Source organism: Staphylococcus croceilyticus, from assembly GCF_002902575.1.
Classification (GTDB): Bacteria; Bacillota; Bacilli; order Staphylococcales; family Staphylococcaceae; genus Staphylococcus; species Staphylococcus croceilyticus.
Genome location: NZ_PPRD01000012.1, coordinates 1 through 45,446 on the forward strand (window position 1 = coordinate 1; position 45,446 = coordinate 45,446).

At 32.7% G+C, this 45,446-nt stretch carries 44 protein-coding genes; 35 read left to right on the top strand and 9 right to left on the bottom strand.

The features are described from left to right. Positions 1-157 precede the first annotated feature (157 nt). The 4 genes from CD128_RS02710 to tagD all read left to right on the top strand — a co-directional run bounded on the left by CD128_RS02710 (position 158) and on the right by tagD (position 3,758). On the top strand, positions 158-970 hold the full coding sequence (locus CD128_RS02710) for an ABC transporter permease (protein WP_103328589.1): 813 nt from the start codon (positions 158-160) through the stop codon (positions 968-970). 100 nt (positions 971-1,070) lie between these two features. Next, positions 1,071-2,159: a teichoic acid glycerol-phosphate primase TarB gene (tarB, locus tag CD128_RS02715; RefSeq protein ID WP_103328547.1), complete on the top strand. Its 1,089-nt coding sequence runs from the start codon at positions 1,071-1,073 to the stop codon at positions 2,157-2,159. Beyond that, a complete protein-coding gene (locus CD128_RS02720; RefSeq protein ID WP_103328548.1) occupies positions 2,156-3,220 on the top strand; it encodes a glycosyltransferase family 2 protein in 1,065 nt (354 codons plus the stop codon). The genes tarB and CD128_RS02720 overlap by 4 nt, the downstream gene beginning before the upstream one ends. A 139-nt stretch (positions 3,221-3,359) precedes the next feature. After that, positions 3,360-3,758 carry a glycerol-3-phosphate cytidylyltransferase gene (gene tagD, locus CD128_RS02725; RefSeq protein WP_103298519.1) on the top strand — a complete coding sequence of 133 codons (399 nt, stop codon included), beginning with the start codon at positions 3,360-3,362 and terminating at the stop codon, positions 3,756-3,758. Positions 3,759-3,829: 71 nt separating this feature from the next. Here tagD and pbp4 read toward each other — a convergent pair whose 3' ends face one another. Beyond that, positions 3,830-5,122, bottom strand: a complete 1,293-nt coding sequence (gene pbp4 / locus CD128_RS02730; protein ID WP_103328549.1) for a penicillin-binding protein PBP4 — start codon at positions 5,120-5,122, stop codon at positions 3,830-3,832. Between the two features lie 155 nt (positions 5,123-5,277). On the opposite strand from pbp4, the gene CD128_RS02735 reads away from it, so the two are divergent. The 11 genes from CD128_RS02735 (at position 5,278) to CD128_RS02785 (ending at position 19,222) form a co-directional block, all read left to right on the top strand. After that, the gene (locus tag CD128_RS02735) at positions 5,278-7,005 is read left to right on the top strand and encodes an ABC transporter ATP-binding protein (RefSeq protein ID WP_103328550.1); all 1,728 of its coding nucleotides are present in this window, start codon (positions 5,278-5,280) and stop codon (positions 7,003-7,005) included. A 348-nt stretch (positions 7,006-7,353) separates the two neighbouring features. Further along, complete coding sequence (locus tag CD128_RS02740; protein WP_103328551.1) at positions 7,354-9,525, top strand: bifunctional glycosyltransferase/CDP-glycerol:glycerophosphate glycerophosphotransferase; 2,172 nt, start codon at positions 7,354-7,356, stop codon at positions 9,523-9,525. A 268-nt stretch (positions 9,526-9,793) separates the two neighbouring features. After that, positions 9,794-11,023 (top strand): NupC/NupG family nucleoside CNT transporter, encoded by a 1,230-nt coding sequence (locus CD128_RS02745; RefSeq protein WP_103328552.1) that lies wholly within the window; start codon positions 9,794-9,796, stop codon positions 11,021-11,023. A gap of 548 nt (positions 11,024-11,571) precedes the next feature. After that, the gene (locus tag CD128_RS02750) at positions 11,572-12,405 is read left to right on the top strand and encodes a YitT family protein (protein WP_103328553.1); all 834 of its coding nucleotides are present in this window, start codon (positions 11,572-11,574) and stop codon (positions 12,403-12,405) included. Positions 12,406-12,615: 210 nt separating this feature from the next. Next, positions 12,616-13,413 (top strand): ABC transporter ATP-binding protein, encoded by a 798-nt coding sequence (locus tag CD128_RS02755; RefSeq protein WP_103328554.1) that lies wholly within the window; start codon positions 12,616-12,618, stop codon positions 13,411-13,413. Between the two features lie 32 nt (positions 13,414-13,445). Further along, a complete protein-coding gene (locus CD128_RS02760; protein ID WP_103328555.1) occupies positions 13,446-14,450 on the top strand; it encodes a FecCD family ABC transporter permease in 1,005 nt (334 codons plus the stop codon). Then, positions 14,447-15,463: a FecCD family ABC transporter permease gene (locus tag CD128_RS02765; RefSeq protein ID WP_103328556.1), complete on the top strand. Its 1,017-nt coding sequence runs from the start codon at positions 14,447-14,449 to the stop codon at positions 15,461-15,463. The genes CD128_RS02760 and CD128_RS02765 overlap by 4 nt, the downstream gene beginning before the upstream one ends. Before the next feature lie 217 nt (positions 15,464-15,680). Next, positions 15,681-16,061, top strand: a complete 381-nt coding sequence (dhaM, locus tag CD128_RS02770; protein WP_103328557.1) for a dihydroxyacetone kinase phosphoryl donor subunit DhaM — start codon at positions 15,681-15,683, stop codon at positions 16,059-16,061. Positions 16,062-16,191: 130 nt separating this feature from the next. Then, positions 16,192-16,692 carry a hypothetical protein gene (locus CD128_RS02775; protein ID WP_103328558.1) on the top strand — a complete coding sequence of 167 codons (501 nt, stop codon included), beginning with the start codon at positions 16,192-16,194 and terminating at the stop codon, positions 16,690-16,692. Positions 16,693-16,976: 284 nt separating this feature from the next. Further along, the gene (locus tag CD128_RS02780; protein WP_103328559.1) at positions 16,977-18,044 is read left to right on the top strand and encodes a YkvI family membrane protein; all 1,068 of its coding nucleotides are present in this window, start codon (positions 16,977-16,979) and stop codon (positions 18,042-18,044) included. 131 nt (positions 18,045-18,175) lie between these two features. After that, positions 18,176-19,222 carry an alpha/beta hydrolase gene (locus CD128_RS02785; RefSeq protein WP_103328560.1) on the top strand — a complete coding sequence of 349 codons (1,047 nt, stop codon included), beginning with the start codon at positions 18,176-18,178 and terminating at the stop codon, positions 19,220-19,222. A gap of 132 nt (positions 19,223-19,354) precedes the next feature. Here CD128_RS02785 and CD128_RS02790 read toward each other — a convergent pair whose 3' ends face one another. Then, positions 19,355-19,861 carry a GNAT family N-acetyltransferase gene (locus CD128_RS02790; RefSeq protein ID WP_103328561.1) on the bottom strand — a complete coding sequence of 169 codons (507 nt, stop codon included), beginning with the start codon at positions 19,859-19,861 and terminating at the stop codon, positions 19,355-19,357. Between the two features lie 162 nt (positions 19,862-20,023). Here CD128_RS02790 and CD128_RS02795 point away from each other — a divergent pair, with 162 nt between their 5' ends. The 7 genes from CD128_RS02795 to CD128_RS02825 all read left to right on the top strand — a co-directional run bounded on the left by CD128_RS02795 (position 20,024) and on the right by CD128_RS02825 (position 27,344). Beyond that, positions 20,024-20,947 carry an NAD(P)H-binding protein gene (locus CD128_RS02795; RefSeq protein ID WP_103328562.1) on the top strand — a complete coding sequence of 308 codons (924 nt, stop codon included), beginning with the start codon at positions 20,024-20,026 and terminating at the stop codon, positions 20,945-20,947. Positions 20,948-20,962: 15 nt separating this feature from the next. Continuing rightward, the gene (gene graR / locus CD128_RS02800; protein ID WP_103328563.1) at positions 20,963-21,637 is read left to right on the top strand and encodes a response regulator transcription factor GraR/ApsR; all 675 of its coding nucleotides are present in this window, start codon (positions 20,963-20,965) and stop codon (positions 21,635-21,637) included. Beyond that, positions 21,630-22,670: a sensor histidine kinase gene (locus CD128_RS02805; RefSeq protein WP_103328564.1), complete on the top strand. Its 1,041-nt coding sequence runs from the start codon at positions 21,630-21,632 to the stop codon at positions 22,668-22,670. Before graR ends, CD128_RS02805 begins: the two co-directional genes overlap by 8 nt. Positions 22,671-22,794: 124 nt before the next feature. Continuing rightward, on the top strand, positions 22,795-23,556 hold the full coding sequence (locus CD128_RS02810) for an ABC transporter ATP-binding protein (protein ID WP_103328565.1): 762 nt from the start codon (positions 22,795-22,797) through the stop codon (positions 23,554-23,556). Beyond that, a complete protein-coding gene (locus tag CD128_RS02815; RefSeq protein WP_103328566.1) occupies positions 23,546-25,435 on the top strand; it encodes an FtsX-like permease family protein in 1,890 nt (629 codons plus the stop codon). The genes CD128_RS02810 and CD128_RS02815 overlap by 11 nt, the downstream gene beginning before the upstream one ends. 272 nt (positions 25,436-25,707) lie before the next feature. Next, complete coding sequence (locus CD128_RS02820; protein ID WP_103328567.1) at positions 25,708-26,325, top strand: DUF47 domain-containing protein; 618 nt, start codon at positions 25,708-25,710, stop codon at positions 26,323-26,325. Positions 26,326-26,339: 14 nt separating this feature from the next. Next, the gene (locus tag CD128_RS02825) at positions 26,340-27,344 is read left to right on the top strand and encodes an inorganic phosphate transporter (RefSeq protein WP_103328568.1); all 1,005 of its coding nucleotides are present in this window, start codon (positions 26,340-26,342) and stop codon (positions 27,342-27,344) included. Positions 27,345-28,066: 722 nt separating this feature from the next. On the opposite strand, the gene CD128_RS02830 is transcribed toward CD128_RS02825, so the two are convergent. Continuing rightward, entirely contained in the window at positions 28,067-28,882 is an 816-nt protein-coding gene (locus tag CD128_RS02830; protein ID WP_103328569.1) for a LysM peptidoglycan-binding domain-containing protein, read from the bottom strand. A gap of 433 nt (positions 28,883-29,315) precedes the next feature. Here CD128_RS02830 and CD128_RS02835 point away from each other — a divergent pair, with 433 nt between their 5' ends. From CD128_RS02835 to CD128_RS02855, 5 genes are all read left to right on the top strand, one after another. After that, complete coding sequence (locus CD128_RS02835; RefSeq protein WP_103328570.1) at positions 29,316-29,993, top strand: Bax inhibitor-1/YccA family protein; 678 nt, start codon at positions 29,316-29,318, stop codon at positions 29,991-29,993. A 320-nt stretch (positions 29,994-30,313) separates the two neighbouring features. Beyond that, positions 30,314-32,473, top strand: coding sequence for a helix-turn-helix transcriptional regulator (locus tag CD128_RS02840; protein ID WP_103328571.1), 2,160 nt, complete (start codon positions 30,314-30,316; stop codon positions 32,471-32,473). Between the two features lie 139 nt (positions 32,474-32,612). Continuing rightward, positions 32,613-32,972, top strand: a complete 360-nt coding sequence (locus tag CD128_RS02845; RefSeq protein WP_103328572.1) for a transcriptional regulator, SarA/Rot family — start codon at positions 32,613-32,615, stop codon at positions 32,970-32,972. Positions 32,973-33,135: 163 nt separating this feature from the next. Further along, entirely contained in the window at positions 33,136-33,852 is a 717-nt protein-coding gene (locus tag CD128_RS02850) for a YebC/PmpR family DNA-binding transcriptional regulator (RefSeq protein WP_103328573.1), read from the top strand. Next, a complete protein-coding gene (locus CD128_RS02855; protein ID WP_103328574.1) occupies positions 33,852-34,340 on the top strand; it encodes a cupin domain-containing protein in 489 nt (162 codons plus the stop codon). The genes CD128_RS02850 and CD128_RS02855 overlap by 1 nt, the downstream gene beginning before the upstream one ends. 70 nt (positions 34,341-34,410) lie before the next feature. On the opposite strand, the gene CD128_RS02860 is transcribed toward CD128_RS02855, so the two are convergent. Beyond that, positions 34,411-35,514 (bottom strand): 5-methyltetrahydropteroyltriglutamate--homocysteine S-methyltransferase, encoded by a 1,104-nt coding sequence (locus CD128_RS02860; protein ID WP_103328575.1) that lies wholly within the window; start codon positions 35,512-35,514, stop codon positions 34,411-34,413. A gap of 219 nt (positions 35,515-35,733) precedes the next feature. Between CD128_RS02860 and CD128_RS02865 the strand changes: the two genes are divergently transcribed. The 4 genes from CD128_RS02865 to CD128_RS02880 all read left to right on the top strand — a co-directional run bounded on the left by CD128_RS02865 (position 35,734) and on the right by CD128_RS02880 (position 39,195). Beyond that, a complete protein-coding gene (locus CD128_RS02865; protein ID WP_103328576.1) occupies positions 35,734-36,354 on the top strand; it encodes a ribonuclease FAU-1 family protein in 621 nt (206 codons plus the stop codon). 231 nt (positions 36,355-36,585) lie between these two features. Then, positions 36,586-37,440, top strand: coding sequence for a LysR family transcriptional regulator (locus CD128_RS02870; RefSeq protein ID WP_103328577.1), 855 nt, complete (start codon positions 36,586-36,588; stop codon positions 37,438-37,440). Positions 37,441-37,486: 46 nt separating this feature from the next. Further along, positions 37,487-38,707, top strand: coding sequence for a sugar efflux transporter (locus CD128_RS02875; protein WP_103328578.1), 1,221 nt, complete (start codon positions 37,487-37,489; stop codon positions 38,705-38,707). Next, complete coding sequence (locus CD128_RS02880; protein WP_103328579.1) at positions 38,707-39,195, top strand: DUF456 domain-containing protein; 489 nt, start codon at positions 38,707-38,709, stop codon at positions 39,193-39,195. The genes CD128_RS02875 and CD128_RS02880 overlap by 1 nt, the downstream gene beginning before the upstream one ends. Before the next feature lie 95 nt (positions 39,196-39,290). Here the strand turns inward: CD128_RS02880 and CD128_RS02885 are convergent, their stop codons facing one another. Then, positions 39,291-39,980 (bottom strand): DUF1129 family protein, encoded by a 690-nt coding sequence (locus CD128_RS02885; RefSeq protein ID WP_103328580.1) that lies wholly within the window; start codon positions 39,978-39,980, stop codon positions 39,291-39,293. Between the two features lie 128 nt (positions 39,981-40,108). On the opposite strand from CD128_RS02885, the gene CD128_RS02890 reads away from it, so the two are divergent. The 4 genes from CD128_RS02890 (at position 40,109) to CD128_RS02905 (ending at position 42,307) form a co-directional block, all read left to right on the top strand. Continuing rightward, positions 40,109-40,558 (top strand): GNAT family N-acetyltransferase, encoded by a 450-nt coding sequence (locus tag CD128_RS02890; protein ID WP_103328581.1) that lies wholly within the window; start codon positions 40,109-40,111, stop codon positions 40,556-40,558. Between the two features lie 67 nt (positions 40,559-40,625). Then, positions 40,626-41,126 (top strand): SA0632 family lipoprotein, encoded by a 501-nt coding sequence (locus CD128_RS02895; RefSeq protein WP_103328582.1) that lies wholly within the window; start codon positions 40,626-40,628, stop codon positions 41,124-41,126. Between the two features lie 235 nt (positions 41,127-41,361). Beyond that, entirely contained in the window at positions 41,362-41,658 is a 297-nt protein-coding gene (locus tag CD128_RS02900; RefSeq protein ID WP_103328583.1) for a hypothetical protein, read from the top strand. A gap of 106 nt (positions 41,659-41,764) precedes the next feature. After that, the gene (locus CD128_RS02905) at positions 41,765-42,307 is read left to right on the top strand and encodes a GNAT family N-acetyltransferase (protein WP_103328584.1); all 543 of its coding nucleotides are present in this window, start codon (positions 41,765-41,767) and stop codon (positions 42,305-42,307) included. Between the two features lie 104 nt (positions 42,308-42,411). Here CD128_RS02905 and CD128_RS02910 read toward each other — a convergent pair whose 3' ends face one another. From CD128_RS02910 to CD128_RS02925, 4 genes are all read right to left on the bottom strand, one after another. Continuing rightward, positions 42,412-42,978 (bottom strand): LOG family protein, encoded by a 567-nt coding sequence (locus CD128_RS02910; protein ID WP_103328585.1) that lies wholly within the window; start codon positions 42,976-42,978, stop codon positions 42,412-42,414. After that, positions 42,975-43,436: a YaiI/YqxD family protein gene (locus CD128_RS02915; RefSeq protein ID WP_103328586.1), complete on the bottom strand. Its 462-nt coding sequence runs from the start codon at positions 43,434-43,436 to the stop codon at positions 42,975-42,977. Before CD128_RS02915 ends, CD128_RS02910 begins: the two co-directional genes overlap by 4 nt. Positions 43,437-43,440: 4 nt before the next feature. Further along, complete coding sequence (locus tag CD128_RS02920) at positions 43,441-44,115, bottom strand: hypothetical protein (protein ID WP_103328587.1); 675 nt, start codon at positions 44,113-44,115, stop codon at positions 43,441-43,443. Between the two features lie 168 nt (positions 44,116-44,283). After that, entirely contained in the window at positions 44,284-45,153 is an 870-nt protein-coding gene (locus CD128_RS02925) for an undecaprenyl-diphosphate phosphatase (protein ID WP_103328588.1), read from the bottom strand. Between the last annotated feature and the right edge of the window lie 293 nt (positions 45,154-45,446).

Below are 45,446 nucleotides of genomic sequence, written 5' to 3' on the forward strand. Positions count from 1 at the left end.
TAAGAGACAGACAGTATATAAAATAATATACCTCTATACTTTAATTATATTAAACTTTTCGAGAAATGTTATATATAATGAATGTAAGTATTCAAATGATAAGTTAAAGAATTTAAATGCCATCGTGGATATTTAAATGAAAGTGTGGTTTATTTCAATGTCGGCAGTAGGCTCTGTTTTTAAAGAACATATAAAAAATTTCTATTTAGTACAACGACTCGCGCAATTCCAAATCAAAATTACAAATACTAATAACTACTTAGGCGTAGCGTGGGAATTACTTAACCCGGCCTTACAAATTATGGTTTATTGGTTTGTATTTGGTATGGGAATTAGAAGTAATGCGCCGATTCATGGCGTGCCATTTATTCTATGGTTATTAGTAGGTATCAGTATGTGGTTCTTCGTCAATCAAGGTATTCTTGAAGGTACGAAATCTGTATCTATGAAATTTAATCAAGTGGCGAAGATGAATTTCCCATTATCCATTATTCCTACTTACATTGTGACAAGTAAGTTTTATGGTCATATTGGCTTATTGGCTATCATTATCGCTATTTGTATGGGTAACGGTATTTTCCCATCTATACACATTGTGCAATTACTCATCTATGTACCACTCACATTTTTCTTTACTGCGTCAGTTGCATTATTCACTTCAACATTGGGCATCATCGTGCGTGATACTCAAATGATTATGCAAGCACTGTTGAGAATTTTGTTTTACATGTCACCAATCTTATGGATTCCTAAAGATACAGGCATTAGCAGTGTGATTAATGATATTATGAAATTTAATCCTGTATATTTCTTAGCACAATCTTATCGTGCAGCGATTTTATTCCATGAATGGTACTTTATTGAACATTGGAGATTATTCCTTTATAACGTAGTAGTTATCTTGATTTTCTTCGTTTTAGGTTCAATCCTACATCGCAGATATCGAGATCACTTTGCAGATTTCTTATAAATGTAAACTAAGGCTGAGACATTTTATATTTGTCCCAGCCTGTTTTATATATATAGAACGTTTTATTATTTTATTTTTTGAAAAGGTGGGAGATAGACGTATGCGATTAATTATAAAAAACATTTATATGATAATGATTGCGATATTGAACTTAATTTTTAAGAGCAAAAAAGTAAAAAACAACTATATTGTAGTGATGATGACATTCTCACAAGATGTGTTACCAATTATTCAGCAACTGAACAATAGAGGATATCAACTTACAGTGATAGCGAATGAAAAAGAGCAAGAGCGATTAAAAGAATTTAAACATGTTTCTTTTATACCTGCTGGAAATAAACATATTATCAAGCATATTAAAGCGTTAAGTAGTGCCAAAGTTATCGTTATTGATACTTACTATTTAATGTTAGGCGGCTATGCTAAGAAAAAGGGTCAATCTATTATTCAAACTTGGCATGCTTCAGGAGCTTTAAAGAATTTCGGATTAACGGATCATCAAGTAGATTTAAATAATGAAAAAATGGTTAAACAATATCAACGTGTTTATCGAGCTACGGACTATTATCTTGTCGGTGGAGAAGAAATGGTGACATGTTTTAAAGAAGCTTTCGAAGCTACAAATAATCAAATGTTACGTTTTGGATTACCACGATTAATGAATTATTTAAATTTCAACCTTAAGACTGAACAAGCACGTTTAAAAGAACATTATAATATTACTAATAAATTGGCGATATATGTTCCTACTTATCGTGAAGATGCGAATGATAATCGTCAATTAGATAAAGCTAAATTTGAAAGTCAGTTGCCAAATTATACATTAATTAATCAGTTGCATCCCTCAATTTCTGGGCATCATTCAGAAATATCTACTTCTGAATTAATGGTAATGGCAGATGTAATTATTAGTGATTATAGTTCTCTACCTATTGAAGCTAGCTTGTTAAATAAACCTGTCTTATTCTATGTGTACGATGAAGATAAATATGAGAAAGTACGCGGTTTAAATCAATATTATAGACAAATTCCTCAACACTATAAAGTTGTTAGTGAGGAGGAATTAATTTTCAAAATAAAAAATAATGAAGATATATTACAGCCGTTATTTAAAGATTGGCATCGCTATAATACTTCTAAAAGTTTACAACAAATTATAGAATTTATTGAAAAGTTGGTGAAAGAATGAAAATAGCTGTGATTATTCCGGTATTTAATGCAGAACATACAATTCGAAAAGCTGTAAAATCAATTGATACAAAGCATGAAGTTGAAATTATTTGTGTCAACGATGGCTCTACGGATCAAACGAAACGAGTGTTAATGGAGTTACAAAGAGAAGTTAAAAATATGATGGTCTACAATCAAGAAAATGCTGGGGCAGCTAAGAGCAGAAATTTCGGTTTAGCCTCAATGTCGGATGATGTTGAAGCGTTTATGTTCTTAGATGCGGATGATCAATTCTTGCCAGGAAGACTAGACAAAATGATTGCTTACTATGAGAAAAATAAAGAGGTCGATATTGTCATTGGGCAAATCGGTCGTGGTGTAAACGGAGATTGGAAAGTTGTGCCTACGCATAAAGAGATTAATCGTGAGGGCGTGGTTACACTTGCAGAAGCACCTGAAATATTACAATCTATTGGTCCAGGCGGGAAATTATTTAACTCTAAATTTAACGCATTAAAATTTGATGAAGATGTGGTATTTTGTGAAGAACATACATTTATTACGCGTGCTTATTTGACTGCGCGAGATATTCAGTTAATACCGCTTCTCGTATACGGATATAATGAGCGAGAAGGGTCAGTAACCGATAAGCGTGCGGATACCTTTTTATCTTATATAGACGATGCACGTAAAGTGCGCCATCGTGTAATGGAAATGTTGTTATTAACTAATGAAAAAGTATATTACAGTTATCGTATGGATGACTTGATTGTAAGTTATTTAATTCAAGCTTATCTTTTGAAAAATAGTGAAGTGACAACAGCATTTATTGAACAAGTAACACGTTATATCAAAGAAATGCAGCATACAGAATATTCAGGAGATGCGTTATTTAGAATCGTTCAAGCGGTCGAACAAGGCGCAACAAAATGGACGCATGAAACGTATGAGGTTTGGAGACAAACGCTAGTTAACGTAGGAATAGGGCGTCCGGGGTTCTTAAGATTTAAAGCGCAAGTCTTACCTAAGAAAGTAGCATTTAACAGTAAACAGTCGTTAAAACGTATGCTTAAACGATAGATTTCTTAGAGGGAAGATTTAAATGGTTATGCAATTGCTTAGCATGTCTGCTTTTATAAAAGATGGTATGTAAAAATTATTTATGCTAAATTAAGATTATGAAAATTCATTAAAGATTTAGTAAAGGAGATAGCAAAAAATGAGAAGAGTCATTACTTATGGTACTTATGATTTATTACATTATGGCCATATAGAGTTATTAAGAAGAGCTCGCGAAATGGGCGATTACTTAATCGTTGCGTTATCAACAGATGAGTTCAATCAAATTAAGAACAAAAAATCTTACTATGACTTTGAACAACGTAAAATGATGTTAGAATCTATTCGTTATGTAGATTTAGTTATTCCAGAAAGTGACTGGGGTCAAAAAGAGATTGATGTTGACCGTTACGACGTTGACGTTTTTGTTATGGGTCACGATTGGGAAGGCGAATTTGACTTCCTAAAAGACAAATGTGAAGTTGTGTACTTAAAACGTACTGAAGGTATTTCAACAACTAAAATTAAACAAGAACTATACGGTAAAGACGCAAAATAATATAACGAATAAAGACGAAATCCACATTCTCTCTAATTTTAAGGGAATGTGGATTTCGTCGTTTTTATTAATTATTTTTGTTTGAAAATATGATGTACAATTGAATAAATTACTAACATAAAGGCTATGGCAAGCAAACCTAATCCTGTAAAAGTTAAGATAGGATGTGCTTTCCATGTGCTTTGAGCGATTGAGTCTGCGTGATGAATAGCTGAACGCGTTACTTTTACACTAGGTGGTCCATCACTGTTAGTTAAAAATTGACGAGGATAGTCTATATGAACACGACCATCTTCAATAACATATTTGTAATCCTCTTTTTTCATGTTATTTGGAATTATATCGTATAAATCTTTAGATACGTAATATTTTTTGCCATTAATTTTATGTGTGCCTTTTGATAATACTTTCTTATATTCATATTGATCAAATGAACGATTCATTAATGCATTACCAATCATGTTACGTTGCATTTCGCCACCTAAATGTTTGAAATCACCAGCACCCATAATCACTTGATTAATACGTAATTTATCTCGTTTTGTCGTGATAGTATGGTTATAATCTGCAACATCACTTGAACCTGTTTTTAATCCATCTGTGCCAGGTAAACTCATCTTCGCTCCATCTAAAGAGTGGTTGAAAGTATAATAAGTTACATCGTGTACTGTAGGATCAAGTTGTTTGGTGAAGTCTAAAATCTTAGGTGTATCCTTAATCACGTGTTGATCTAAGATAGCCATATCTTTTGCAGAGGAAACGTTATTTTGTTGGTTTTTATATTTTGAAGGTGCAAAGTCACGTAAACGTTTATTCATAGCACCAGTAGGATTTACAAAGTGCGTGTCATCCATACCAATTTCTTTGGCTTTCTTATTCATTAGGTCAGTAAAGTTATTAACACTACCAGACACTTCTTCACCAAGAATCAAAGCAGCTGCATTACTAGAATTGGACACAGCAATTTGAAGAAGTTCTGCAATTGTATAGGTTTCACCAGGATATAATTTAGTATTACTTAATTCCGGTAAAGTTGACATTTGATAATGCCTTTGCGTAATATGTACTTTGTCATTTAAAGAAAGGTCGTCATGCTTCACAGCTTCTAATGTGAGATACATCGTCATTAACTTAGACATTGAAGCAGGATACCATTTTTTATCGGCATTATATTGATATAATATTTGTCCTGATTGGCTGACGTTGATAGCGCCTTTCGGTTGATAGGCATCTGAAACATCGGGATAACCATATTGACGGGTAATTTCTGTAGGTGTAGATTCTTTATCCGCGGCTTTAGTTATAGGTGCTATAATGAGAGCCGTAGAGAAGATGAGTAAAATTAGGGGGATTATTCGTTTCATTTTATTTATCTTCCTTTATACAAAAATTGTCAATGAAAGTATTCTATCATAATAAAAACTTGCGGAAAATATAATTTTTACACTTCAAAGTTTTGAAAAATATTTATAAGTTTTAAGTATTAAATTAAAAAATGAATATAAAAGAGGGCTAATTTATGAAAGGACAAAATCCATTATTTTTCTTATTTAAACGTTTGTCGTGGCCATATGGGTTAATCATTGCAGCCATCATCATTTCTTCGTTAGGAAGTATTAGTGGTTTGCTTATCCCATTATTTACTGGTCGTTTAGTTGATAAATTTTCAACAAGCAGTATTAATTGGAATATCGTCATTCTATTCGCAGGTATTTTTATCGCTAACGCCTTACTTAGTGGTATCGGTATTTATTTATTAAGTAAAATTGGCGAAAAAATGATTTACGATATTCGCTCAATATTATGGGAACATATTATTAAATTGAAAATGCCATTTTTTGATAAAAATGAAAGTGGTCAATTAATGAGTCGTTTAACGGACGACACAAAAGTGATTAATGAATTTATTTCACAAAAATTACCACAATTATTGCCTGCAATCATTACATTGGTAGGCTCTATCATTATGTTATTTATTATGGACTGGCAGATGACATTATTAACGTTTATTGCAATTCCATTATTCATGGCAGTAATGATTCCATTAGGCCGCAAAATGCAAAAAATCTCTATAAACACCCAATCAGAAATTGCTAATTTCAGTGGATTACTAGGTCGCGTGTTAACAGAAATGCGTTTAGTTAAAGTCTCTAATACAGAACGTCAAGAGTTAGACAATGCACATAGTAACTTACGTGAAATCTACAATCTTGGATTAAGACAAGCTAAGATTACTGCTGTTATTCAGCCTATTTCAAGTCTCATTATGTTATTAATGATTGCGGTTATACTAGGTTTTGGCGCTATTCGAATTGCTACAGGCGCTATCACTGCAGGGGCCTTAATTGCTATGATTTTTTATGTGATGCAATTATCTATGCCGTTAATGAACCTTACAACGCTTGTTACAGATTATAAAAAAGCTGTAGGTGCAAGTAACCGTATTTATGAAATTATGCAAGAACCAGTAGAACCAATGATTGATTTAGAACCAGTTAGTCATGTAAATATCACTGCTGGAGAAATAGAATTTGCAGATGTAAATTTCAAATATGATATTAAAGATATATTGAAAAATGTCTCTTTCCATATTCCTCAAGGAGAAGTAAGTGCTTTTGTTGGCCCTTCAGGTTCAGGTAAGAGTACGATTTTCAACCTAATTGAACGTATGTATGAAATTGAATCAGGGGATATCAAATATGGTAATCAAAGTATTTACGATATTCCTATGGCAAATTGGCGTAATCAAATTGGATATGTAATGCAATCCAATTCAATGATGAGTGGTACGATTCGCGATAATATATTATACGGTATTAACCGTGAAGTGTCTGACGAAGAATTGATTAAATATGCTAAATTAGCAAATTGTCATGATTTTATTATGCAATTTGATGATGGATATGACACATTAGTCGGTGAACGTGGTCTGAAACTATCAGGTGGTCAAAGACAACGTATTGATATTGCTCGTAGTTTTGTTAAAAATCCAGATATTCTACTACTTGATGAGGCAACAGCAAACCTAGATAGTGAAAGTGAACAAAAAATACAAGAAGCGTTAGAAGTCTTAATGGAAGGGCGTACAACTATTGTAATTGCGCACCGACTTTCTACTATTAAAAAAGCAGGACAAATTATCTTCCTTGATCAAGGACAAGTGACAGGACAAGGTACACATGCAGAATTGATGAATCATCATGAAAAATATCATCAATTTGTCACTACTCAGAATTTAACAGAATAAGATAATCAAGCAGGTTGAAGGATGTAATCATTCGTCGACCTGTTTTATTTTACAATTAAGTGGATATTGTAAGGAATAAAACTTTTAAAAGAAATAGAGAATCATTAGGATTGAACTGTGAGAGCCCTTTAGCTAATGAATAAACGATAGAGAAAATGGTATACTTGTTAGTAACGACGGGGTCATAGCGCTTATTAAGCTATGGAATGGAAATAGCTAGAAATATACGCTTTAAAGATGTAAAATGAATTAAAAAATTTGGCGTAACACACGCTTGGAAAAATTAAGAAATAATTATTAAAATCTAAAATCTACCTATCATAAATAGATTAATTGGAGAGAAATGTTTTGAATAAATTAACGATTATTATTACATATTATAATGATGAAGATTACATTGCTGAATGTATTGATAGTTTAAAAAGTCAAAGAAATCAAGATTTCAACCTTGTGATTGTGGACGATGGTTCAACAGATCAATCAACAGAAATTTTGCAACAAGCCTTACAATCTTACGATAAAGCGGTTTATTTCATCCAACTACCTGAGAATACAGGCCATGCACACGCGCGAAATGTAGCACTTAAAGAAGCGGATGGACAATATGTGATGTTTCTTGATGCAGATGATCAGTTAGCTTCGTATGCAATTGATTATTATTTCCGTCATCTTAATGGTTTGGATACTTTAATTGCGCCAATTCATAAATTTGCAATGCAACGCCCACAATACGTAGACCAAGATAAAGTACGACTTCAATATTTATCACATAAAAAGAATCCTAACTCAATTTTGAGAAAAGAATCTGTATGTAACATTTTATTTAGAAATGCTATTATTAAAGCACATAACATTCAATTTAATGAGGATTTAAATATCTTTACGGATACTTCTTTCGCTTTAGAATACTTAAACTATGCGGAAAGCTTTGTAAGAATATTAAACTTCCCGTTTTATTTCCGTGGAGAAGTATATGATCCATTTGATGGTAATACATTAAGCGGACAAGATTTTGTTCATAAATTTGATGATTATGTAGATAGTTTCTTTGACGCTATGCAAAGAACGAAGGATAAAAAGGTGAAAAACTTCTTAATTCAAAGAATGAAAAATGAAATTAAAAAAGGTTTTGATCCTTCATTAAGAGATATTAAAGCAAGATACCTTACGTTAGAAAGTTCTTTAGTCAAAGTAGTAAAAGCTTTAAAATGGAACATCATCAAAGATGGGAAATTATTATATAATCTAGAAGTTTTATTCTTATCAATGGATGACGTGGAAAACGCAAAATATGTAAATGATCTTCGCAAACGTTCACGTTTACTTAAGAACATTGTGACGAATAGTAAAATGAAAGAACGTTCAAGATACCAATTAACTGACAGTGAAGAAGCTGTTAATCCACATACAATTGTCTTTGAATCATTTGGTGGTAAAAATTATAGCGATAGTCCTAAATATATTTATGAATATATGCAAGACCATTACCCACACTTAAATTATATTTGGGTATTTAATCGACCAGATAATAATAATGTCCCGGGAAATGCTACTAAAGTTAAAAAAGGTTCAAAAGAATATTACGAAGCATATGCTAAAGCAAAATATTGGGTATCAAATGCAAGATTACCACTATATTTAAATAAAAAAGAAAATCAAATGTATATTCAAACTTGGCATGGTACGCCACTTAAACGTCTTGCTAACGATATGAAAGTCGTGAGAATGCCAGGTACAACAACTGCCTCATATAAGGAAAATTTCTATGCGGAGGCATCTAGATGGGATCATCTTGTCTCACCGAACCGCTATTCATCAGATATATTTAAAACTGCTTTTTGGATGGACGAAGATAGAATTTGGGAAATCGGGTACCCTCGTAATGACATCTTAGTAACACGCCAAAATGATACTGAATACCAAGAACAAATCAAACGTAATTTAAACTTACCTAAAGATAAAAAAGTAATTATGTACGCACCAACTTGGCGTGATGATGAATTTGTGAAAAAAGGTCAATACTTATTTGATTTGAAGATTAACCTTGCAAATCTTCAAAAAGAAATTGGTGACGAATACGTTATCTTGTTAAGAATGCATTATCTAATTGCTAATGCTTTAGATTTACATGGTTTTGAAGATTTTGCTATCGATGTTTCAAACTATAATGATATTTCTGAATTATATCTTATCTCTGATGCATTGATTACCGATTATTCTTCAGTAATGTTTGATTTCGGTATCTTAAAACGCCCACAATTCTTCTTTGCTTATGATATTGAAAAGTATGACAAAGGATTACGTGGTTTCTATATGGATTATATGAATGATCTTCCGGGTGAAATTATTACGGATGAATTCAAACTAGCTAAAGAATTAAAACAATTAGATCAACACAAAGTAAAATATAAAGACAAAATTGAAAAATTCTATAACGATTTCTGTTCATTAGAAAAAGGTAAATCATCTCAATTTATTGCAGATTATATTTATAATGATATAGAGAAAAATGAAAAATAGAGATTTATGACACGAGGCGCTAAAAATGTGATTTAAAATAAAATGCATTTTTAGCGCTTTTTAACGTCCACTAAAAAAGGGGAAAGTTCCATAATTATACAAATGGAATTCTTTAAAATGATATTTTATCGAATATTCTCTCATGGTATAATGTTAAATATATTATTTACGGAACTTTAATGCTTTAAATTGGGGAAAAGTACGGTTCTGTTATACTGAGTAATTTTTACATATTGAGTTGAAAAATTAAAGTCTAGGTAGGTGCTTCATGTTTTTAATCATTAATATCATTGGGTTACTTGTATTTTTGGGAATTGCAGTTTTATTTTCAAGAGATCGCAAAAATATCCAATGGAAATCAATTTTAATTCTTGTTATTTTAAACCTTTTCCTTGCCTGGTTCTTCGTGTATTTTCAAATTGGTAGATCCATCGTTGAAGGCTTAGCTGCAGCAATCGCTTGGGTGATTCAATCAGCACATACTGGAACTGGCTTTGCATTTAGTAGTTTTACAAGTGGTAAACAAATGGATATGGCTATTAGCGCCTTATTCCCAATCTTGCTTGTTGTTCCACTATTTGATGTATTAATGTATTTCAATATTTTACCGAAGATTATCGGTGGTATTGGCTGGGTATTAGCTAAAATTACACGTCAGCCTAAGTTTGAGTCATTCTTCGGAATTGAAATGATGTTCTTAGGAAATACTGAGGCTTTAGCGGTCTCAAATGAACAATTAAAACGCATGAAAGAAACACGTGTTTTAACGTTAGCTATGATGTCAATGAGTTCTATTTCAGGTGCGATTGTTGGTGCTTATGTACAAATGATTCCTGGTGAACTTGTATTAACAGCGATTCCGCTAAACATTATTAATGCTATTATCGTGTCTTCTATCTTGAATCCAGTAACAGTGGAAGAACGTGAAGATGTCATTTATACCATTAATAACGGAGAAACTGAACGTCAACCATTCTTCTCATTCTTAGGAGATTCTGTATTAAACGCAGGTAAATTAGTGTTAATTATTATCGCATTCGTTATCAGTTTCGTAGCTTTAGCCGATTTATTAGATCGCTTTATCAATTTAATCACTGGTTTAGTTGGCGGTTGGATTGGCGTGAAAGGTAGCTTCGGATTAAACCAAATCTTAGGTCTCTTCATGTATCCATTCGCGTTATTACTTGGATTACCTTGGGGAGAAGCATGGATTGTGGCTCAACAAATGGCTAAGAAGATTGTCACAAATGAGTTTGTTGTAATGGGTGAGATTACTAAAGTAGTTAAATCTTATAGTCCACATAGACAAGCGGTTATTTCAACATTCTTAGTATCATTTGCTAACTTCTCAACAATCGGTATGATTGTTGGTACGCTTAAAGGAATCGTGGATAAGAAGTCTTCGGATTTCGTATCTAAATATGTGCCAATGATGCTGTTATCAGGTATCCTTGTATCATTATTAACAGCAGCTTTTGTAGGTTTATTCGCGTGGTAAACCGCTAGAACTCAATATTTCTTCAAAAGAGCAAGTTTGAAATGATGCTTATCTTACATAATTTCAGATTTGCTCTTTTTCTTTAAAAATGAAGAACAAAAATCAAACAAACGATAAAAACCAAGTATGTAGAGTGAGGAGACACTCTATATACTTGGTTTTTATGGGAAATGAATATTAATGTACTTGTAACGGTAAGGACTAGGTACTGTCACAGTACTTCGAGCAAAATTTGTTTTGTTACTATAAACAACACAAAGGAGATAACTTCTCTTATTAAGAAGTTATACACATTATAGCAGAAACCTTTTTGTAAGTAAACGAAAAATTCAGAAAATTTTTATTTGTTCATAAATTATTCTCATATTTAGATTATATTCAAACCTGAGTAAATCTATAGGGCTATTCGATAATATAAAATAAATTATTATAGTTTAAATTATTTAATTTTTATTTATTTATCATTTTTTAGAATAGTATATTGTAGCTTTATCAAAGAGTGTGCTAACATTTTTAATGATAATACAATAAAAAAGGGGTTGGTATGTGTGAATAAAAACATTAAAGATTTACTCCTTGTGATACTAGGCTCTTTCATATTCTCAGCTGGAGTTAATTCATTCATTATTTCAGGTAATTTAGGAGAGGGAGGCGTAACAGGGATTGCCATTGTATTGTATTACGCTTTTCATATTTCTCCATCTATAACTAACTTTGTAGCTAATGCGGTACTTATTATTATCGGCTATAAATTTTTGAATAAAAAAAGTACAATTTTGACTATTATTGCTACTGTACTTATTTCCGTATTTTTAGATTTAACAGATTCTTGGCATGTAGAAACGGGAAATGTCATTATTAATGCAGTGTTTGGTGGGATCAGTGTAGGTTTAGGTATTGGTGTTATCGTCCTAGCTGGTGGTACTACTGCTGGTACAACTATTCTCGCTCGTATTGCTAACAAATATTTAGAAGTAAGTACAGCATACGCACTATTATTCTTTGATTTATTAGTAGTATTAATATCATTAACAGTACTTCCATTGCATAAGGCACTCGTAACAGTCATCTCATTATACATTGGCACAAAAGTAATGGAATATGTTATTGAAGGTCTTAATACGAAAAAGGCTATGACAATTATTTCTAATAAACCGGAAGAAGTGGCTAAAGCAATAGATGAACAAGTAGGGCGCGGTCTTACAATTATAGATGGTCACGGCTATTATAGTAGAGAAGAAAAAGATATTTTATATGTAGTAGTAGCTAAAACACAAGTTTCACGAGCAAAACGTATTATTAGAGAATTAGATGAAAATGCATTCCTTGTAGTACACGATGTCCGTGATGTATATGGAAATGGCTTCCTAGCAGATGAATAAGCACGATTACTATAGAGATTAAATCATAATTCATGATTTAATCTCTTTTCTTTTTTGAAATGGTCATTACACTGTGAAAATGTTATAATATTGCCATTGACTATGATAATTATTATCAATTAAGGCTCGATATATACGAATTAACATATACGAAGAAAATATTATTTAACAGCGTAGTAATAGATTTATTTTCAAGAAAGTAGGGAAATTATGAATCGTTTAAAAGCACAAGAAGTTGAGATTGGGTACGGAGATCATACGATTATTAATAATTTAGACGTTGAAATTCCAGATGGTAAAGTGACTTCTATTATTGGACCAAACGGTTGTGGGAAATCAACTTTATTAAAAGCGTTATCACGTTTGTTACCTATTAAAAATGGTGAAATTCAATTAGATGGGGAGAATATCCATACGCAATCAACGAAAGAAATTGCTAAAAAGATTGCTATATTACCTCAAACTCCTGAAGTCGCAGATGGTTTAACAGTAGGAGAGCTTGTATCTTATGGACGCTTTCCACATCAAAAAGGTTTCGGACGTTTATCTGCTGAAGATAAAAAAGAAATTGATTGGGCATTAAGCGTCACAGGCACGTCTGAATTCCGTTATCGTTCTATTAATGACTTGAGTGGTGGACAACGTCAACGTGTATGGATTGCAATGGCATTAGCTCAAAAAACAGACATCATTTTCTTAGATGAACCAACAACTTATTTAGATATTTCACACCAATTAGAAATCTTAGAATTAGTACAACAACTTAATAGAGAACAAGGTTGTACGATTGTCATGGTATTACATGATATTAACCAAGCTATTCGTTTTTCAGACCACTTAATTGCGATGAAAAATGGCGAAATCTTAGCCAGTGGTTCGACAGAAGAAGTGTTAACGAAAGATATTTTAGAACGTGTATTTAATATTGATGTAGTTTTAAGTGAAGACCCAAGAACAGGTAAACCTCTACTTGTAACTTATGACTTATTTGAACGTACTTATTCATAATGTGAACGAAAATAAAGAAAAGAGAAATAACTATGACAATGAAAGATAATAAAGGGACATTTGGTTTTATAGGCTATATGATTCTAGTTTTTGCCTTATTAATCATAGCCTTATTGATTTCAATTTTAATAGGGGAAGCTAAAGTCAATATTTCAACTATTATAGAGGCGATTTTTCATTACAATCCAAAGAATCAACAACATAACATTATCATTGAAATACGAATTCCTCGCGATTTAGGCGCTATGCTTGTAGGCATGGCACTTTCAGTAGCGGGCGCAGTCATTCAAGGTGTAACAAAAAACGGCTTAGCCGATCCGAGTTTAATTGGATTAAACTCGGGTGCCTCATTCACATTAGCGCTCACATTTGCATTTTTCCCTCAAGCACCATTTCTGATGATTATGTTTGCTTGTTTTATAGGTGCAATGTTAGGCGGTTTCATCGTATTAACGATTGGTCGTTCAAGAAGAGATGGCTTTAATCCAATGAGAATTATTTTAGCTGGGGCAGCAGTTAGCGCCTTACTTACTGCACTCAGCCAAGGTATAGCCCTTGTATTTAAATTAAATCAATCCCTTACGTATTGGACGGCAGGTGGTGTTTCAGGTACAACTTGGCCACAATTATTATGGAGCGGTCCAATCATTATCATCGCTATTGTCATTATTATTGCGATGAGTAAGCAATTGACGATTTTAAATTTAGGCGAATCACTAGCGAAAGGGTTAGGACAAAACATTACTTTAGTGCGAGGTATTAGCTTATTATTAACAATGGTTTTAGCCGGTGTAGCTGTATCTATGGTCGGTCAAATTGCCTTTGTGGGTTTAATGGTTCCTCATATCGTGAGATTTTTAGTGGGGACTGATTATGCAAAAGTCTTACCTTTAACAGCATTGTCAGGCGCTTTATTAATGCTAGTTGCCGACACTGTAGCGCGAATGATGGGCGATGCTCCAGTAGGTGCTATCATTTCATTCATTGGTGTGCCTTACTTCTTATACTTAGTTAAAAGAGGAGGTCGCACAATATGATACATCCTAAACTAAGACGTAAACAAATCATTACGCTCATTACCTTTGCTATCTTATTGTTTGCTGCATGCACATGGAGCATTTCTTCTGGAGAGTATAAAATTCCAGTAGGACGTTTCTTTAAGACATTAATTGGCCAAGGCGAATACTATGATCAACTTATCTTAATGCAATTTAGATTTCCACGTATGCTGATTACAATTTTAGCAGGAGCGGCGTTAAGCTTAAGTGGTGCCATCATTCAAAGTGTAACTAAGAATCCAATTGCTGAACCAGGAATTTTAGGGATTAACTCTGGTGGTGGATTTGCCATTGCATTATTTTTAACAATTGGACAAATTCATCCAGATAATTTTATATACATCTTACCTATTATCAGTGTCATTGGTGGTATAGCTACAGCAGTTATCATTTTCTTGTTCAGTGTCAATAAGAAAGACGGTATTACCCCTGCTAGTATGGTATTAATAGGTGTGGGAATGAACACTGCTTTATATGGCGGTTCCATTACATTAATGTCGAAATTTGATGAGGATCAATCAGAATTTATTGCTACATGGTTTGCAGGAAATATTTGGGGCGATGATTGGCCATTTGTGATTGCTACCATTCCATGGTTAGTTATTCTCATTCCATATTTAATTTATAAATCTAATGTATTGAATTTGATAAATACGCACGAACATATCGCAAAAGGTTTAGGCGTTCGATTAGAAAGAGAACGCGTTATCCTGTTCTTCGTTGCCGTAATATTGTCTTCAGTCGCTGTTGCTGTTGCAGGTTCCATCGCTTTTATTGGCTTAATGGGCCCACATATTGCTAAATCCGTTGTCGGCCCCCGTCATCAATTATTTTTACCTATCGCTATACTAGTTGGAGCGTTCTTATTAGTCTTCGCAGATACGCTTGGTAAAGTAATTCTTGAGCCAACCGGCGTTCCAGCAGGAATCATAGTAGCAATTATCGGCGCACCATATTTCATTTATTTAATGTATAAATCTAAACATATTTAACTTATCGCATCGCAAGGAATACTTTCTTATTTAAGAAGACGTTCCTTGCTTCTTTTATTTTTTGAAAATGCAGGACCAAACACGTTTGACAGTAAATAGAAAATTAAATTGTTAAGTACACTTGTTTCACGCATTCCAAAAATGATAGCGTATACAAAAAGGGTGCATTATAATGTAGGCAAAAGATACAGTAAAAGAAAGCTGGAGGTAAATAATAATGGCGACCATCGTAATTGTGAGTCATAGTGAAGACATCGCAAATGGGACTAAAGCCTTACTGAATAACATGGCAAAAGGTGTTAAAATAATTGCATATGGTGGCGTAGAACATGGCCTAGGCACGTCGTTAGATGAAGTTCAAAAGATACTGAATAACTTAGATGATGATGCCTTATGTTTTTATGATTTAGGTTCAGCAGAAATGAACATTGATTTAGCAATTGAAACATACAAAGGTCCTTTTAAAATAAAAAAAGTCAATGCGCCAATTGTAGAAGGTAGTTTTGTAGCAGCTGTTAAATTATCTGTAGGCGGAAGTGTAAATGAAGCAATTGAAGAGATTGAGAAAGCCTCGTTTAAGTCAACTGCTTTTAAATAGAAATGAGTTGTATTTCAAAAACTATTAGAGTAAAAAATAAATGTTAATTTATTCATTTATAAAATAGAAAATAGAATGAATTATGGTAAAATAATAGTATTGTGAAAGACAAGAATAGGAGGGCAATACCATGCAAGAGCGCATCACGAATTATGTACTGAATGGTGAATTTGAACAAGTTAGACAACTTATGTCCCAAGCTGACTTCTTAGATTTTGAAGAAGCTTATATCTCTTGTGCCCATGAACATGAAAGTATGATGTTTTATACATGTATCTTAGATATGATTAAATTTGAAGAAAGCGCTGAATTGCATGATTTAGCATTCCTATTATTAGTTTATCCATTAAGTGAAGTGGAAGGCGCGCTTGACTCAGCGTATTATCACGCACAATCTTCTATTCAATTAACAAATGGTCAAGAAGTTAAAAGCTTACTACAAATGTTGTTATTACATGCCATTCCTGAACCTGTTATTTCAGATTCCGAAGCATTTAAAGTAGCTAAACAAATTTTAAAATTAGATCCAAAAAACCATGTTGCCAGAAACGCGTTAAAAGAAACAGCAAAACGTATGGACAACGTGGTAGTCGATATTAACGAGTTGCAACAATATGGTCGCTCGAAATAAATTTTAACGAAACCGGTATGAGGAGTAAGTGCTTCTTTAATACTGGTTTTTTTATTGATATATATCTTTCTTGAAACAACATCTTGCCTCCATTGCTAGTTACTCATTTATGAAAATATCTTCAAATATTTACATTTTTACGAAATTATTTAATTTGTCCTAATCGTTATCAGAATAGGTATGATAGCCCGAAACGTTGTCATTTAACGAATATACACTGTTGCATATTCTTATCAATACGTTATAATTCACACGTGTCAAATTTAAGGAGGTTATTATATCGCATGGGATTAAATAAAGAAGCTATAAAAATTGGTTTCGCTTATGTGGGCATTGTGGTCGGTGCTGGATTCTCAACTGGCCAAGAAGTTATGCAATTCTTTACACCATATGGCCTATGGTCATATATTGGCGTATTACTTTCAGGTTTAATTCTTGGTTTCATTGGTCGTCAAGTTGCGAAAATTGGTACCGCTTTTGAAGCCACAAACCATGAATCAACATTACAATATTTATTTGGGGAAAAGTTCAGTAAGATTTTCGACTATATTCTAGTCTTCTTCTTATTTGGTATCGCTGTTACGATGATTGCTGGTGCAGGATCAACCTTCCAAGAAAGTTTCGGAATTCCGACTTGGCTAGGCGCTCTGATTATGACAGTTATCATTTATTTAACATTATTACTCGACTTTAATAAGATTGTAAGCGCACTTGGTATTGTTACACCATTCTTAATTATTATGGTAATTCTTATTGCCGTTTATTATTTATTTGCAGGTAGTATTTCAATCAGTGAAGTCAACCAAACAGTAGATAAAACAAGTGTTTTCTGGGGGATTGTAAGAGGCTTAATGTATGGCGGTTTAGCCTTTGCAGTAGGCTTTAGTACCATCGTTGCTATCGGTGGCGATGCTTCAAAACGTAAAGTATCAGGCGCTGGTGCAATGTTTGGTGGCGTTATTTATACTATTCTATTAGCATTAATCAATTTCGCCTTACAAGCAGAATATCCTCATATTAAAAATGTTGAAATTCCAACATTAACATTAGCTAATGATATTAACCCTTGGATTGGACTTGTGCTTACTATTATTATGCTAGCAGTAATGTACAATACTATCTTAGGTTTATGTTATTCATTCGCTGCTCGTTTTACAGAGCCTTACAGCAAAAAATATCATATCTTTATTATCATAATGATGATTGCTGCGTTTATCTTAAGTTTCGTTGGATTCGCAGATTTAATTAATTTCTTATATAACATTATGGGTGTCGTTGGTCTATTCATCGTTGTAGCCGTATTAATTAAATACTACCTACGTAAGAAAGACGATAAAGATCATATTGCATAAACCCAGACTTTACAATTTAGAATGAATGTTTTACCCTTAAAAGCAATTCGTGAACTTGATACGGATTGCTTTTTCTTTTTTTGAAAAGGCAGAACCCAATAACCAATCTTCAGTTGAAAGGACTGCAGGGGATGACGAACCAACGTAAATGGCTAACTATGACAAGTATAGTGGTGTTAATTGTGGGGGGATTGTTAGCGTGGAATTTATATTCACATTATCAACACACCCAAAAACAGCAAATTGCCCGTGAAAAGGTAAAAGTCGATAATCCGAATGTCAAACTTTTTCAAAATATAACGTATAATACACATATACCGGGCAGTCAATTAGATATCATGACGCCTACTGATGTGGATAAGGATAGTAAATTGCCGGTTATCTTTTGGATGCATGGCGGTGGCTATGTAGCGGGAGATAAACAGTATAAGAATCCGTTACTTTCACAGATTGTCGAACAAGGCTACGTCGTCGTTAACGTTAACTACGCTTTAGCACCAAATTTTAAATATCCAACACCTTTAATACAAATGAACGACGCGGTGCAATTTATCAAAAATAACAAAGACCATTTCCCAATAGATTTGAATCAAGTTGTGATAGGTGGAGATTCAGCAGGTGCGCAATTGACAAGCCAATTTGTTGCAATGCAAACTAATCCTCAATTACGACAAGAAATGAATTTTAAACAACAATTTACGCCACAGCAATTGAAAGGCGCTATCTTTTTTGGTGGGTTCTATGACATGAAGACAGTTAGAGCGACAGAATTCCCTAGAATTCAAATGTTCATGCGCAGTTATACCGGTAAAAGCCATTGGGAAACAGACTTTAAGAATATTTCTCAAATGTCTACGCTTAATCAAGTCACTAAAGATTATCCAGCAACCTTCTTATCAGTAGGTGATGCCGATCCATTCTATAGTCAAAATATTGAGTTTTATCATAAGTTGAAAGATGAACATGTGCCTGTTAGCACGTTATTTTACGATGGTTCTCATCATTTACATCACCAATATCAGTTTCATCTCGATAAACCAGAATCTAAAGAAAATATGAAGCGGGTTCTTGAGTTTCTAAGTCGTAATACGTCATCTTCAGGTGTTGAACAACAACAACAAGCACCACTAGACGGTTCGACGAATTCGGATAGCCATTTCTCATTATCACCTTATTAAAAATAACAATAAAAAACGTCCTGAGAATTGAAATCAATTCTCAGGACATTTTTATTGTATTGGACGAATTAAATGTGTACTTAAAATTAATCATTATGACTATGATTAGCGTATAATATATACTGTAATTATTCAGATAAGTAACTTGGCCATGACATATTTATTGTAGTATTTGCCATCGATATATAATTTGTCTTTAAGTTCGCCTTCAATGTTAAAACCCGCACCTTTAAAAAGTTCAACAGCCCGATCGTTTTCAGGAACAATTGAAGCTTCGAGACGTTTAATGTCGTGATTAATAGCCCAAGCTTCTACAGCATTGATGAGCGCTAAACCTACACCATGTTTTTGATATAATTGACTGACGCCAAGTGTTAGAACGGCTTCGTGTTTGATACGCTCTAACTCTTCAGTGGTAACTAATGCAGAGCCTACTAATTGGTCATCTTGTTCGGCAACGAAAATCGTATTACGCGGAGAGGTAATAATGCGTTCCAGATAGTCACTAACACTTGAAACGCTTGGTGTGAATTCGCCAGGATTATATAGTGTATAGTCTGATTCATCATATATTTTGCTAAGAAGTTTCATAAAGTCTTCAACGTCTTTGATACTGATTTCGCGAATGATATGAGCCATTTGGCTTCCTCCCAATGTAATGCATTTAAAGAGGATAGACCTCCAATTATTTGTAACTAAATAAATTTAGGTTTTCCTCTTATCTTAAAGATTATTATACCAATATTTTTTGTATATACATATAATAAAAAAATTTTGAAAATAAAAGGAGCAATTCTAAATATGAAACCGAATGTATTATTAGCTGGCGGTAGTGGTTATATTGGTAAATATATTAGTAATGCAATAGAAAATGATGTTAACTTATATGCATTGTCTAAATATCCAAATACTAAAAAAGAGCATAACGACCGTATTCAGTGGTTGCAACGGGATATTTATAACTATGAAGATGTTGTAGCAGCTATGGAAGGGATGGACATCGCCGTTTATTATTTAGATCCGAATAAAAACTCTGCTAAGTTAACTCAAGCAACGGCTCGTGACTTAAATTTAATTGCTGCAGATAACTTTGCGCGAGCGGCAGCTAAACAAGGGCTTCATAAAATAGTGTATGTGAGCGGTAGTCGTTTCGACAGTGAAACGGTTCAACGTTTAGAAAATTATGGCGTACCTGTTGAAACAACAAATACTCAAATTAAACGACCCCATATTAACGTAGAATTGCAAGTATCTAAGTATGATGATGTACGCACAGCGTTAAGAATTATCTTACCTAGAAAATGGACTTTAACGCACATAGTTGATTATTTCTTTACATGGCTTAATGAAACACGTGGGACATTGGTACATACGTATAAAAAAGATGATCATTATATTATTTATTCACGAAACAAGGCTAAGCCATTGCTAATTTTAAAGAAGAAGGAAAACGATACTGGACTAGTCACATTACATCTTGTAGGCGGTTCAATGGTTAAACCTAATTTTAAAAAGCAAGGGAAGTTAGAATTTCGCCAAATTAAGAGTACACGTCTCGTTATAGTTCATTTATACGACTATATTCCTAGATTATTCTGGCCATTGTATTATTTTATCCAAGCGCCAATACAAGGTTTAATCATGAGAGGATTTGAAATTGATTGTCGTATTAAACATTTCAATGGACGCGTCCAATCTGGAGAAAAAATGAAATATACAAAATGATAAGGTGATAAAATCATGCAAGTATTATTGGTAGAAGATGATCAAACATTATTCCAAGAATTGAAGAAAGAATTAGAACATTGGGATTTCTTTGTAACAGGTATTAACGATTTTAGTTCAGTAATGGAGACATATGAAGAAGCCAAGCCAGAAATTGTCATTATGGACGTGCAATTACCTAAATACGATGGCTTTTACTGGTGCCGTAAAATTAGACAAGTATCTAATGTACCTATCTTATTTTTATCTTCTCGTGATAATCCAATGGACCAAGTAATGAGTATGGAACTTGGTGCTGACGATTATATGCAAAAACCTTTCCATACTAATGTATTAATTGCGAAGTTACAAGCTATTTATCGACGTGTATATGAATTTGGTGCAGAAGAAAAGCGTACATTGAATTGGCAAGATACCATAGTCGATTTATCTAAAGATAGTATTCAAAAAGGCGAGACGGTCATTTATTTATCTAAAACAGAAATGATCATTTTAGAAATGCTTATTCAAAAACAAAATCAAATTGTTACGCGCGATACCTTAATTACAGCATTATGGGACGATGAAGCTTTTGTCAGCGATAATACATTAACTGTGAATGTTAACCGTTTAAGAAAGAAATTAGCTGACATCGAAATGGATACTCAAATTGAAACTAAAGTAGGCAAAGGTTACATGGCACATGAGTAATATAAAATGGTTTTGGTTATTTCTAAAAACACGAAGTAATTGGATATTTTGGATAGTTTTTTTACATCTCATTTTATTAGGTATTGCTTATATTGATTATGATATTGCGATTCGCAGTGTGGCTTATATTGTATCGTTAAACCTTGGTTTAACGTGTGTATTTCTTGTTTTTACTTTTCTAAAAGAAGTAAAAATATATCAACATTTGCATAATAATAAAGAAATTGAAGAAATAAAGCATAAAGAGTTAGCGGAAAATCCATTTCAACAAGAAATGGTCGATTATTTGTATCGCAAATTAACGAATCAAAAAGAAAAAGTAGTGGAACAACAGCTTCATATACAAAATACCGAGCAGTCATTAACTGAATTTGTGCATGATATCAAAACTCCTGTGACAGCGATGAAGCTATTGATTGATCAAGAAGAAGATGTGGAACATAAAAAAGCATTATTATACGAATGGGCGCGTATTAATGAATTATTAGATAAGCAACTTTATTTAACACGATTAGAATCAAAAAATAAAGATATGTACTTTGAATTAGTTCCGTTAAAACGACTAGTAATTGAAGAAATCCAACTAACACGCCATATTAGTCAAGCTAAGGGAATTGGCTATGATTTGAATTTTGATATTACGCCTGAAGTATATACAGATGTGAAATGGTGTCGCATGATGATACGTCAAATTTTATCAAATTCATTGAAATATTCTCAAAATCAAGACATTGTCATTCGTTCTTTTAATCGCGACGGTTATGTAGCACTGGAAATTAAAGATTTCGGTAGAGGAATTAGTCACAAAGACTTACCACGTATATTTGAACGTGGATTTACTTCTACAGCGAATCGTAACGAAACCACATCTTCTGGTATAGGTTTGTACTTAGTTGATAGCGTGAAACAACAGTTAGGAATTGATGTGGGAGTAACGTCTACCGTCGGCGAGGGAACTACATTTGTCTTAACTTTTCCAAAGCAAAATGAAATCACAGAACGAATGGGTCAAGTGACAACAATGTCATATTAAATGCGTGATTTGTCATTTCATCTTCATTTCTATCATTGCATTAGAGACTATAATAAAACTGATTAAACAGGTACGAAATACTTAACAATGTTGAATATAAAGAAGAATGAGGTGAAACATCCAGTTGACAATATTAGAGGCGAAACAAGTAACAAAGACATATGGCACGAAACAAACGGCACAAGAAGTATTAAAAGGGATTGATTTAGCTATTGAAGAAGGCGAATTCGTGTCTATTATGGGTCCATCTGGTTCAGGTAAAACGACTTTATTAAATGTATTAAGTTCGATTGACTATTTGACTCATGGCTCAGTTATTTTAGGAGACCAACAATTAGAAAAATTATCGAATAAAGCATTATCTGAAATTAGAAAGAAAGATATAGGATTTATCTTTCAAGAATACAATTTATTGCATACTTTAACAGTTAAAGAGAATATAATGTTGCCGTTATCGGTTCAGAAACTGAGTAAGCAAGAAATGAATGAACGATATGAACGTATTACAAAAAGGCTTAACATTTTTGATATTAGTAACAAATATCCATCAGAAATATCTGGTGGACAGCGCCAACGTACGTCAGCGGCGCGTGCGTTTATTACACACCCAAAGATTATCTTCGCTGATGAGCCAACTGGAGCATTAGATTCAAAAAATACGCGAGATTTGTTGCAACGTTTTCAAATGATTAATGACTTATATAATGCAACGATTGTCATGGTGACGCATGATCCTTTAGCAGCAAGTTTCTCTAATCGTGTGGTTATGTTGAAAGATGGGCAAGTGTTCACGCAATTGTATCAAGGTGAAGATGATAGTCAAACCTTCCATAAAGAGATTTTACGTGCGCAAAGTATTTTAGGTGGCATGGTCTATGAGTTTTAGTCATATTATATGGAAGAATTTTAAGCAAAACGTGACGCATTATGCCATCTATCTCTTCTCGCTCATACTTAGTATTGTGTTGTTTTTCAGTTTTATTACTATTAAGTATGTCCATCATTTACATATACATCAATCATTATCAATGGTGCGACAAGGCTCTCAGATTGGGAGTTATTTTCTATTTATTATTATTATCGTTTTTATTATCTATACCAACATGTTGTTTATAAAGCGACGAAGTTATGAATTTGGACTTTTACAAACGATAGGTTTAGATAAAAAGCGTATTATCTATATGTTAATGCTAGAACAAGTATTCATCTTTTTACTTACTGCTATTTTAGGTATTGGGATTGGTATTTTAGGCTCGAAGATTTTATTAATGATTGTATTGAAAATTTTAGGTATACATACCTCAGTATCCATTGTCTTTAGTTTTCAAGCTATTGGACAAACGTTATTAATTTTAGTGATGGCATACCTTTTAATCATCATACAAGCCTGGATATATTTAACTAAGCATTCCATTCAAAGTTTAATGAAAGCGCACGAAAGTAAAGATGAAAATCAAGTGACGCTCACTATTGGTGAAATTATTTTAGGAATATTGGGAATCGTTTTAATTCTCGCAGGTTATTATTTATCAACGCGCTTCTTTGATTTAATAGATAATATCTTTATACCTTTCATTATTCTATTTCTTACAGTTATTGGGGCTTATTTCTTTTTTAGAAGTACTGTTTCTCTCATATTAAAGATGATTAAGCGTTTTAAAGGTGGAAATGTCAGTGTGAATGATGTCATTTTTACATCGTCACTAATGTTTCGTATTCGAAAAAACGCATTCTCACTAACAGTTTTGGCAGTTGTTTCTGCAATTACAGTCTCTGTCTTATGCTTTGCGGCGCTTAGCCGAAGTTCATTAAACAATGAAGTGCTTTTAGAATCACCTCATGAAGTAACATTGAAAAATGAAAATATAGCAAATGAACTTGGAATTGAATTAGAGCATCATCACATCAATTATAATTATGACTTTAAAGAAGTTGTTTATTCTCAATTATATAAAGATCATTTATTTGATGTAAGTCCAGGTAAACCTTATGCTGTAACGGTTACTAGTGACAAATATTTTTCTAATATTTCTTTAGAAAAAGGGCAAGCCACGCTACTTATACCTAAAGGTGTAGCACACGGCTTGATGCAACATAGAGCACATGGAACAGCAGTTATAGGTACTAAGAAACACAATGTCAAAATTAAACTAAATAATGTAGTAAAGAAAATCTATTTTGAAGAAGATGTAGATTTGGGTGGTCCTACATTAGTTCTTAATCAAGATGAATATAATTATCTTAAAGCACATTCAAAAAGTAAAAATGTTGTGTCGCAATATGGTTTTGATTTAAAACATAATAAAGATCTTCCTAAGCTAGAACGCATAGTAAGTAATTTGAATAAAGATGTTCAAACAAGAAGCCAAGTTGTAAGTGAAATATCTAGTTTAACTGGTATTTTATTATTCGTTTCATCATTCTTAGGTGTCGCATTCTTAATAGCAACAGGGTGTATTATTTATATTAAGCAAATTGATGAAACTGAAGATGATTTAGAAAATTATTCAGTGCTACGTAAATTAGGCTTTACTCAAAAAGATATGGCGCAAGGCTTAAAATTAAAAGTAGCGTTTAATTTCGGTCTACCATTAATTATTGCATTGTTACATGCTTATTTTGCTGCCTTAGTATTTATGAAATTAATTGGCTTCGGTAATCAAAGACCTATTTTTGTAGTTATGGTGATTTATACAATAATTTATAGTATTTTCGCGATTATTGCTTATAACCATTCTAAACGAACAATTAATCACTCAATTTAGAAAAATTGAGCTAATATTTTCTGTTTGTAAAGAATTTGTAAATGTAATTGTGGATATGTAAATTTTGTGATATTTTCAAGTAGGGACAAATTCAGTATTAGAGTCTTACATTTAAAAAAAGTAAAACATTATATTTACATAAAATTTACAAATTGTCAGAAAAAGGCATTTGAAAGTTCTTATCGTAAATGTATTCTTTATATTAAATTGTCTTACAACGAATAAAAATTAACGATGTGGTTGGTAACAATCGCTAAATTGGAGGCTTTATAATGTTTACTAAGAAAAAGGATAAGTTCATGGTTCAATTAGAAGAAATGGTATTTAACTTGGATCGTGCAGCAGTTGAATTCGGGAAAATGGATTTCAATACGCATTTAGATTTAAAAGCTTATTCTGACAATATCAAAACCTACGAGTCACATGGTGACGATCTTATGCATCAAGTTATTACAGATTTAAACCAAACATTCATTACACCAATCGAACGTGAAGATATCTTATCTTTATGTAACGCTATCGATGATGTACTTGACGCTATGGAAGTAACAGCTGGCATGTTTGAAATGTATTCAATTGAATATACTGATGAATATATGGCTGAATTCGTAGAAAACATCCAAAAAGCAGTAGCGGAAATGAAATTAGCTGTTGGATTATTAGTTGATAAAAAATTATCTCACATGCGTATTCATTCTATTAATATTAAAGAATTTGAAACAAACTGTGACGGTATCCTAAGACAATCAATTAAACACATTTTCAATAGTGAAACAGATCCAATCACATTAATTAAAATAAAAGATATTTATGAAAGCATGGAAAAAATAGCAGATAAATGTCAAGTTGTAGCAAATAACTTTGAAACGATTATTATGAAAAATAGCTAAGGGAGTTTTAATTTATGGATTATGTACTAATTGTCACTATAGCTATCGTTGTATTTTCTTTAATCTTTGACTTTATCAATGGTTTCCATGATACAGCCAATGCGATTGCTACAGCAGTATCTACACGTGCATTAACGCCAAGAACTGCGATTTTATTAGCAGCGATTATGAACTTCGTCGGTGCCTTAACTTTCACTGGCGTAGCTGGTACTATTACTAAAGATATTGTAGATCCATTCAAATTGCACAATGGTTTAGTTGTAGTATTAGCAGCAATTTTGGCAGCGATTGTATGGAACTTAGTGACTTGGCTTTATGGTATTCCTAGTTCTTCATCACATGCATTAATCGGTTCGATAGCAGGTGCTGCTATCGCCGCTGAAGGATTTGGAGCACTTCACTATCAAGGTTTCACTAAAATTATTATCGTATTAATTGTTTCACCAATTATCGCGTTCTGTGTTGGTTTTATTATGTATACTTTAGTAAAAATCATTTTCAAGAATGCGAATTTAAGGAGAGCAAATCGTAATTTCCGTTTCTTCCAAGTATTTACTGCGGCATTACAATCATTCTCTCACGGTACGAATGATGCGCAAAAATCAATGGGTATTATTACATTAGCCTTAATCGTAGCAAATATACAAGATGGTTCGAATGTTGAACCTGAACTTTGGGTTAAAATAGCCTGTGCGACTGCGATGGGTCTTGGTACTGCCATTGGTGGTTGGAAGATTATTAAAACAGTTGGTGGAAACATCATGAAAATCCGTCCAGCTAATGGTGCAGCTGCTGACTTATCATCAGCATTAACAATTTTTGTAGCTTCATCATTACACTTCCCATTATCAACAACACACGTTGTATCTTCATCAATCCTTGGTGTAGGGGCTTCTAACCGTGCAAAAGGTGTAAAATGGAGTACAGCACAACGTATGATCATTACTTGGATTATTACATTACCAATCTCTGCGCTATTAGCAGCAGTTATATTCTGGATAATGAGTATCTTCTTATAAAAATCGATTCAAAATAGCTACATACAATATATAATTAAAAATCCTAGTATACTAAGCCATCTAAACAGATGAGAGTATACTAGGATTTTTGTTTAGTTATAAATATAGAAAATGTATTTTTTGAAAGAAAAAGTTTAAGTTTTAAAATATGTAGATCAGTAGTTCTAAGATAGATTACGACGTGTAGTTGTGGAGACTCCTGACTCCTAGGGGAGCAGTATGTTTATTGAACCTAAGTGCTATGGCACTTAGGTAAGTAGTTCTAAAATGGATAATGGAACGTAGTTGAGTGCGGGGCCCCAGCACAAAGACTTTCGCATAGAAAGTCAACAAACAAAGCAAGCTGGGGACGGGGCCCCAACATAAAGAATGTCGAATAGAAATTCTACAAGCAATGCCAGTTGGGGTTGAGGAACTTAAGTGTTTACACACTTAAGTAAGTAGTTCTAATGATTAAAATCAAAGAACTACTTTACAAGACCAAGGCTCGACCCAGCCCCCTAGGCAAGCATCTCAACTTAAGTGTAATATCAATCCATTTAAGAACTGCTTTAAAGACGGCACCCCTGGAAAGCTTAGCAACTTAAGTGAGTGAGTATCTATCTAAGAACGCCTTTACAAGACTACAGGCTTGAGCCTTTCCTACAGTATGCTAAAAGAGCTTGAATATAAACTTAACCCCGTCATACCATTAAGTTATGACGGGGCCTTTTTAAATAAAATTAATGAATATAATTATAACTTGAAACTGATGATGCAGGAATAATACGTGTATTTGTATTATAAGGTCCATTTAAATAGTTCATCTCAGAAATTAAAATACTTCCATCTGCATTCACACGTTCTACGTATGCTACGTGCCCGTAGAATCCATCAGTAGTTTGCATAATTGAGCCAACCGTAGCCACGTGGTTAACTAAATAACCATCTTGTGCAGCATTACCTGCCCAAAATTTTGCATCAGACCAATATGTACTAATAGGTAAGCCAGCTTGCGCACGACGATTAAAAACATACCATGTACATTGTCCAGCTGTATATAAATTTTGATGACTATATGTAGGAGAAGTATAACCATTATTACTATTACTTGTAGCAGCCTTAGGAGTAGCTGTAGAAGTAGCAGTATTACCACTAGGAATTCTCAATTGTTGATTTGGCGTAATTAAATATCCAGATAAATTATTAGCTTTCATAAGGGCATCTACTGAAATGCCATATTTTTTAGCAATAAAAGAAAGAGAATCGCCTGATTGTACTGTATAAACTGATGATGATGTAGAAATAGAGCTCAAACTTGAGTTTGAATTTGAAGAACTTGAGCCGCCAATTGTAAGCACTTGACCAGGGAAAATAATATTATTAGAAAGATTGTTACTTTGTTTAATACTATCTACTGATGTATTGTATTTTTGAGCGATACTCCACAAAGATTCGCCAGCTTGGACAGTATGTTGTGTCGACGCTTCAGCGTTATGATTAGAAAATAATGCGACGGCCCCAGATGCAACTGAAACTGCGAATGCTAACTTTTTCAAACTTAATATCCTCCTTGACTCCTGATAATTTATTATAAATAAAATTTGTTCACTTAAATATTCATAAATTCATTCATATATCACGTAAATATATTATCAAAAATTTGGACTAGTTTGGGCGTTGTTATTATCTTGTAATATTATTAACATTTGACCTGTTTTTTGTAAAAATGGCTCAGCCGTTGACACACGTAAGTTTAAAGCCTTTATAATAATATATATTTTTTATAAAAGAAGAAATTTGTAACATTTCTTAGGTATGTAACTTCCAAATTTTACAATTAAATAGGTGAAAATAATTATAGTAGTGATAAACATAGATGTTTTGAGGGAAATATATACGAAAACGGATTGAAACTTTTAAAATTCAATCATCATAAGTTACAATCAGAATGAAAGAGGAAATAAAATTTATTGGAGAGAGGTTAGATATATGGCGCATTCTTCAAATGCTTCTCAGCAGAATACTTCTGAAAATAAACAAAAACATAAAGCACACGATAATCAACACTCTCATGCTTATTCGAAAGTTTGGCTCTTTTTCACATACTATTGGATTATTTTTGGAATAGGTTGCTATTTTGGACAATACTTACCAATGGAATGGAGAAAGCCTTTATCGATCGCTTTATTTGTAATTATTTTAGCCACGTTATTTATTCAACGTGCACGTAAATATGGATTAATTATTTCTCATATTTACGCTATTATCGTCGGCTTATTATCCTATGCCACTTTTACAATGTATATGCAAAATTTAGGTGCAGAAGTGTTTTATAAGAATATTTTACTAGCAATAGGTGCATTCATTGTATTTGGTATTTTAGGCTACTTCATTATTAATGATGCTTCAAGTTTAGGAAAGTATTTATTTGTTGCCCTTATTGCACTTATTATTGGTGGATTAATTGGAATATTTGTACATAATCCGATTTATCACACTGTTATTACAATCATTGGTTTAATTCTATTCTTGCTATATACCTTATATGACTTTAATAGGATGAAAAGGGGAAATTTCACTCCTCGAGAGATGGGTTTCAACCTCTTTATTAACTTATTAAATATTATTAAAGATGTGTTAAGGCTAGCAAATCGCTTTAAAAACTAAAATTTAAAAGATATAATACCTTATAATATGTCAAAGATGTTGACGGATTGTTTTCAATCATTTCAATTTTGTAGAGTAATCATTTAGTATGACAAGTTACTTTATATATTTGTAGGAATTGAGGGCAATTAACGTGACATCTTTTTTTAACCTTTTTGAATACCAATTTAATAAGAAATTAAAATTAATTTATATATATGTGAATTTTTGATTTAGTATTAATGTTGTGGTAGATTTACATTTAAACGCTAAACTGATGTTTTTAGGGATATAAATTAATCAAAAGAGTAAAGCTATCAAGAAAAGAAAGAGGTGAAGATATGTCCAGTGCCTATTTCCACTTATTAACGAAACATGAATATAACATGACACGTTGCCAAGATGGGATTATTCTTCTTTTTCCAATAGAAGGTCAACTAAAAGTGAAACATTTTACAAAAATGGTTACTGTAGAAAATGAGATTTATATTATTAACAATTCAGATGTCTTTTCTATTAGAGAAAATACTAAAACACTCATGCTTTATATAGCGAGCGATTGGTTTAGAGAACAAGGTTATAAATTCTTCGACTATAAGTATTCAACTAATTTAGTAAAAGCGATGAATGCTATAAAACGTGCTTTATTACAAATAGCAGATAATTATTTAAGAAATGCGACGACATCAGAGGACACTCAACCTATTGTAGATATCGTTAATATTATTGGTAAACAAGGAAGTATTGAAAAAAATATAGCAAATAATCAATATAATTTCTCATACTATGGCGAATTAAGTGAAGTGTTGGAATATATCAATAAGAATATAACTGAAAAGTTAACCTTAAAAGACATATCCTCTAAATTATTTACATCTAAATCGAATTTGTCAGCGCAGTTTAATCAATTATTAAATATAGGCTTTAAAACATATGTCGACACTCTTAAAATAGCTAACTCTTTTGAATTATTATTAACAACTAATGACACTATTAGTTTAATTAGTGAAAAAGTCGGTTTTAGTAACGCTTCAAGCTACTCTAAAACTTTTAAAAGTTATCTTGGTGTTACACCAAATGAATATCGTTCATGTAGTAAATATGAAAAATCAATTATCATGGATTATGAACATCAAATTGATGATAGTCTAAAAAATATAGAAAATATTATTAGATTAAAACAACAATATTATGATCAAAAAATTGAACATAAAATATATGTAGATTCTAAAATTGATACAATAGTCAATCCTTATTATTTAGTAATACAAGTTAATACTATTGAGGAACTGAAATTATTATTTTTAGAAAATTTTGCGAAACCTCTCTTTCATAAAGACTCTACATTAATGTTTTATTTAAGAATTAATATGCGAGATATTAAAGAAAAACTTACAGTAAAAGAACGCCAAAAACTATTTGAATATATTATAAGAAATAATCTAAATGTCACTTTTAAATTAGAAGATTTAAACTTGGTTGATTTCTTAGAATCTAATTATGAAGATGTAATGGCTCATTTTACAGCACAAAATGTAGATATCAATAATGCCCAACAACTTGGATTAGTATTTGACTTAGAAGATATTGATTTAAAAGCAATTTACCGTGTGATTTTGAAAATTCAGCATAAAACAAATCGATTTACCTTTGGATTAGAAATCGCAAAATTGCTTAATGAACCTGTTCTTTTTAAAACATTAGAATCACAAATAAAAAGAATCAATTTTGAGTTTTTATATATTGATAATGCAAAATTAAAAATGCCTTACTTAATTGAACAAAATGAACGGTTATTAGTTAAGAATATTTTGCGCTATCAGAATATACGAGAAATTTTAAAACAAATTGATTTAGAAGAACAAAAAATTATATTTTTAAATTTTGAAAATCATAATTTTATCGATAATACGAATAATGATCTTAATAATAGTGCGCCTCTTTTAATGGAAACAATTATTAAAACTGCATGTTATTTCAATGGAATCGGTTTTAATTTCAAACAATATCCACATTTATTTAATGCGCTTCATTTATTTGATGAAAATGGGTTTAAATCTATTCTTGGTACAATGATTGATCAGATTATCATTATGAGTAACCAACCTAAATACGTTAAAGATAATTATATTATTACTGATGAAAAGGATTACTATACTGTTTTTGTATATGATTGGCGTGTGTCTGAAAGTGAATCTAACGATATGAACTATGATCGAACAGACGTATATATAGATTTCAATGAAGATCAGTTAAAAAGAACATATTTAGTTAAAATACAAAAAATTGATGATTATCACGGAAACATTAATAACGTAATATCTAGAGATATTAGAGATAAATATGATTGGTCGAATACATTTCTAAAACGAATGGATCAACTCATGCATCCTTCATATAAAATTAGAGAGCATAATTTCAAAAATGAGCCACTAAAAATAAAACTAAATTATAATTCCTTGTATATTATTAAAGTGTATAAAAACAAAAAGATTAAATAATAAAATATGTTGTACAACAATATTTAAGTTTGTTAGTAAATTTAACAAAAATTTCAAAACAAATGAAAAGGACAAGCCTCCAAATTTAAAAGATAATATAAGATGAGTTGTCCGCTTATATTTGGAGGTGCAAGAAGCATTGAATAATGACAAACTGAATAAATTGCTAGAATTCTATAAACAATATAAAGCATTATCAGAATATATAGATAAACAATATAAGTTGACATTAAATGATTTAGCTTTATTAAAATTAGCTCATGAACATATCGCAGAAGATCAAATGTTAATGCAATCATTCTTAAAAATCGCAATTGATGAGCTAGATTTGAGTAGAACTAAATTATTAGTTTCAATTCGCAGACTTATAGAAAAAGAAAGATTAAGTAAGGTACGTTCTACAGAAGATGAACGTAAAATTTTTATCTACATGGATAAAAAGAATATTGAAAAATTTAATGCTTTATTTGAAGATGTTGAAGAATTTTTAGATCTTTAATTTAAGAGATGGGAAATACTGACGGCCGTAGCGCTTTGTCAGTATTTTTTATTTTCAAAAAAAGTAACGAAATAGTTAATCCCGATATGATACGCCTACTTTAGACAACACTAAAGTAATACTATATAATAAGGATTATTGAGTATGAAAGTGAGATGACATTATGGGACGTAAATGGAACAATATTAAAGAGAAAAAAGCCCAAAAAGATAAAAATACAAGTAGAATATATGCTAAATTTGGTAAAGAAATCTATGTAGCTGCAAAATCAGGTGAGCCTAATCCAGAATCTAACCAAGCATTACGTTTAGTACTTGAAAGAGCTAAAACTTACTCTGTACCAAACCATATTATCGATAGAGCAATCGATAAAGCAAAAGGTGCTGGCGACGAGAACTACGATCACTTACGTTATGAAGGTTTCGGACCAAGTGGCTCAATGTTAATCGTTGATGCTTTAACAAATAACGTAAACCGTACTGCATCAGACGTAAGAGCAGCATTCGGTAAAAACGGCGGAAACATGGGCGTATCTGGCTCAGTAGCTTACATGTTCGACCACACTGCTACATTTGGTATTGAAGGCAAATCAGCAGATGACGTGCTTGAAGCGTTAATGGAACAAGACGTAGACGTAAGAGACGTTGTAGAAGACGGCGACTTAACAATCGTTTATGCTGAACCAGATCAATTTGCCCAAGTACAAGACGCTTTACGTCAAACAGGCGTTGAAGATTTCAAGGTTGCAGAATTTGAAATGTTACCACAAACAGATATTGAATTATCTGAAGAAGACCAAGCTACATTTGAAAAATTAATCGACGCACTTGAAGATTTAGAAGACGTTCAAAACGTATTCCATAACGTGGACTTAAAATAATGAATGCTAACGCAGAATATTGGATAAAGCATCTTAATCTTACGCCACACCCAGAAGGTGGCTATTATAAAGAAACCATGCGAGAACCTATGAGTAACTCAGAAAGAGCGCCATTCAGTAGCATTTATTTCCTACTGAACACAGGCGATATCTCACACTTCCATCGCATCGACGCCGATGAAGTATGGTATTATCATGCAGGCGCACCATTAACGATTCATATGATTACGCCAGACGGCGATTATCAAACTGCTCAATTAGGTCCTTTTTTGGAAAAGGGGAATGTATTGCAACACCTCGTGCCAAAAGGTACCATCTTCGCCTCAAGCCTAACCGATACAGAAGGTTATAGCTTAGTAGGGTGTATGTGCCAGCCAGCCTTTGAATTTAACCACTTCGAGTTATTCACTCAAGACGAGTTACTCAGCATGTACCCCCAACATGAAGCTATTATTAAACAATACGCCCTAAAACACAAAGACAATTAGCATACAAATAAGCTACACAAAGCCCATACTGACAAGAGCTTCGTGTAGCTTTCTTACATTAACAAGCCTATCATTCCGCACTACCCAATAATTCATTCGCCAATTCCACAACATACGCCAACTTCGCCCATTGCTCTTCTTCAGTAAGATGGTTACCTTCCTCAGTAGAAGCGAATCCACATTGAGGACTAATACAAATATGGTCTAAATCCACATACTGTTGTGCTTCTTTGACACGTTGCTTAATTAATTCCTTATCTTCAAGTTCCGGCGTTTTCGATGTAATTAAACCAAGAACAGCATACGCCTCTTTATTAAAATAACGTAAAGGCTCGAAATCGCCCGAACGATCATCATCATATTCTAAGAAGAAACCATGCAAGTGTTCTTTAAACAAATACGGTGCAATGGCTTCATAACCACCTGAAATCGCCCACGTAGACTGATAATTACCACGACAAATATGTGTCGTTAAAACTAAATCATTTGGTAAACCGTCTACTGCTTCATTAATCACTTTATACGCTAATTCTCTAGCTTGTACTTTTTCTTCATCCGTACGTTGACGTCCACGGACTTTTTGCGTACCTTCAGTCAACCCTGCCCAATATACATCGTCGATTTGAATATAACGTGCGCCTAAATCATAAAATTTCTGTAAAGATTGATGATATACTCTAGCGATATCATGTGCAAAGTCTTCAATATTAGGATAAACATCTTCATTTAATATATTGGGATGGAATAATTGGTTAGGACTAGGAATGGATACCTTTGCAGTAGCGCGTCCATCTACTTTGTCATATAAAAATTTAAAATGTTCAAAGTGGGGATGTTGAGGATTATAGCTCACTTTATCAACGACTCTAACATTGTGTGGACGCGTTTCTACACCTTCAAATTCTAAACCATGCTCAGGCGTATAACCTTCTACGCCATCAATATTTTCTAAGAAATCAAAGTGCCACCAACTACGGCGGAATTCGCCATCAGTAATACTATGTAAGCCAATTTCAATTTGTTTTTCAATAATACGTTCAATTTCTTCGTTTTCAATTTGGGTTAAATCTTCTTGAGAAATTTCATTATTGTTAAATTTAGCACGTGCCTCTTTTAAACGTTGAGGACGTAAAAGACTTCCTACGTGATCAGCTCGAAATGGTTTAATTGACATATGCAAGACTCCTTTACACTCTATTTAGAATTTTCTAACAATTTAAAATAAAGTTATCAAATACGAGTATTTTTGTCAATTTTCCCTAAAAAACGAATAGATGTAGTAAAATAAAAAATGAAAAATTAATGACTATATGTGCGAATTACAATTACATACGACTTAAGATGACATCACTAGGTCAGTTTAATATAATAATGACAAGGAGTTGGTGGCTTTATGAAAATAAAATACATAGATAAACGTCACTGGCGTCGCCTTATTGAACGTGATTATATAGAGGTTAAGGTAAATAATAATAGATTTAAGGGTATTATTGGCTTGGTCACGATGAGGAAGGTTCGTGAACCTTTAGAGGTGACGGTAGTAGGCCAGAATATAGTTGTTGCTAAAGATAACTATCAATGGTTACAAATCTTGCCGGAAAAGAAACGATATAGTATTACTGCAATGTTTGATGATAAAGGTCAACCATTGGAATACTATTTTGATATTAATATTAAAAATATTACGCAAAAAGGGAATGCGAGAACATTAGACTTATTTTTGGATGTTTTAGTCTTACCCTCCACAGGCGAATATGAACTCGTAGATGAAGAGGATTTAGCATTGGCTTTGAAAAATGGACAAATTACTAGAAAACAATACCATGAAGCTTATATGATTGCGCATCAATTGATGATTGAAATCAGTGAGAACTTTTCAGAAGTTAATCAGCGTATTATGTATTGTTACAACAAGATGGTGGGCAAACTGAATAAACCAAATAAACCAAGTAAAACAAATCATCATAAAACGTATAAGCATCATATGAAACAAAGCAAATCTCATCCTAAATAGTGCACACATCGCATGTCGCGCACACGCGCCTCACGCGTCGCATATTGCAATTGCAACAATCATATCGCAATTGTCCGTCGTACATCACGTGTATGTGTATTCCATGGATATTCGATGTGACATCTTAAACGTCGTTTAAACCATTAGTTTAATTAATACAAATGACCTTCACTATCAATTATCTTAACCGTCATAGCCATATTCGTGGATAAACAGAAGTAGGGGGAAGCTATGAAAATAGAGGATTACCGTTTATTAATTACATTAGATGAAACAAGAACGTTGCGTAAAGCTGCTGAAATTCTATATATTTCACAACCAGCAGTAACACAACGTTTAAAAGCCATTGAGCATTCATTTGGTGTAGATATATTTATTCGTACAAAGAAACAACTTATCACAACTACAGAAGGTGCAATGATTATTGAGCATGCACGTGATATGTTAAAACGCGAGAGATTGTTTTTTGATAAAATGCAAGCACATATCGGGGAAGTCAATGGGACAATATCGATTGGTTGTTCATCGTTAATAGGGCAAACCTTGTTACCAGAAGTGCTTAGCTTATATAATTCACAATTTCCAAATGTAGAAATTCAAGTTCAAGTAGGATCAACCGAACAGATTAAAGCGAATCATAGAGATTATCATGTCATGATTACACGTGGGAATAAAGTAATGAATTTGACGAATAGCCATCTCTTTGATGATGACCACTACTTTATTTATCCGAAAGAACGTCGTGACGAAGTATCTAAATTACCATTTATAGAGTTTCAAGCTGATCCAATTTATATTAATCAGATTAAAGAGTGGTATAATGAAAATCTTGGTCAAGACTATCACGCGACGATTACGGTTGACCAAGTTGCAACATGCAAGGAAATGTTAGTCAGTGGTGTGGGGGTAACGATTTTACCTGAAATTATGATGAAGAATATTGATAAGAATTTATTTGAATTTGAAAAGGTTAATATCGATTCACAACCACTTATTCGTTCAACTTACATGAGTTATGACAGTAGTATGTTACAACTTCCACAAGTTGAATCATTTGTTACGCTCATGTTGAACTATATTCGATAATAGTTTCTAAATATTGCAATTGATTCGAAGAACTGAGGTGTAGTCTATGTTTACAGCATTATTGCATATTAAAAACTATAAGTTATTCGTTGTAAATATGATGTTATTAGGAATGGGGATTGCCATTACGGTGCCTTATTTTGTTTTATTTGCAACGAAGGAATTGGGTATGTCTACTAACCAATTCGGACTACTGTTAGCCTTAGCTGCAGTCAGTCAATTTACGGTGAATTCTATCGTAGCGCGCTTTTCCGATACACATCAAGTGAATCGGAAGGTATTGATTATAAGCGCATTATTGATGGGAGCCATCAGTTTTTCAATTTATTTTTATATACATAATGAATGGCTATTTATTATTGTATATGCTATTTTTCAAGGGTTATTTGCACCAGCTATGCCTCAACTTTATGCATCTGCAAGAGAGTCTATTAATGTGTCCTCGTCTAGAAATAACGCCAAATTTGCTAATACCGTGTTGCGTTCTATGTTCTCATTTGGATTTTTATTCGGTCCTTTAATTGGAGCATACCTAATTCAATATTCAGGCTACGCGGGCCTTTTTGGTGGTACTGTTATTATTCTTTTATTTACATTAGTACTTCAAATCTTCTTCTATAAAGACTTGAACTTAAAGCCACAAGAACAAGTGGGTGGCACAGCAAATATTGAGAAAACAGCACCGAATATGTTGAAAGACAAAACACTTTTCATCCCATTTATTGCCTTTATTTTATTACATATTGGTCAGTGGATGTATACAATGAACATGCCTTTATTTGTAACGGATTATTTAAAAGAACAAGAAGGGTATGTAGGCACATTGGCAAGTTTATGCGCAGGCTTAGAAGTTCCATTCATGGTGATTTTAGGTATTCTATCAGCGAAACTTGCGACGCGCACATTATTGATTATCGGTGCAATTAGTGGTGGCGGATTTTACTTTAGTATTGGCGTGTTTGAGAACATTTATATGATGATGGTTGGCCAAATTTTCTTAGCACTATTTTTAGCTATCTTGTTAGGACTAGGCATTAGTTACTTCCAAGATATTCTACCTGATTTCCCAGGTTATGCATCGACATTATTTGCGAATGCTATGGTCATCGGTCAATTGCTAGGAAATTTATTAGGTGGCGCTATGAGTCATTGGGTTGGTTTGGAAAATGTCTTCTTCGTTTCCGCAACATCTATTTTCTTAGGCATGATTTTAATCTTCTTTACTAAAGATCAAAAATATACAGAAGCGGATGTGAGAGTAAAATAATGACAGCAATACTATGGATTTTAATTATATTAGCATTCATCATCGCTTTTATAGGATTAATTAAACCCTTTATACCATCCGTGCTTATACTATGGATTGGCTTTTTAATTTATCAATTTGGTTTTCATGATAAAGGACTATCGTGGATATTCTACGTAGCGATGATTATATTTACCGTCTTCATTTTATTATCAGACTTTTTAATGAATAAATATTTCGTAAACCGATTTGGCGGTTCTAAATTAGGTGAGTATGTCGCGTTAATTGGTGTAATTGTAGGATGCTTTGTCTTACCACCGTTCGGAATTATTATCGTGCCATTTGTAGCAGTATTAGTCGTTGAATTAATCCAAGATTTTGATTTTGGAAAAGCACTGAAAGCAAGTTTTGGCTCAGTCATGGCATTTTTAGCAAGTACAGTAGCACAAGCTATCATCATGGTTATTATGGTTATTTGGTTCTTCATTGATGTATGGTTTGTAGGATAATTTAAAATATATAGTCACATGACACGACAAGCCCATAAATGCACTTATGCATTTATGGGCTTATTTTATATCCAAAAGATATGAAAATGTTTGTCTTATAAGACGGTATTTGAATCTTGGTTGCCAAAATGATGTTCAATATAAAAAGCAATAGGCGTAATAATGAGTGACATAATAATAAAAGCCCAATTACTAATACGAACATATGGACCAAAATTTAAAAACGATTGCGGAATAAAAATAACATAAAATAGTGCAATAATTAACAAAATAATGAGTCCATAATTAAACACCCATATCCAGTGGGAATTATTAAAACTCTGCAATTGGACCGTTTTAAATATGACGAGAATGAATAAAAATATAATAAAAATACTAACAATTACAGTAAGCGGAAATGAATATAAATAAACATCATTGTTATCTCCACCGATAAAGAAACCGATGAACCCTTTGAAGAAGCAAAATATACCGATTAGAAACATAAAATTATGAAAAATATACTTAAAAATATTTTGAAATGTTTCATTTGGTAACGATTTAATTTCTTTCTTCGCATGTGCCTCAGGATCATGGTTGAAATATTCTAAAGCCAATGTTCCTTTTTGTTCAGCAGCAAGTAATTCCTTTAAAATACGATTAAGCATGATTTCACTATCGTGTGGATTAACACGTAAATCAGCACGAACGTATGTCATGTAGTTTTCAAAAATTTCTCTATCTGTATTATTTAGGCGTAATGATTTAACATTATTTTCACGTGCTAACTTGGCAGTGGATTTCATTTGTCATTTAATCTCCCTTAACGTCTAAACTTTTTTAAATTTAAAAAAATAGGTTAATATATGTTAAATATGGATAATCATATCATAGTTAAGTATAGAATATAATCTGAAAATAGAGGATAAAGTTTATGCAAAAGTTAATGATTGAAGATACAAAGTGGATTGAAAAGATTGCGAGACTTCATGAATATTATTTAGAGCAACGTGAAGTAGATTATAATGCTACACGTATGTCGATTGCTTTACGACAAGAAATGATTACTCGAAGGCTTCAGTATAGTGATGATATGATACTTATAGAAATTGATGGCCAAGCCTCACAGTTAATTGCTTTTATTTGGGGGCATTACGAAAAAAGTTTTGGTACAGTAATAACAGAAATGTTATATACGAGTCCTCATTTTCGAGGGAAAGGCTATGCCAAACAGTTAAAATTGCAACTAGAGCGATGGGCGGTTGATCAAGGTGCTTCAGCGATAGAAGGGACAGTAGACGCTAAAAATGAAGAAATGATTCATATTAATAAAGCGAGAGGGTATGAAGTCAGCCATCTCAAGATGCGTAAAGACTTGAGGTAATCCGATGAACAGATTTTTAATTCGTGTTAAAATAAGATGTATTGACTTGTAATTAAAGGAGACAAACATGAAGAAATGGTTAGTACTTTTGCTATCTGCAACACTCATGTTATCTGCATGTGGTAAGAGTGACGAAAGAGCATCATTAGAACATGATATTAAGCAATTGAAAAAAGAAAATGATGAGTTGAAAGATCAGAAAAAAGATTTAGAAAAACAAAAAGAAAAATTGAATGAGCAACGTGAAAAATTAGAAAAAGACGTGGACCATTCGGTAGCGACTGAATCAGCTAAAAAAGAAGACGATAGTAAAGAGAGCGATAATTCGGAGGATTCTTCAGATAGTTCAAGTAAAGATTCTAACGACGCATCAGCCTCAAAATCTTCTCAAGACACTCAAAGCAATGATTCATCTGAAACATCATCAGATGAGAATTCAAACGCTCAAAATACGAATAATAACGGGGATAAGTCTAATTCCAACAGTAGTAATGAAACGAGCGATTCTACTCAAAATACAACTTCTGATAATAACTCAACTGAAGATGATCAATCAACATCTAATTAACACCTTCATTTATTATTGATGAACGATATAAGCCTGATATGTAAAAAGTTTGATTATAATTGAGGTAGGGTAAAAGTAAGGCAAATGCTTACATTTTCAAATACAACTCGTACATAATAAAAAATCGTATTAATAAATGATGTATATATGTAGTTATGAATTATTAGTCATAATGAAATGTTATGAACTAAGCTAGTTATAATTTTAAATTAAAACAATATTGGAGAGATGACTTATGCATGAACAAGATTTTCACATTTTAGAAGGCCGCGATATTACATTGCCAGAATTAGGTCGTGAGATTGAAAATATTACTGGTCGTACAATTGTAGACTCTACTGGTGAAATTAAACGTGTGGTAGCACATTTACCAAACTTTGAATCAGATACAGATACATTTGTAGCAACATTCAAATTAAATCACCGCAATGATTTTATAGATGCTACATTTATTGCTCCGAAAAATCAACGTGACCGATTAAAAGAAATTCCGGTCCACATTAAACTTATCAGCTATATTTCAAGAGCTTAATCAAGAAATTTTAATAAAATGAAGTATAAGTAAAGTGTGTTATGGACCCTTCAACCATATCGCACTTTTTTAATAATTGTATTTTCTCTGTATTGAGGTGGTCGTAATGGTAGTTTATATTGAGACAGAAAGATTAAAATTACGCGATTGGGAACAAGACGATTTATTACCTTTTCAAAAAATGAATGCCAATCCACAAGTGAGACGTTATTTCTCAAGTTTATTAAGTTATCGTCGTTCCGAATTAGATATGAAGAAAATGGACGACATACTCAAAGAAAAGGGCATCGGATTATTTGCAGTCGAACTTAAAGAAACGGGAGAATGGCTAGGGTATATCGGCGTGAATTATCTGCCTAAAGATAGTAAATATCCGTTCGATGAGTTACCGTTATATGAAATTGGTTGGCGTCTTATTCCAGAAGTTTGGGGTAATGGTATTGCGACAGAAGGTGCGGAAGCCGTACTCGAATTCGCAAAAGAAAAAGGCATAGAAGAGGTATATAGCTTTACAGCTGAAGAGAATTTGCCTTCTAAAAAAGTAATGGAAAAAATTGGTATGACCTTTTACGACAACTTTGAATTACCAGAATTAAGTAAATACCATTTGTTAAAGCGACAAATACGTTATTATAAAAAATTATTTTAATAAAAAAAGCGACATTAGAAGAGGCTGGGACGACGAATTTAAAAAGAATTCTGTCCCCCTCCCATCCTCAATGTCGCTTAATTATTTACTTTATGGTTGCCTAATTAGTCGTATGTACGAACACCTAAAGGTTTATAGTTTAATAATCCCTCAATTAATTCTTCTTTGGTATCATAAAGAGGCGCTAAATCTTTATATTTTTTATCAATAAAGCCTTCACCAATCATATGAGCAATCAATTGTTGAAGCGGTTCAAAAAAGCCATTTAAATTGAAAACGCCGATAGGTTTTTGGTGAATTCCAATTTGAGCCCAACTATACATTTCAAAGAATTCTTCAAGCGAGCCTGCACCACCAGGCGCCATCACAAAGGCGTCCGCTAATTCCGTCATTTTTTCTTTACGCTGATGCATGGAATCCACTAGAATCAATTCACTTACTTTTTGACTCGTAATTTCACGTTCATCCAACATTTTAGGCATGACACCAATTGCATGCCCGCCATGATCTAACACACCATCTTGAATAGCGCCCATAATACCTACTGAACCAGCGCCAAACACTAATTCATAACCTTGTTCAGCCATATACTTACCAAATTGATAGGCTTCTTCAACGTAAATAGGATCATTTCCTTTACTTGCCCCACAATATACTGCAATACGTTTCATATTGTATCCTCCTTTAATTGTTGAATAACTTGCTTGAATGCTACTTTAAACTGTCGTTTATCTTCTTTTGAAAATGGGGGAGGCCCTTTGTGTCGCCCACCTTGATGTCTAATAAGTGCATTATTATAACGTTGTTGTAACAACATATCTATATTTTGATTATCATAAATATGGCCTTTATGATGCATCACCAGTCGAACTTTAGATAATAGCAAACTGGCAAGACCATAATCTTGTGTAATTACAATATCGTTCGATGTGGCTAATTGAATGATTTTATAATCTACGGCATCAGGACCATCATCTATGTACAACGTCTTCACATGTTCAGGATAAATCTTATTTGAAAAGTGACTAAAACTACGTAAAATCGTAACAAAAATGCCTGTCCCAGCCGTTAATTCAATAACTGAATCGACTACTGGACAAGCATCACCATCAATAAATACTGTTGTCATAAAATTATGCCTTAGTATAATCTTCTTCTTTATTTTGAGTTGCTACACTATCAGCATCATAATCTTTAAGTTTTTTCATTTCTTTGATGCGTGCTTTTTCTTGTTGTTTTTGAAGTTTCTTCTCTTCTTTATGACGTTTATCAATATTTTTTTGAAGTTTTTTATTTAATTTGTTAACTTCTTTTTTATTTTCTTTTTCTAGCTTTTCGCCTTTTTTCTCAGTTTCATCATCAAGTTTACCAGGTGTTAAGCCAACTTTTTCTTGATATTTTTGAGTTTTCTTCAATTCTTTAATACGTTGTTTCTCATTTTTTTCACGTGCTTTATCTTCTTCTTTGTGGCGTTGTTCAATATTTTTTTGAAGCTTTTTATCCATTTTGTCAGCTTCTTTACGATTTTTCTTCGCTAATTTTTCGCCTTTTTTTTGAATGTATTTTGGATCATTTTCTTTCGCGATTTTTTTCAATTCACGTTTATTATCGAATTCTTGTTTTTTATCACCAAAATAATCTTTAACACCTGAAGCTTTATCAGCAATCGCATGTGAAGCATTTGATGTGGCGTGTGAAGCTTTTTGAACGTCAGGATGAGACTTAATGCGTTTACGTTCCACAATTAGTGGCACAAGAAAAATTGGTAATACATTAATCGTTGTTTTAATGATCGTCTTTTTGTCCATACTCGTTGCCTCCATTAATTTTACTATATCTCTTCAATACCCTATGATACATGAAAGTAAACGGTGGCACTAGCGGAAACACTTGTTGTTGTGAAGACTTTAAAAATAAAAAAAGAACAAGAAATCATATTATGAAAACAGATTTCTTGTCCTCGCTTTAAGATGAAATTAAATATGTTTACCAATTCCGAAACCGAAATAAAGAATTGCGATAAAGATAACTAACACAATTCGATAAATAGCGAACGGAATTAATTTAACTTTATTAATTAAGTGTAAGAATGTTTTAATAGCAATTAAACCAACAATGAATGCAGCTAAGAATCCGATTAAGTAGAATGGTATATGTGCAAGTTCAATGTATTGTATGTTTTTAACTAATGATAATGCACTTGCTGCTAACATAATTGGCACAGCCATAATAAATGTGAAATCTGAAGCCGATTTATGGTCTAATTTCATAAGTACACTTGTTGAAATTGTAGAACCAGAACGACTGAAACCAGGCCACATTGCTACTGCTTGTGAAATACCAATTACGAATGCTTGAAGGTACGTAATTTGGTCCACAGTTTGTGGGTTCTTAACTTTAGTGCTAAATCTATCTGCTACAATCATGTAAATAGCACCAAGGAATAAACCAATCATAACAGTTGGAACACTGAATAGATGCTCTTCAATAAAGTCGTCGAATAAGACACCTAAAATACCTGCTGGAATCATCCCAACTAATACGTGTAATAAGTTTAAACGACGTGGTTTAGAACGAAACTCTTCATTAATAGAAGAATGTCTATATTTACCAATATGTAACATTTCGAAATAACGCTCACGGAAGACCCAAGCTGCCGCAAATACAGAACCTAATTGGATTACAACTTTGAAAGTGAAAGCTGAATGAGGGCCTAGAAATTCAGTTGATTTTAACCACATATCATCAACTAGAATCATATGTCCCGTTGAAGATACTGGCGCAAACTCAGTTAACCCTTCAACGATACCTAGGATTAAAGCCTTGATAAACTCAATAATAATCATAAGTAACCTCTTTCTTTTATTAAAAAATTAAATTTTTGTAGTCTTAAAATATATTGTTGTCAAAATTCACTTTATTATAATATCATATTAAATTAAAGCTTTGCTAATGATATTAAAGTAGAACACGCCAATTATCATAAAAAATAGAAAGAGAAAATAATTTTTTATGATGTAAGTGCTACCTTTAAATTTCATTAAGCTACAAAATATTTTTAACACTCACTTAATAACTTATATTTAATAACCTCTTCACTACAACAGACTAAAGTATGAAATCTGCATATATTTAAAAC

What these genes read in the sequence shown, in the direction of transcription:
- CD128_RS02910 (WP_103328585.1), bottom strand. Translation starts at nt 42,978, where the DNA reads ATGAAACGTATTGCAGTATATTGTGGGGCAAGTAAAGGAAATGATCCT.
- CD128_RS02795 (WP_103328562.1), top strand. Translation starts at nt 20,024, where the DNA reads ATGAAACCGAATGTATTATTAGCTGGCGGTAGTGGTTATATTGGTAAA.
- CD128_RS02820 (WP_103328567.1), top strand. Translation starts at nt 25,708, where the DNA reads ATGTTTACTAAGAAAAAGGATAAGTTCATGGTTCAATTAGAAGAAATG.
- graR (WP_103328563.1), top strand. Translation starts at nt 20,963, where the DNA reads ATGCAAGTATTATTGGTAGAAGATGATCAAACATTATTCCAAGAATTG.
- CD128_RS02755 (WP_103328554.1), top strand. Translation starts at nt 12,616, where the DNA reads ATGAATCGTTTAAAAGCACAAGAAGTTGAGATTGGGTACGGAGATCAT.
- CD128_RS02780 (WP_103328559.1), top strand. Translation starts at nt 16,977, where the DNA reads ATGGGATTAAATAAAGAAGCTATAAAAATTGGTTTCGCTTATGTGGGC.
- CD128_RS02790 (WP_103328561.1), bottom strand. Translation starts at nt 19,861, where the DNA reads ATGGCTCATATCATTCGCGAAATCAGTATCAAAGACGTTGAAGACTTT.
- CD128_RS02925 (WP_103328588.1), bottom strand. Translation starts at nt 45,153, where the DNA reads ATGATTATTATTGAGTTTATCAAGGCTTTAATCCTAGGTATCGTTGAA.
- CD128_RS02735 (WP_103328550.1), top strand. Translation starts at nt 5,278, where the DNA reads ATGAAAGGACAAAATCCATTATTTTTCTTATTTAAACGTTTGTCGTGG.
- CD128_RS02880 (WP_103328579.1), top strand. Translation starts at nt 38,707, where the DNA reads ATGACAGCAATACTATGGATTTTAATTATATTAGCATTCATCATCGCT.
- CD128_RS02875 (WP_103328578.1), top strand. Translation starts at nt 37,487, where the DNA reads ATGTTTACAGCATTATTGCATATTAAAAACTATAAGTTATTCGTTGTA.
- CD128_RS02870 (WP_103328577.1), top strand. Translation starts at nt 36,586, where the DNA reads ATGAAAATAGAGGATTACCGTTTATTAATTACATTAGATGAAACAAGA.
- CD128_RS02825 (WP_103328568.1), top strand. Translation starts at nt 26,340, where the DNA reads ATGGATTATGTACTAATTGTCACTATAGCTATCGTTGTATTTTCTTTA.
- CD128_RS02905 (WP_103328584.1), top strand. Translation starts at nt 41,765, where the DNA reads ATGGTAGTTTATATTGAGACAGAAAGATTAAAATTACGCGATTGGGAA.
- CD128_RS02835 (WP_103328570.1), top strand. Translation starts at nt 29,316, where the DNA reads ATGGCGCATTCTTCAAATGCTTCTCAGCAGAATACTTCTGAAAATAAA.
- CD128_RS02710 (WP_103328589.1), top strand. Translation starts at nt 158, where the DNA reads ATGTCGGCAGTAGGCTCTGTTTTTAAAGAACATATAAAAAATTTCTAT.
- CD128_RS02915 (WP_103328586.1), bottom strand. Translation starts at nt 43,436, where the DNA reads ATGACAACAGTATTTATTGATGGTGATGCTTGTCCAGTAGTCGATTCA.
- tarB (WP_103328547.1), top strand. Translation starts at nt 1,071, where the DNA reads ATGCGATTAATTATAAAAAACATTTATATGATAATGATTGCGATATTG.
- CD128_RS02765 (WP_103328556.1), top strand. Translation starts at nt 14,447, where the DNA reads ATGATACATCCTAAACTAAGACGTAAACAAATCATTACGCTCATTACC.
- CD128_RS02805 (WP_103328564.1), top strand. Translation starts at nt 21,630, where the DNA reads ATGAGTAATATAAAATGGTTTTGGTTATTTCTAAAAACACGAAGTAAT.
- tagD (WP_103298519.1), top strand. Translation starts at nt 3,360, where the DNA reads ATGAGAAGAGTCATTACTTATGGTACTTATGATTTATTACATTATGGC.
- CD128_RS02815 (WP_103328566.1), top strand. Translation starts at nt 23,546, where the DNA reads ATGAGTTTTAGTCATATTATATGGAAGAATTTTAAGCAAAACGTGACG.
- CD128_RS02895 (WP_103328582.1), top strand. Translation starts at nt 40,626, where the DNA reads ATGAAGAAATGGTTAGTACTTTTGCTATCTGCAACACTCATGTTATCT.
- CD128_RS02890 (WP_103328581.1), top strand. Translation starts at nt 40,109, where the DNA reads ATGCAAAAGTTAATGATTGAAGATACAAAGTGGATTGAAAAGATTGCG.
- CD128_RS02885 (WP_103328580.1), bottom strand. Translation starts at nt 39,980, where the DNA reads ATGAAATCCACTGCCAAGTTAGCACGTGAAAATAATGTTAAATCATTA.
- pbp4 (WP_103328549.1), bottom strand. Translation starts at nt 5,122, where the DNA reads ATGAAACGAATAATCCCCCTAATTTTACTCATCTTCTCTACGGCTCTC.
- CD128_RS02860 (WP_103328575.1), bottom strand. Translation starts at nt 35,514, where the DNA reads ATGTCAATTAAACCATTTCGAGCTGATCACGTAGGAAGTCTTTTACGT.
- CD128_RS02920 (WP_103328587.1), bottom strand. Translation starts at nt 44,115, where the DNA reads ATGGACAAAAAGACGATCATTAAAACAACGATTAATGTATTACCAATT.
- CD128_RS02785 (WP_103328560.1), top strand. Translation starts at nt 18,176, where the DNA reads ATGACGAACCAACGTAAATGGCTAACTATGACAAGTATAGTGGTGTTA.
- CD128_RS02745 (WP_103328552.1), top strand. Translation starts at nt 9,794, where the DNA reads ATGTTTTTAATCATTAATATCATTGGGTTACTTGTATTTTTGGGAATT.
- CD128_RS02720 (WP_103328548.1), top strand. Translation starts at nt 2,156, where the DNA reads ATGAAAATAGCTGTGATTATTCCGGTATTTAATGCAGAACATACAATT.
- CD128_RS02900 (WP_103328583.1), top strand. Translation starts at nt 41,362, where the DNA reads ATGCATGAACAAGATTTTCACATTTTAGAAGGCCGCGATATTACATTG.
- CD128_RS02855 (WP_103328574.1), top strand. Translation starts at nt 33,852, where the DNA reads ATGAATGCTAACGCAGAATATTGGATAAAGCATCTTAATCTTACGCCA.
- CD128_RS02760 (WP_103328555.1), top strand. Translation starts at nt 13,446, where the DNA reads ATGACAATGAAAGATAATAAAGGGACATTTGGTTTTATAGGCTATATG.
- CD128_RS02850 (WP_103328573.1), top strand. Translation starts at nt 33,136, where the DNA reads ATGGGACGTAAATGGAACAATATTAAAGAGAAAAAAGCCCAAAAAGAT.
- CD128_RS02775 (WP_103328558.1), top strand. Translation starts at nt 16,192, where the DNA reads ATGCAAGAGCGCATCACGAATTATGTACTGAATGGTGAATTTGAACAA.
- dhaM (WP_103328557.1), top strand. Translation starts at nt 15,681, where the DNA reads ATGGCGACCATCGTAATTGTGAGTCATAGTGAAGACATCGCAAATGGG.
- CD128_RS02840 (WP_103328571.1), top strand. Translation starts at nt 30,314, where the DNA reads ATGTCCAGTGCCTATTTCCACTTATTAACGAAACATGAATATAACATG.
- CD128_RS02865 (WP_103328576.1), top strand. Translation starts at nt 35,734, where the DNA reads ATGAAAATAAAATACATAGATAAACGTCACTGGCGTCGCCTTATTGAA.